We start from the raw sequence: 57671 nt of genomic DNA, 5'->3' as shown, positions 1-57671 counted from the left end.
GTAATACTCCGAGGAATCTGGCAATTTTTCCCAAGCACTACCACCAAACTTGGATTCCCAGTTCGTTGGGGGAGAACCATCTGCTTTTGCTTGGCGGAAATAGTAAAAGTCACGGTAAAATGGATCGCCGGCTAATGCCTTTTTAAACCAAGGATGTTCTGTAGAAGTATGATTTAATACTAAGTCAATCATAATGCCAATATTTCTTTTTTTTGCTTCATTGATAAGCGTAGTGACATCGTCCATCGTACCAAATAAAGGATCTACCGCTGTATAATCAGCGATATCATACCCATTATCATTTTGCGGAGAAGGATAAAATGGATTAAGCCAAATCATCTCAATTCCGAGTTTTTGTAAGTAATCAAGCTTAGCAGTGATACCAGGAATATCCCCAGTACCATTGCCAGTCGTATCGTAAAAGGATCTTGGATACACTTGATAAATTGTTTTTTGAGCAAACTTTGTCATAAGAGAAGCCTCACTTTTTAGTTGGTAGTTTTCGCAGATTCACGATATTCTTTTTTACCAAAAGTACGAATCGGTGCAGTATCTACTTTGTTTAAAATATTATATTTGCGGAATAATACAGTTAGAATGAACGGAACAACGATAGTAATTAGCATACATAAGGCAAAAACTGCATAGTATTTAGGGTTGATGGAGAGAATGCCCGGTAAACCACCGACTCCAATTGAGTTCGCCATAACGCCACTTGATACAGAAACAACGGCAGCAATCGCCGAACCAATCATGGCAGCCACGAAAGGATATAAGTATTTCAAATTAATACCAAACATCGCAGGTTCCGTTACACCTAAATAACAAGAAATAGTTGCAGGAATCGAAACTTGTTCTTCTTTTTCATTACCACGGTGTAAAAAGATAATTGCTAAAACAGCCGAACCTTGAGCAATGTTAGATAAAGCAATCATAGGCCAAAGGTTGGTTCCATCGAATTGACTCATTAACTGTAAATCGATGGCATTTGTCATATGATGCAGTCCCGTGACAACGAGCGGGGCATATAAGAAACCAAATAAAGCAGCGAATAACCAACTAAGTCCGCCAGTTAAACCAGCATAAACAACATTCGAAATCGCGTCGCCAATTTTCCAACCAATAGGTCCGAGGATAACGTGAGCCGCTAGAACGGTAGGAACGAGAGCAAAGAATGGAACAAAAATCATTGAAATTGCATTTGGAATAAATTTACGTAACCAGATTTCCAGATAGGCTAATAAGAAGCCGGCCATAATTGCTGGAATGACTTGTGCCTGATAACCAATCATTTGTACTTGAGCAAACCCAAAATCCCAAACTGGAATATCGCCAGCTTTTGTTTCCACCACACTATAAGCATTTAGCAGTTGCGGGGAAACTAGTGTTAAACCAAGGACAATCCCAAGAATTTGTGTGGTTCCCATTTTTTTCGCAATCGACCATGTAATCCCAACAGGTAGGAAGTGGAATACAGCCTCACCAATAAGCCACAAGAAACTATAAACACCCGCCCAAAATGGATAAACATCTACAATTGTTTTCGTACCATCTTCTAAAAACTTAATATCCCCAATAACGTTACGGAAACCAAGAATAAGACCACCAACAACAATTGCGGGAATTAACGGTGTAAAAATTTCAGCCAATCCAGCAAGCAAACGTTGCAATAAACTCATATTTTTCTTCGCATCTGCTTTGGCATCATCCTTATTTACGCCTTCCACACCGCTAATTTTGGAAAATTCATTATAAAAAATAGCTACATCATTACCTATAATTACTTGAAATTGTCCAGCTTGTGTAAATGTCCCTTTTACTGCTGGAATGTCTTCAATTGCCGGAATATCGGCATTGTCTGGATCTTGCAAAACAAAACGCATTCTTGTAGCACAGTGTGTGACAGATGAAATATTTTCCTTGCCACCAATTAATTCTAAAAGAGTGCTTGCATCCTTTTTATAGTCGACCATAAAACTTCCTCCTTTTAAACTTGTATATACAAGTTGTTCGCCATTACTATACTATAAATAACTTGAAAGCGCAACCACTTTATTTATGCTAAAATAAAAAAGAAGGAGGGATGGTAATGAAACATGTTAGAACAGCAGCAATTATCACGCACCAAAACAAAATTTTACTTCACTCCAACCAAGGTGGAAATTACTGGACGCTTCCAGGTGGCGCAGTAGAAAATGAATTGACGAAAGATGGCTTAAAGCGGGAAATGAAAGAAGAGCTTGGGGAAGAAGTAAGCATTGGTGATTTAAAAATAGTTGCTGAAAATCGCTTTTTGTATCGAGGAGAAGAAGTGGATAGTATTGAGTTTTATTATTGTGTGAATCTTTGGCCGGATAGTGAGCTGCCTGAATTAGCAACATTCACGAAAACAGAAGCATTTGGCCAAAACGAGGAGATGCCGTACGAGTTAAATTTTAAATGGATTGAATTAGATAAGTTGGATGAGATAACTATTTTGCCACCGTTTCTTGGAGTGGAATTAAAACAATTAGCCGGAAAAACAATTAAACATATCGAGCAAACTACATAAAAATCCCGCGAAACTGCCATTTCGCGGGTTTTCGTTTAATTAGTTAAAGATACTAACGTCATTTCTTTTTTGCTAATGTCTAAGAACGGTAATTTAACCCGTGTATCTAAACAGTAAGCGTTGTAAAGCAATGGTTTTAAAGTAGTTGTATTGCTTTCTACTTGGCGAACAAAATTACCAATTTCTTGATATAAAATTTCAATATTTTTTAGACTACCAATTTTTGAATCAATGCGATTTTCACTTACATTCACATTGGAGTTCGTTACTTTTTCATTAAATTCATCATTGATAGCGTCTTTTGTACGTTCAATTCTTGTAAAACGTGTATCTTCCCAATCAATCTCAATAATATGACAATCATCTAGTTGCAGGAAGTCACCAGTCCAAAGTTTTCCATCGATTTCAACAATCATTCTCGTCTCAGGAAAAACCTCTTTGTTACGATATTTTTTTAGTAAATAATCATACATTTGTAATTGCGCTAAACAGTTATCCATGTGTGTCATCTCCTTATGGGACTATTATAGCATATTGTGATTATGTGAACAATCTACTTGCGATAAATGAATAGTTGGAACTGTAACTTTTTAACTAGTTATACAAAAGTCCTAATTAAAGCTTAGTAAAGAGTGAAAATCAGGCTCTGGTGGTATACTAATAATAAGATGAAATGGGAGGGAGACACATGTACAAACAAATGAAATTAAAAGCTCTAGATGGGCTAGATTTACATTTACATATTTGGGATGAGGTGGAAAACCCAGTAGGTGTAGTTCAAATTGTTCATGGGATGGCAGAACACGGAGCTAGATATGATTTATTCGCAAAACGTTTGAACCAAGCGGGTTATATTGCCGTAGCCGATGATCATCGTGGCTTCGGAAAATCAGCTGTGGATGAAGCTACTTTAGGTCATTTAGACGGTGAAACTGGTTTTAAAAATATGATAGAAGATGAAGGCGTAGTTCGAACATATTTAAAAGAAAATTATCCAGATTTGCCATATTTTATTTTTGCGCACAGTATGGGAAGTTTTATCATTCGAACTTTTATGGCGAAACATCAAGTAGATGGCGTAATCCTCAGCGGCACTGGCTTACAACCAACCGCTTTACTAAAAATGGGACAAATTGTAACGAAACAACGCGTGAAAAAAGATGATAGGAAAAGAAGCGGCTTTCTAAATAAATTAGCTTTTTGGGGTTATAATCGTCCGTTTAATGAAAATCATAATTTCAGTTGGCTAACGCGCGATGTGGCTATTTATAAAGCGTATGAACAAGATCCGTTTTGTGGTCCCGTTGTTGGAACGAGCGGATTTTTCCACAATCTCTTTGAATCAATAAAAGTGAGTCAGCAGAAAGAAACCGTGGAAAGTGTTCCGAAAGACTTGCCAATATTGCTGCTCTCAGGAAGCGCTGATCCGGTTGGCCATTTCGGAAAAGATACGCCTAAAATCGCCTTAGCGCTAGAAAAAGCTGGGGTAGAGGATGTGACGTATAAAATTTATGAAAATGCGCGTCATGAACTTGTGAATGAATTATGTAAAGAAACAGTTTTTCAAGATGTGATTGATTGGTTGAATATAAAAAGAAGGTAGCCATAATTAGGCTACCTTCTTTTTAATTACGGATTTGACCGTCTCCGAAAATAATATATTTTGTTGATGTAAGTTCAGTTAAGCCCATTGGTCCGCGCGCATGAAGTTTTTGCGTACTAATACCAATTTCAGCGCCGAATCCCATTGCAAAGCCATCCGTGAAACGAGTAGAAGCATTGATATAAACTGCTGCAGCATCTACTTTTTGATGGAAAGCTTGGCCGGTTGCATAGTCATTAGAAATGATTGCCTCGGAATGCTTCGTGCCATATTTATTAATATGATTGATTGCTTCATCCACTGAATCGACCACTTTAACCGCCAAAATGAAATCTAAAAATTCATCTTCCCAATCGGATTCAGTTGCAGCTTTAGACTCTGTTAGAATATCACGTGCACGCTCGTCAGCACGAAGTTCCACATGATATTCTTTTAAAGCCGTTTCCATCGCTGGAAGAAATTCTTGTGCAACATCTTTATGAATAAGTAGCGTTTCTGCGGAATTACAAACAGAAGGGCGTGAGCATTTGGCATTGACTAAAATATCGATTGCCATTTGCTTTTCTGCTGCTTTATCCACGTAAATATGGCAATTACCAGTACCAGTTTCAATTACAGGAACAGTAGCATTTTCAAGTACGGTTTGAATTAATCTTGCGCCACCACGAGGGATAAGGACATCTAAAAAGCGATTCAAACGCATCATATCGCGCGCCGTTTCACGAGAAGTATCTTCAATTAGTTGTACGCTAGAACGAGGGAAACCAGATGCTTCAATCGAATATTGAATAACAGACATAAGCGCTTTATTAGAGTCTATCGCATCACTACCACCACGTAAAATCACCGCATTCCCCGTTTTAAAGCAAAGAACTGAAGCATCGACTGTAACATTTGGTCTGGATTCGTAGATAATCCCTATGACGCCAAGTGGAACTCTCGTTTTTCCGATAGTCAATTCCGCTTCATTTTTCCACATATTCGTTACTTCGCCAATCGGATCTTTCAACGCGACTACTTGTTTAACTGCATCTGAAATCTCTTTAATTCGCTCTTCTGTTAAACGAAGGCGATCAATCATCGTTTCCGGTGTGCCTTTTTCCCGGGCGCGAACGATATCTTTTTCATTTTCTTGTAAAAGTGTCGCAGTGTGTGCAAGTAAATCATTGCTTAGATTCAGTAAGGCTTCATTTTTTTGTTTCGTTGTTGCCTGTGCTAAAAATTGGGCGGCTTCTTTGGCGGCACTACCTTTTTTTATCAGTTCAGTCATGTGAAAATTCCTCCTCTTTACTAGCGAATAACGTTCCAACTTGTTCACCTTGCATAATATTGAAAATAACGGTTGGATTTTTGCCGTTTGTTAAAATCATTTTTTGGTTAGAAGCCATGCAATACGAGGCTGCAGAAAGCTTGGTTAACATTCCGCCAGTTCCAAATTCAGAACCTCGACCTCCAGCAAGTGCTTCGATTTCAGGCGTGATTTGATTGATTTCAGAGAACATAACTGCATTTGGATCGGTTGTCGGATTACTTTCGTAAAAGCCATCGATATCAGAAAGCATAATCAGCAAATCTGCTTGAACGAGTTTAGCTACAATTGCTGAAAGAAGGTCATTATCGCCGTATTTAGTTACATGCTCCAGTTCTTCAACAGCAACCGTATCATTTTCATTTACAATCGGAATAATACCACGACCAAGAAGGCTATCTAGAGTATTCATAACATTTTCGCGGCTAATAGGGAAGTCAGTCACATCACGAGTAAGCAGCACCTGTCCAACTATTTGCCCATATTCACCAAAAAATTTACTATAAATATGCATTAATTCACTTTGACCAACAGAAGCTACTGCTTGAAGGTCAGGAATACTTGTAGGACGTACTGGAAGTTGCAATTTATGACAGCCAACTCCAATCGCGCCAGAAGAAACAAGGATAACTTCTTTTCCTTCATTGCGTAAATCGGATAAAACCATCGCTAATTTTTCAATGGTACGTAAATTAATGTGGCCATTTCCATACATCAATGTACTTGTACCAACCTTAATAACTAATCTCTTGCTATTTTTCAAAGATTCGCGCATTTCTATGACCCCTCTGCTAATAAGATAATACTTCTATTTTACATGAAAATGCGGATATGTCCATATTAGAATCAAGTTTCCAAGCTTTATTTAGCTGGTTTTTGATAAAAAAATAAGCCCTAAGAAATTTTCTTAGGACTCTTTTAATTATTTAGCTGCTTTACTCGCGGCCGAAATGACGGAAACTTGTTTCAATCCTTTACTAATTAGACGCAAGATAACGAACCAAACAACAACGATTAAGACAATTTGTTTAAACGCGATTGCTGGAAGTGGATTGAACGGGCAATCCCAAGCGAAATGTAATGCGATTGGAATAATAAACCATTTCCAAAACGTACCTGTGAAAATGTGGTGCATTCCAAGCTTTTGATCTCCTTTAGCGATAACAAGAGCAGCACCAGTAATTGCGGCCCAGACAACATGGCCACCGATAGACTGCCAACCACGGCTAAAGATAACATTCATCATTGTTTCACCAGCAATATGAATATCTTTGAATAAGAATGCTGCATCGACACTATAGTTAAACGCATAACCAAGTGATTCAAAAGCAGCAAATCCAGCGCCAACAGCTGCACCGATAAGTAAACCGTTTAAAATATACTTCGAGTTTAACGAACGAATAAACAGAGCAACAATAATCATTTTCCCAGTTTCTTCAATAAAACCAACCAAAAGGGCATTAAAGTAATTTAATTTCCCAACTGGAATAATGGAGTAAATAACGAGTGTTGCAACAAGCGCCGCGACTCCACCGATGAAGAACATCTTCACAACATCGAAAACGCTGATGTTCCGAGGAGCATTCGTTTCGAAAAAGAATAATAAGACAGAAAACGGAACTGCGAAGGAACCAATAACCATAAGTCCAGGTATTGTATTACTATTTTCAAACAAATATGTACAAGCTAGAAGTAAAAAATACGTGACGATTAATACTAAGAAAACTCTGGAGAATACCCAAGGATGTGGCCAAGTGTGCGGAATATCGCTCGTTGCTGGCGTTGTATACTTGGTCCCAGCAATAAAGACTTTTTCGCCTTCTTCTTTGGAATGCTTTTTAAAAACAGCAGAGAAGAGGTTGCCAATCTTGAGGTCTGAGTTCCCGTGATTCCCAGTATGTTGATGCAATTCTGTTTGCTTAAATGCAACCCACTCTGGATGAGGGGATTTTTGAACCAATGTATGATCGTTAATTTCCTGCTTTCTATAAAAAGCAATCATCTCAACATTCGTAAAAGGCCCAACTTTTTGTTCGTTCTTTTTGAAGTACCATTCTGACAAATGAAACTCCCCCTTTAGCTTTTTAGTTTGACTCCATTAATTATTCCCAAAAATGCTAAAAGTTAAACGAGCGAGCTGGATTAATCATTTAATTTCTTGGCTTGTTCATAAAGAAAATCAATAGAATCTGCTAAGAAATTTGCCGCGGACTCATTTAGCGGCTGTCCATCTAAATTTAAATCATCTTCATATTTTAAATCTTCGCTAATTTTTGTCATTCTTTTCCCGATATCTTTTTCATTTTGGAGTTCACTAGGGACATACATCGGAACACTTTGTTGTCCAAGTAAATAATCAACACTAACATCGTAAAGAGTAGCTATTTGTGTCACCATTTCTAAATCTGGTTCACGAATACCATATTCCCAGTTGCCATATGTAGAAGGTGCAGCTAAACCGAGTCTTCTAGCAGTTTCAGCTTTTGACCATCCTTGTTTTTCTCGAAGTAGCGTGAGTCTATTACTTAATTTTGGCATGATTTCACTCCTTTTTGTTTGATTATACAACATCTTACTCAATTTAGCTATATTTTAACACAGAACGTATTATTTTACGATTGACATACTCTTTTTGAGTTGTTAATATTGTATTAACAACTCAAAATGTGTAGATAAGGAGAAGATGACATGAAAACAGTAGACAGCAGAAAAATCAATACGGCCAAAATTCGAGACTTACGATTGGAACGGGGAATTACCCAAGCCTTCATTGCGAGGCGGATGGGATATAAGTACACATCTGGCTACAGCAACATAGAAAAAGGTACTGTTAGGCTTTCTCACAAAAATGCAGTTATCTTGAGTGAGATTTTAATGTGCGAATTGAATTTCTTTTATGAATAAGTTGACACGGGATAAAGTTAGCTAGCTAAACAAAATTAATTTTAAGGGAAACATTTAGGGTTAATGCACACAAAACGTGTGAAAAATATAAAAAAGGAGAGAACAACATGAGGAAAAAAACGTTAGTAGGGTTTCTTATTTGTATGGTATTAGTTGCGTTATTCATACCAACTAATGCAAACGCATATACGAAGAAAGGCTATGTCATGACAAAAGCGAGCGCGAAAAACTTTAAGATTTATATTAATGGATCCGCGAAAGGTTTTAAGAGTGTTATTATTAATGGAGCAAAAGCGTGGAATCCTTCACCGTATTTAAACACAGTTAGTATGGGAAACGATGTGAAACCTAATTTTACCGTCAGTAGTTCAGCAACGAACAAAGGGGATGTGCTTGCTGTCTGCAATACAACCTACTATAAATCCAATAAATTAGTCGTAAAGAATGAAATTACTCTTTATAAAGGTTTTCGCTCACTATCGAACAATCAAAAAATTGAAACGGTTATCCATGAATTTGGCCACGGCTTTGGCTTAGGACATGTAAAAACTAGAAATGCGATTATGCTGGATAAAGGCTTTATCAATAAAACGAAGCCACAAACAGATGATTACAACGGGATTAAAGCAATGTATAAATAAAAAGGAGGATTAAAAAATGAAAACAAAACTTATCATTATTACCGGCTTAGTAAGTCTAAGTGTCTTAACTGCCTGTTCCAATAACGAAACTGTAAAAGAAGAACCAGCAACAGTACAAACGGAATCCGAACAAGTAAAACCAAATAACGGAGTCGTTTCCTATCATGGGAAGTATCTTGAACTTGCGGAAAACATCGATGATCTAGAAAAAGATGCACCAATTATCGTCAAGGTAACTAAAAAATCTGAAAAAGCTACGGTTACAAAAGAAACTAAAGAAAATATTTTTCCAACAGATTTTTACACAATGAGCGAAGTGCAAATCAAGAGTATCGAAAAAGACGAAACAGGCAAATTAAAAGAGAACATGGTAATTAAAGTAATGGAATATAGCGTAGAAAACGTTACTGTGGATGGCAAAGAATATGACTTAACAATCGACGGATATAAAAATATGGAAAAAGGCGGAGAATACACGTTATTTTTAGAAAAAAATCCAGATGGAGACAATTATATTCTATCAAATGCAGTTATAAGTAAATTCCCGGTGGAGGAATTAGCTGAAAATGAATTATTCTTAGATGACGGGACGAAAGCAGAAGAAGGCGGCGAAATCGAAGAAATATATCAAGATGTATACCAAGAAGTTTTAACAGAATACAGTGAATAACTAAAGCCACTCGAATAGTGAAAGACTTCGGTATAAAATCGAGGTCTTTCTTTTTGTCTTTAAATAAAAAAGTTGGAGCGAAACCAAGCTTATTCCAACCGATTTTTCGCAAAAAAGTACCATTATAGCCACTTGACAGAACTAGACGATAACAAGTAGAATGAACCAAATCATCATTTTCACACTGGAAATGGTTAGAATTTTAACAATATGGGTAAACCCAGTTAGTATAAATAAAGCTTTTTCAAATAAAAGGAGATAAAACGATGAGTGATAGTGGTGCTTTTTTTCCAATGAGCGTTAAAAAATTTCTGGAAAAAGGGATTACCTCGTTGTCTGAAGAAGAAAAAATGAGTACGCTACATTATTTGGAAAATGCGTATCATCAAGAACCTTGCAACGAGGAAATTGTACATAAGTTAATTCAATTTTATAATCAGACGGATAAGACGAAGAAAGCGCAAGAAATGGGTCAAAACTTTTTGACGATGAATGGCTACCATAAGGATATACTTGGCGAACTATCTGTAACTTTTATGAAAGAAGATAATATGGATACATACTTCACGTTAGTTCGGCATTATATGGAAGAAGAAAAAAAGGAAGCGACAGAAGAAGTTGCTGATAACGTTATTCCATTTCCGAAACAATTTATCCCGAGAAAAGATATTCGTGAATTTGCAACTTGGCAAACAGCGGAGCAATTGGAGTTTTTACAAGAAGCACGATTTTTAGAAATTGATGCTTTTTTGCCAGCGTTTAGAGATTTTCTAGCGGATGATAGTTTTTCGCCGTTTGTGCAGTCGATGATTTTTGAATTAATGCAGGAAAAAGAAATAAACGAAGAATTGAAAGTCCGAAAAGTAGATAAGGAAGGTACTTTTAATCCGAGCCTTGTGCCGATGCTCGCAGATAACAAGTTTGCGGAAGCGCTTTTTGCGGGACTTGCGGAATTGCTTGAACATAGCAATCCAAGCCTATTAGAGCAGGTACTGGGAATCATCCAACAACATTTATTTATGCTTTATCCTTTTGAATTAGAACCAAAAGAAGTGGATGTTTGGGTCAATGCTTATTACAAATGGGCGAATGCAATGTATGGTGATAATAGCGTTATTTCGGACGATGTGAACCACTTGGCAGTAGAAGAAGCTATTTCTATTATTGAAGAGTTAGAAATCAGGCAGCAAAATTATTTTATATAATGATATTTGTTGTTTTCAAGTCAGGGATATCTGTGTTATTATTAGTGAGTATGGCTGAAACTTGTCATGAGAGTAATTAAATTGAACTAAATAGATGATGGAGGGAATTATACCATGTCAGTAAAATGGGAAAAACAAGAAGGTAATGTTGGAAAACTTACTTTTGAAATTGAACAAGAAAAAGTAAAAGAAGGTCTAGATAGAGCTTTCGTAAAAGTACGTAAAACTCTTAACGTACCAGGCTTCCGTAAAGGGAAAGTTCCGCGTCAAATTTTCAACCAACGTTTTGGCGAAGAAGCTCTTTTCCAAGATGCACTTGATATCTTGCTTCCAGAAGTTTATTCTGCAGCAATTGACGAAGCTGGAATTGATCCAGTTGACACTCCTCAAGTAAACATCGAGTCTATGGAAAAAGGCGAAACTTGGGTTCTAACTGCAGAAGTTACTGTAAAACCTGAAGTAAAACTTGGAGACTACAAAGGTCTTGAAGTTGAAAAACGCGAAACAACACTTACAACAGAAGAATTAGAAGCTGAACTAAAACAATTACAAGAGCGTCAAGCTGAGTTAGTTGTTAAAGAAGATGCTCCAGCTGAAAACGGCGACACTGTAATCCTTGATTTTGAAGGATTCAAAGACGGCGTAGCTTTCGAAGGCGGACAAGCTGAAAATCATTCTCTAGAACTTGGAAGCGGACAATTCATTCCTGGTTTTGAAGAAAAATTAGTTGGCTTAAAAGCTGGCGACGAAGCGGATATCGAGTTAACTTTCCCAGAAGAATATCATGCGGAAGATTTAGCTGGACAAGCTGTAGTTTTCAAAGTGAAATTACACGAAATAAAAACAAAAGAAGTTCCTACGCTTGACGATGAACTTGCAAAAGACATCGACGAAGAAGTAGAAACTTTAGATGAATTAAAAGAAAAAATCTCTAAACGTTTACAAGAAGCAAAAGAAGAATCAGTTGCTCAAGCTAAACAAGAAGAAGTAATTGCGAAAGCTGTTGAAAATGCAGAAGTGGACATTCCACACGCAATGGTTCACCATGAAGCGGATCATTTAATGAACCACTTTGCACAAGATTTACAAGCACAAGGTCTAACTCCTGAATTATATTACCAATTCACTGGCCAAACAGAAGAAGCTATGCACGCACAAATGGAAAAAGACGCTGAAAAACGCGTGAAAATGAACCTAGTGCTTGAAGCAATTGCTGAAGCTGAAAACATTGAGCCAACTGAAGAAGCTATTGACGAAGAAATTTCCACACTAGCTGAAAAATATGGCATGGAAAAAGACGCTGTTCGTGCTGCACTTGGCGATATGAGCGAACTTAAATCTGACCTTAAAATCCGTAAAGCTATCGACGTGTTATTAGATAGCGCTGTGGAAAAATAAGCTTCGATTGATTTAATAATTTCATTAAAAAATGGGGGACATGAGTTATACTCGTGTCCTTCTGAATGTAGAAATATGAATACAGATGATTGGCATTTCTAATAAACAAATGATATTATTAACACACATAGGAGATGAAAAAGTCGCCTATATGCAACATACCTATGCGAAGGGGTGAAATATTGTGTTTAAATTTAACGACGAAAAAGGCCAACTTAAATGCTCCTTTTGCGGAAAGACTCAAGATCAAGTACGTAAATTAGTGGCCGGTCCAGGTGTTTATATTTGTGATGAATGTATCGAGCTTTGTAATGAAATTATTGAAGAAGAGCTAGGTATTTCTGAATTTGTTGATTTTGGTGAAGTACCAAAACCTCAAGAAATCCGTCATATATTAAGTGACTATGTCATTGGTCAAGAACGTGCCAAAAAAGCACTTGCTGTAGCTGTTTATAATCACTACAAACGCATTAATTCCAATGAAACTAAAGAAGATGAAGTAGAACTTTCAAAAAGTAATATTTGTTTAATTGGTCCTACTGGTAGTGGTAAAACACTTCTTGCTCAAACATTAGCGCGAATTCTTAATGTTCCATTTGCAATTGCAGATGCGACTTCACTTACAGAAGCTGGTTACGTTGGGGAAGATGTAGAAAATATTCTTCTTAAACTAATCCAATCAGCGGACTATGATGTAGAAAAAGCCGAAAAAGGTATTATCTACATTGATGAAATCGATAAAGTTGCGCGCAAATCCGAAAACCCATCTATTACAAGAGATGTTTCCGGGGAAGGCGTACAACAAGCATTACTGAAAATTTTGGAAGGTACTGTCGCAAGCGTTCCTCCTCAAGGTGGTAGAAAACATCCTCATCAAGAACTTATTCAAATTGATACAGGAAACATTCTATTTATCGTTGGTGGAGCATTTGACGGAATCGAACAAATCGTTAAAAATCGAATGGGCGAAAAAGTCATTGGATTTGGTACAGATAACGCGAAACTAAAAGAAGATGAAACGTATCTATCTCGTGTTGTTCCGGAAGATTTACTGAAATTCGGTTTAATTCCTGAATTTATCGGTCGTTTACCGGTTATCGCAACACTTGAACAATTAGATGAAGCAGCTCTTGTTTCGATTTTAACGGAACCTAAAAACGCTTTAGTAAAACAATACAAACGCATGTTGGAGCTTGATGACGTTGAACTTGAATTCGAGCCAACTGCTTTAATTGAAATTGCGAAAGAAGCGATTGAACGTAAAACTGGAGCACGTGGTCTTCGTTCGATTATCGAACAGATTATGTTAGAAGTTATGTTTGAAATCCCTTCCCGTGATGATATTACGAAATGTATTATTACTGAAAAAGCAGCTCGCGGAGAAGAAGAGCCGCAACTGCAACTAGAAGACGGTTCGATTATTCCAATTAAAACATCTGCATGATTAAAATGCGCGTCGTAATTGGCGCGCATTTTTTCTATCAACTCAGCTTGTTTTACTGTAATAACGCACTTGTTTCGTGCTATACTTTATTAATATTAATTGGAGAGGATAAAAAGACATGAAAAGTGAAAATAAATTTTTTTCTGGGGCATTTGGATGGATAAAAATAATTCTCATCGCGCTAATACTCGCTTTTGGTATTCGCTATTTTTTAATTTCTCCAGTTACTGTTAATGGGAAATCAATGGACCCGACCCTTCATGATGGGGAGCATTTATTTATTAACAAAGTATCCACTCCGAAACGCTTTGATATCATTGTATTTCCAGCGCCTGACGAGGAAAACGCAGAATATATTAAACGCGTCATTGGCCTTCCAGGAGATAAAGTGGAATATAAAGAAGATCAGCTTTATATTAATGACAAGAAATACGACGAACCATATTTAGACTCAGAGAAAGCTGCTTTGGGGAATGGCTATTTAACAACAGATGCAGAGGGTGATCCTAATTTCACGATGGCGGACGTCCCGTACTCTGATGGCTCTCTAACAGTCCCTAAAGGAAAACTTTTTGTATTAGGGGATAATCGTCAAGTTAGTAAAGATAGTCGCTACATTGGCTTTATATCGCAAAATAGTGTGCTTGGAAAAGTAATTTCATTTGGAAAATCCTTACAACGCTAGTGTGAACCTGCGGGGAGTCTAGGAGGAGACATAGATGACAGATCAGTATGAAAAAAGGCCCAAGAAAAAAAGCGGGGCTCACCAATTATTAAGCTGGGTATTAGTTATCGTTGCAGCACTTGCAATTGCACTTGTTGTTCGTAACTTTGTTATTGCACCAGTGAAGGTAGAAGGAACGTCTATGGTTCCAACATATCAAGATGGAGATCGGATTTTTATTGAAAAAATTACTAATCCAGATCGTTTTGATATAATCGTATTTGATGAACCACCTATGATTGGCTCAGGAGAACATTTTATTAAACGAGTAATCGGTATGCCAGGTGATCAAATCGCTTTTAAAAACGGCGAATTATATTTAAATGGAGAACGAAAAGTAGAAAGTTACTTACCAGAAGGAACTTTGACGCTTTGGAATCCGGATCCGACACAAAAACCATACATAGCAGATTATACATTAGAGGATATGACCGGGGAAAGTACGGTTCCAAAAGGAAAACTGTTTGTGCTTGGTGATAATCGTGGCGGTAGTTCAGATAGTCGCGTTTTTGGTTTTATTGATGATTCCATGGTAAATGGGACAGTAATACAATTTGGAAAATAATGAGAAGTCCGTGAAAGATACTTTTTCGCGGATTTCTCTATTAAATGAAAGTTTTTTCGTTTATAATAAGACTGTTAGTATAAAATAGGGCGGTGCAGTTTTTTGAAGGAGAAGAATTTAAAACGGTTATGGTCTTGGATTTGGGCGGCTGTTTTAGCGGTATTAATTGCTATAATAATCCGTTTTTATTTGTTTGTCCCTATTCTCGTAGACGGGATATCGATGATGCCAACACTTCACAATGATGACCGTGTCATTATAAATCGCTTTGGGAAGGTCGATCGTTTTGATGTGATTGTATTCCGAGAAGCAGACGGAAAAGAATATATTAAACGAGTGATTGGTTTACCTGGCGACACGGTGGAATATAAAGAAGACCAACTTTACATCAATGGGAAAAAATATGATGAACCGTATTTAGATACTTACAAACAAAAGCTGAAAGATGGCTATTTAACAGATGATTACAGTTCTAAAGATCAACTAGATGGTGGTACTATCCCAAAAGATACCTATTTTGTGTTAGGGGATAATCGTCGGGCAAGTAAAGATAGTCGCATAATCGGGCCGATTCCACTAAGTAAGGTGTTAGGAACAACACCAATTTGTTACTGGCCGATTGAAGACGCCAAACTTATAGATTAGGAGTATATGATGACAATTCAATGGTTTCCAGGTCATATGGCCAAAGCTCGCCGTGAGGTAACGGAGAAATTAAAATTAGTAGACGTGATTTTTGAATTAGTGGACGCACGTATCCCACTTTCTTCCTCCAATCCGATGCTAGAAGAAATTATCCACCAAAAGAGACGAGTAATTATTTTAAATAAAGCAGATACAGCAGATGAAAAAACGACCAAAGAATGGATTGACTATTTTGCTGAAAAAGGCTTGCCCGCAGTAGCGGTAAATGCCCAAGAAGGGAAAGGTCTATTCAAAATAGAACAAGCAGCTGAGAAATTAATGGCTGAAAAATTCGATCGTTTAAGAAGTAAAGGTATGAAACCAAGAGCGATTCGCGCAATGATTTTAGGTATCCCGAATGTTGGGAAATCAACATTAATCAACCGTTTAGCGAAAAAAAATATTGCGCGCACAGGTAACAAACCAGGCGTAACGAAAGCACAACAATGGATAAAAGTTGGGAAAACGTTAGAACTTCTAGACACACCAGGGATTCTTTGGCCTAAATTTGAGGATCAAGAAATTGGTTACAAATTAGCACTGACAGGCGCAATTAAAGATGATATTTTACAAATGGAAGAGATTGCTGGCTATGGTTTGCGTTTCTTAGAAAATCATTACCCAGATCGTCTTCAAAATTGGTTAAAAGTAGAAACTGTTTCCGAAGATCCGATTGAAACACTAGCTTTCATTGCCGAAAAAAGAGGCCTTTTAGATCGATATAATGATCCTGATTATTCCCGCGCCGCAGAAACGGTTGTCCGAGAAATTCGTCAACAAAAACTAGGTAGAATGTCGTTTGATTTCCCAAACTGGGAAGATGATAGCGATGAGTAATTCCATTGCAACGATTCGGGAGCGACTGAATGAAATCACATCAGAAAATGATCCCTTTTTTCAATTATGCCTTCAAGATGAACGGAAAGGTGTAGAAAAACTACTACAATCAACAAGAAGAAAATGGGAAAAAGAAGCAAAACTAATTGCCAAACTAGAAGAAATGAAACAATATGAAGCAGACTTATTCCAACAAGGCTACCAATATATCGCTGGAGTGGATGAGGTTGGTCGTGGCCCGCTCGCTGGTCCCGTTGTTGCAGCTGCAGTTATTTTACCAGCTGATTTTTCTATTGTGGGCATTAATGATTCGAAACAATTAAGTGAAGCAAAACGCGACGCTTTATTCGAAACGATCAAAGCAGAAGCAATAGCGATCGGTGTAGGAATTATTGAACACGATGTAATTGATCAAGTAAATATCTATGAAGCGACAAAATTAGCGATGCGTGAATCTTTAGACCAACTAGTACCGAAGCCAGATTTTGTTTTAATCGATGCGATGCCGCTCAAATACATGGAAGCCGAATTATCACTCATAAAAGGGGATACTAAAAGCATTTCCATCGCCGCTGCGTCTATCATTGCGAAAGTTACAAGAGACAGATTAATGCAGATGTACGATGAGAAGTATCCTGGTTACGATTTTGCAAACAATATGGGCTACGGAACAAAGAACCATTTGACTGGATTAGATTCAATTGGTATTTGTCCGATTCATCGCCTGAGTTTTTCACCAGTAAAAGAAGCAAAGTTGAATTTTGATAGTTTAAAACAGTAAAATCCTATAGTCAAAAACGTATTTTCACTTGCGAAAATACGTTTTTTTGTGCTGCTTTTTAGATTTTAGTCATTTTACAAAAAAGCGTAATGTTTGTACACTAGCATTAACTACTACGGGAGGGACAACATATGGATTTAAAACAACGAAATACATGGCTGAAAATCGCTTCCTGTAAGTCTATCTCTGCCAAAAAAAGAGCAGTCATTTGGCAAAAATTAACAGAATTAGAGCAGTGGGAGATGCCAAGCGAAACTTTTGCTGATGCTTTCTTTAAGGCGGATAAGAAAGCACAAGTTTTAACTGAAATTGAGACTGCGGAAATGTTTTTTTATGAAGATATTACACCAGTTTGGATTTTAGACGATCACTACCCTGCACTCCTTAGAGAGATTTATGAAGCACCGCCAATTTTATTTTGTAAAGGGAACATAGACTTACTACAGAAACAAGCAATTGCTATTGTTGGGACTAGACAGATGAGTGAATACGGGAGGAAAGCATGCAGGAAAATTGCTAGCGAACTTTCAGAGCACCAGCTAACAATTGTTAGCGGAATGGCCATAGGAATTGATACTACCGCACATAAAGCCGCTTTACAAAAAGACGGCGCAACAATCGCCGTGCTTGGTTCAGGAGTCAATAATATTTATCCACTAAAAAATCAATTACTTGCCAATGATATTGCGCGAGATGGTTTGCTTTTAAGTGAATATTTGCCAGATGAAGAAGCAAGAAGATGGAAATTCCCAGAAAGAAATCGCATCATTAGCGGATTGTCGATCGGGACGGTAATAATAGAAGCCGCAGAACGAAGTGGTTCCTTGATTACAGCTGACATGGCGCTAGAACAAAATAGGCAAGTATTCGCAGTTCCAGGAAACATTTTTATCGACACATGGAAAGGGACGAACTATTTAATTCAAGAAGGTGCCAAGTTAGTTATGAATGCAAACAATATAATAGAAGAATTTTTTCAAATTAAGCCATAATTATACTGAAATTATCATTTTTAAGTGATTTGACTTGCAATTCCTGATTTTTTGAGATAAGTTTGCTAAAGAAAGCTGTTATAAAACATCAAAAAATGGACTTTTTCATAAAAGCCATTGACAAACCCAGTAGGAAGGGCTAATATTTACTACTGAATTATGTGAAAAATCAGCATTGAAAACTTATTGAACGCGAGGCTAAGACTGTAATAGGATTAGGACAACGAGTAAAGCCCGTGTATTGACCCAAATCAGGGAGGAATATATAGATATGGCAGATTATTTAGTGATTGTAGAGTCACCTGCAAAAGCAAAAACAATTGAAAAGTATTTAGGAAAGAAATTTAAAGTTAAAGCTTCCATGGGACATGTGCGTGATTTACCTAAAAGTCAAATGGGCGTAGACACAGAACATGACTATGAACCTCGTTACATTACGATTCGCGGAAAAGGTCCTGTTTTAAAAGAATTAAAACAAGCGGCTAAAAAAGCGAAAAAAGTTTATCTCGCAGCCGATCCCGATCGCGAAGGGGAAGCTATTGCATGGCATCTTGCCAACAGTTTAGAATTAGACCAATCAGATAAATTACGGGTAGTGTTTAATGAAATAACAAAAGAAGCAGTAAAAGAATCTTTTAAAACACCACGCAAAATTGACATGGATTTAGTTAATGCACAACAAGCACGTAGAATTTTGGACCGTTTAGTTGGTTATAACATCAGCCCAATTTTATGGAAAAAAGTTAAAAAAGGCTTGAGTGCTGGGCGTGTTCAATCCATTGCGCTACGAATCATTATTGATAGAGAAAAAGAAATCAATAATTTCAAACCAGAAGAATATTGGACGATTGATGGTAACTTCCTTAAAGGTAAGAAAAAATTCCAAGCCAATTTTTATGGTGTAAATGGCAAGAAGAAAAAACTTTCCACAGCAGATGATGTCAAGGAAGTTATGTCTGCAATTAAAGGAAAATCATTTGATGTAACGGATGTAACGAAGAAAGAACGACTTAGAAACCCAGCTGCACCATTCACTACTTCCAGTTTACAACAAGAAGCAGCTCGTAAATTAAATTATCGTACAAGAAAAACAATGATGCTCGCACAACAATTATATGAAGGAATCACGCTTGGTAAACAAGGAACAGTCGGTTTAATTACGTATATGCGTACTGACTCCACTCGTATTGCCGATTCTGCTATTTTGGAAGCTGGCAATTATATTAAAGCAACTTATGGATCTGAATTTTCTCGTAATCATAAACGTTCAGATAAAAATGCAAAAGGCGCTCAAGATGCCCATGAAGCAATTAGACCGACAAGTGCGATGAGAAGTCCGCAAGAAGTAAAAGAATATTTAACGCGGGACCAACTTCGGCTATACCGTTTGATTTGGGAACGATTTATCGCGAGTCAGATGACACCAGCAGTGCTTGATACAATGCGTGTTGACTTAGATAATAATGGCGTTAACTTTAGAGCAAATGGTTCCAAAATTAAATTCCATGGTTTCATGAAAGTATACGTAGAAAGTAACGATGATAATACGGAAGAAAAAGAAAATATTCTGCCAGATTTGAAAAAAGGAGATAAGGTACAGTCCGAATCACTCGAACAGCGTCAACACTTCACGCAGCCACCTCCACGTTACACGGAAGCTAGATTAGTAAAAACATTAGAAGAAATCGGTATCGGTCGTCCATCGACTTATTCACCAACGCTTGATACAATTCAGCGCAGAAATTATGTTTCTTTAACGAATAAACGATTTATCCCAACGGAGCTAGGCGAAATTGTAAATGAAATGATTGAAGATTATTTCCCAGAGATTTTAGATGTGAAGTTCACTGCCAACATGGAAAGTGAGCTAGATGAAGTAGAGCATGGTGAAGTCGAATGGGTAAAAGTAATCGATGAATTTTATAAACGTTTTGAGCCGAATGTTATTAAAGCAGACGCGGAAATGGAAAAAATCGAGATTAAAGACGAACCTGCCGGCATTGATTGCGATCTTTGTGGCGCGCCGATGGTATATAAAATGGGTAAATACGGTAAGTTCCTTGCTTGCAGTAGATTCCCAGATTGCCGTAATACAAAAGCAATCGTCAAAGAAATCGGTGTTACTTGTCCGAAATGTGAGAAAGGGCATGTAATAGAAAGAAAGAGCAAGAAAAAACGAATTTTCTATGGCTGTGATCGTTATCCGGATTGTGATTACGTTTCATGGGATAAACCAGTAGAGCGACCTTGTCCGAAATGTAGTAAACGAGCATTGGTCGAGAAGAAATTGAAAAAAGGCGTACAAGTACAATGTACAAATTGTGATTACAAAGAATCAACCCAACAATAATTGGAAAATGGCAACACTTGGAAAGTTCCTGTGTTGCCATTATTGCGCGAGGAGGCGGACAAATGGAAAAGAGTGTTAATGTAATTGGAGCAGGTTTAGCTGGAAGTGAAGCAACATGGCAATTGGTAAAACGTGGAGTAAAAGTTGATTTATATGAAATGAGACCGGTCAAACAAACCCCAGCACATCATACAGACAAATTTGCAGAACTAGTATGTACGAATTCCTTACGTGCTAACGGCTTAACGAATGCTGTAGGAGTTATTAAAGAAGAAATGCGGATACTTGAATCTATTATTATTGAAGCAGCTGATAAAGCATCTGTACCAGCTGGAGGCGCACTTGCTGTTGACCGCCATGAATTTTCTGGCTACATAACAGACAAAGTGAAAAACCATCCACTTGTTACCGTGCATACAGAGGAAGTTACGACTATTCCTGAAGGCCCAACAGTTATTGCTACAGGTCCTCTTACAAGTCCTGCGCTTGCAGAAGAAATCAAACAATTGACTGGCGAAGAGTATCTTTACTTTTATGATGCAGCGGCACCAATCATTGAAAAAGATAGCATTGATATGGATAAGGTATATTTGAAATCTCGTTATGATAAAGGGGAAGCTGCATACTTAAATTGCCCGATGTCAGAAGAAGAATTCAACGCATTCTATGAAGCTTTGGTTACAGCTGAAACGGCTGCTTTAAAAGAATTTGAAAAAGAAGTATTTTTCGAAGGTTGTATGCCGATTGAAGTAATGGCGAAACGCGGAATTAAAACGATGTTGTTTGGACCGTTGAAGCCAGTTGGATTAGAAGATCCGAAAACAGGAAAAAGACCATATGCAGTCTTGCAACTTCGCCAAGACGATGCTGCTGGAACGCTTTATAATATGGTAGGATTCCAAACACATCTTAAATGGGGCGAGCAAAAACGCGTTTTCGGTATGATTCCAGGTTTAGAAAATGCAGAAATCGTTCGTTATGGCGTGATGCACCGTAATACATTTATCAACTCACCAACTGTACTTGAGCCAACATACCAATTAAAAACACGTAATGATCTGTTTTTCGCTGGTCAAATGACAGGCGTAGAAGGATATGTTGAGTCAGCTGCTAGTGGTCTGGCTGCGGGAATTAATGCGGCTAACTTTGTGGAAGAGAAGGAATTAGTGGTTTTCCCAGCAGAAACAGCTATTGGTAGTTTAGCGCATTACATTACAAGCGCGAGTAAAAAATCGTTCCAACCAATGAATGTTAACTTTGGTCTTTTCCCCGAACTAGAAACTAAAATTCGTGCAAAACAAGAACGTAACGAAAAATTAGCGGAAAGAGCACTAGATGCAATAAAAAAGGTTGCAGAACAACTGTAAAAACACTATAATAATTGAGGACTAATCTTTGCTGTTCTTTTCATCACGATCGCTGCTTTTAGTATTTTTTAGGGGAGTTGAAAGTGATGGAAAGGCAGTTTTTCTTTCAGAGGAATGGTCTAGACAACTCATGACGATAAATGTGGCTTTTTTCACAAAAACAACCAAATTCATGCAAATTGATTGTAAATCCAGATTAATTCAAAAAGTTGCGAAAAATGGATAAAATCATTGCAACGTGGATATTGTTATGTTAACATGATAGTGTTTGAGAGGTGTATACGCATGACACAAGAGGGAAAGTTAGAGCAACAATTTCTTGACTATCTTCACTCAGAACGAAATTATTCAGTAAATACAAGTACAGCTTATGAAAATGATTTACTTGATTTTCGCCGCTTCTTAAATGAGCAAGCTATTACGGCCTATCAGCAAGTTACTTTTCTAGATGTTCGGATTTATTTGACAGAATTAAAGCAAAAGTCTTTTTCACGAACAACTGTAGCTAGGAAAATTTCAAGTTTACGGAGTTTTTACACTTTTCTTTTAAGAGAGAATGTTATTACTGAAAATCCGTTTACTTATGTCTCACATGCAAAAAATCAGTTAAGGCTTCCCAAATTTTTCTATTCAGAAGAAATGGAAGCTTTGTTTCAAGTGGTTTATGAAGATAATGAAACGCTTACACTGCGGGATCGGGTGCTGTTAGAAGTGTTGTACGGGACTGGAATCCGGGTGAGTGAGTGTGCCGGGATACTTATGCCTGACTTAGATACATCTTATCAAGCAATTTTGATTCGCGGAAAAGGGAATAAAGAACGCTATGTGCCGTTTGGTGTGTATGCGGAAGATGCGATAACGGATTATTTACCGAGTCGCACCGAGCTAATGACTCGCTACAAAAAGTCGCACGATGCATTACTTGTAAACCATTACGGTGACCCGCTGACGACTAGAGGCATTAGATATTGTTTAACGAAAATAATTAGCAAAGCTTCATTAACTCGAAAAATCCATCCCCATATGTTACGCCACACGTTTGCAACGGATTTGCTTAATAATGGGGCGGATATGCGGACGGTACAGGAGTTACTTGGACACGCTAGCTTATCATCCACTCAGATATATACGCACGTGACAAAAGAGCATTTAAAGTCTACTTATATGAAACATCATCCGAGGGCTTAAATTTGGAGGAGGTTAAGGAAATGGAATTACATGCTACAACGATATTTGCAGTTCAACATGACGGAAAAGCGGCCATGGCTGGTGACGGTCAGGTGACGCTTGGGGAATCGGTTGTAATGAAACACACTGCCAAAAAGGTTCGTCGTCTTTTTCACGATAAAGTAATTGCCGGATTTGCAGGTTCTGTTGCAGACGCATTTACATTATTTGAAAAATTTGAAGCAAAATTGAATGAATATAATGGTAACTTAGAACGAGCATCTGTGGAACTCGCACAACAATGGCGTAGTGACAGTGTTTTACGCAAGTTAGAAGCTATGTTAATCGTAATGGATAAAGACACACTGCTTTTAGTTTCGGGAACAGGCGAAGTAATTGAGCCAGATGATGGCATTTTAGCAATCGGGTCTGGTGGGAATTATGCGCTGGCAGCCGGACGAGCACTTAAAAGACACAACGGTGGCCAAATGGAAGCAAAAGATATTGCTCGCCATGCACTAGAAATCGCTTCTGAAATTTGTGTATTCACGAATGATCATATTACAGTAGAAGAGCTTTGAAGGAGTGGTTAATTTGACAAATTTAACGTTAATGAACCAGTTGACACCAAAGCAAATTGTCGAAAAACTGGATCAATATATTATTGGACAAACCGGAGCGAAAAAATCCGTTGCAGTAGCACTAAGAAATCGCTATCGCAGACAACTGATGGATGAATCGATTCGGGATGAAATTATTCCGAAAAATATCCTGATGATTGGCCCAACTGGTGTCGGTAAAACAGAAATAGCACGCCGAATTGCAAAAATAGTTCGTGCTCCGTTTTCTAAAGTAGAGGCTACTAAATTTACAGAAGTTGGTTACGTAGGTCGCGACGTGGAATCTATGGTTCGCGATTTAGTAGAAGTATCCGTCCGCTTAGTTAAAGAAGAAAAAATGCAATTAGTTCGCGTGAAAGCAGAAAAAAATGCCGAAAAACGCCTAATTAAACTTCTAGCACCAAGCCAAAAGAAAAAGCAAACAACATCGCAAAATCCATTAGAAGCCCTTTTTGGCGGTATGAATCAACCGGATGAACCTGCTGAGGAAGAAGTAGATCAAGAATTAAAAAATAAACGAAGCCAAATCGAATGGCGACTTCAAAACGGTGAGCTTGATGATGAAATAGTAACAGTTGAAGTGAAAGAACAGCAAAATCCAATGTTCGATATGATGCGTGGCACTGGGATGGACCAAATGAATGGCATGCAAGATGCGCTTTCTGGCATGTTCCCAGCGAAAAAGAAAAAACGCAAAGTAACCGTTCGTGAAGCGAAGAAAATTCTCTTTGAAGATGAAGCATCTAAATTGATTGATGCCGATGAACTTGCCGCTGAAGGTATTCACCGTGCGGAACAAATGGGTATAATTTTCATTGACGAAATTGACAAAATCGCTAGCAAAGAAGGCGGCGGAAATGCGCAAGTTTCGCGTGAAGGTGTCCAAAGAGATATTCTTCCAATCGTGGAGGGGTCGCAAATTTCCACTAAATATGGTACAGTCAACACGGAGTACATTTTATTCATCGCGGCTGGAGCATTTCATATGTCTAAACCAAGTGACTTGATTCCAGAACTTCAAGGTCGTTTTCCAATTAGAATTGAGCTGGACAAATTAACACAAGAAGATTTCTACAAAATCTTAACAGAACCAGACAATGCCCTAATTAAACAATACAAAGCTTTACTGAAAACAGAAGGAATTGACTTGATTTTCACCAAAGAAGCTGTAGAAAGAATTGCTGAGATTGCATTCCAAGTTAATCAAGATTCAGATAATATCGGAGCAAGAAGACTTCATACCATTTTAGAAAAATTACTAGAAGATTTACTATTCGAGGCACCAGAAATCAATATGGAATCTATAAAAGTAACTGAAAACTATGTTAATGAAAAACTTGCACCAATTATGCAGAATAAAGATTTAACACAATTTATTTTATAAAATACTAGGAGGATCTAATAATGACTTTATTAGAAAAAACAAGAAAAATTAATGCTATGTTACAAAACGCTGCAGGAAAAACGGTAAACTTCAAAGAAATGGCAGATACACTTACTGATGTAATTGAAGCAAATACGTATATTGTAAGCCGTAAAGGTAAATTACTTGGTTATTCTGAAGCATTACCAATCGAAAACGATCGTATGAAACAAATGCTAACAGAACGCCAATTTCCAGAAGAATATACACAAAGCCTTTTCAATGTAGGCGAAACTTCTTCTAACTTAGAAGTATCAAGCCAATACACTGCTTTCCCAATCGAAAACAGCGAATTATTCACTAAAGGTTTAACAACTATCGTACCAATCGTTGGTGGCGGTGAGCGTCTTGGAACTCTTATCCTATCTCGTTTAGAAAGCAATTTCACTGATGATGATTTACTTTTAGCTGAATACGGTGGAACAGTTGTTGGAATGGAAATCTTGCATGAAAAAGCAGAAGAAATTGAAGAAGAAGCTCGTAGCCGTGCGGTAGTACAAATGGCAATTAGTTCGCTTTCTTACAGTGAATTAGAAGCAATTGAGCATATTTTTGACGAATTAAATGGTAAAGAAGGCCTTCTTGTTGCCTCTAAAATCGCGGACCGTGTCGGCATTACACGTTCTGTCATCGTTAATGCGCTTCGTAAATTAGAAAGTGCTGGCGTTATTGATTCTCGCTCATTAGGAATGAAAGGTACGTTTATCCGCGTATTGAATGATAAATTCCTTGTAGAACTAGAAAAATTGAAAAATAACTAAAAAAAATCAAAAAGCTCTCTCTGAAAATATTCGGGGAGAGCTTTTTTTGGCTTGCTTTGGTAAAATAAAAAAGAAGGACTAGTTGTGACTGGAGGAATTTGGAATGGAAATTGCTGAAACAACCATTGAAGTACGCTATGCAGAAACGGACCAAATGGGCGTTGTTTATCATAACAATTACCTTGTATGGATGGAAATTGGCCGAACAAGATTAATTGAAAAATTAGGTTTTCGCTATTTTGATATGGAAGAAGCAGGTTATCTTTCTCCGGTATTAGATGTGCACATTCATTATGGAAAACCGCTGCGCTACGGACAAAAGGCAGTTGTAAAAACATGGATAAAAGGGTATGATGGACTTCGTGTTACTTATGGTTATGAAATTTGCTATGAAGATACGAATGAAGTTGCAATTACAGGTGAAACGGAGCACGTATGTGTGACGAAAGAAGATTTTCGCCCTGTATCGTTAAGAAGAACATTTCCGAATTGGCATGAAGCCTATCTAAAAGCTTTAGAATAAAAAAGACTGGTAGTGATAAAAAATGGCTTTTGGTGTAAAACGCGATGAAATGGAATTATGGAAAGAAAAAGCAGCTCGTGGGGAAATTGCAATTATCACGCATTATTGGCTAGATGATCGTTTCCCAGATTCAAAAACTGTAACCAAAGTTGCTTGTGTAGATTTGAAAAAACTGCAACAATGGGGAAAACAATATGGTTTAGCGCCAGATTGGATTGATAACCGTCGAAAAAACTTTCCGCATTATGATTTGTTTGGCGAGATGCAATTAGTCGTACTAAAAAAAGAAAAAGCCTTTGAACAAATCGAGCGGTTTCATTTGGAGGAGAAATAACGATGATTAAACTAGAAAATGAATTATTGCTTGTAGAAATGAAAACAGCAGGCGCTGAATTAACACGTATTTTCCGTAAAGATACTGGACTTGAATATTTATGGAATGCGGATAGTAAATTTTGGGGACGTCATTCGCCGGTGTTATTTCCAACGGTTGGAAGACTAGTTGAGGATACTTACTTAGTAGATGGCAAGCCTTATCACTTAGGACAACACGGTTTTGCTCGTGACCGTGATTTTAAAGTAATGGAGCAAACGGAAAATTCGGTACGATTTGAACTGGATTCTGACGAAGATTCATTAGCCATTTATCCTTACAAATTCAAATTATCAATTATTTATACAATCGAGAAAGATTCTGTCGCTGTTTCTTATGAAGTGGAAAACAGAGATGATAAACGCATTTACTTCTCTATCGGTGCGCACCCGGCGTTTAATTTGCCACTAACTGAAGGTACTGCGTTTGAAGACTATTATTTGGACTTTGGAACAGAAGAGAACTTGGAAACACTTTGTTTAGAAGGGCCTTATCGTAGTGGAGTAATTGAAAAAGTGACGAGTGAGCCAGCAAGATATTTACCGCTAAGCTATGACTTATTTAAAAATGATGCGCTTATTTTTGAAGCGTTGAAACAAAAAGAAGTGACGATTAAGTCAGATAAAACGCCGTATTTTGTAAAAGTAAGCTTCCCGGAGTTTCCATTTGTAGGGATTTGGACGGCAAAAGCTGGAACACCTTTCTTATGTATTGAACCGTGGTATGGTATTGCGGACGGTGCTGGAAAATCAGTTGAACTGCGAGATAAAGCGGGGATAGAGCATCTAGAACCAGAAGCCGTTTTCGCATCAGAATATACGATTACAGTAGGATAAAGTAAAAACCCAGAAGAGCGAAAAGCATCTTCTGGGTTTTCTTACATCCATTTTATTTTTGGTTCTTCGCCGTTACGAATACGAGTAATATTTGCTCGGTGGCGCCAAATAACAAATGTCGCGATACAAGCAACAAGAATAATTAAAATCCAATCTCCCATGAAAAAAGAAATAATTAAGGCTGCAAGTGCTCCAATCATTGAGCTAAGCGATACATATTTGCTAAGTTTTAGGGTAACTAAGAAGACTACAAGTGCAGCTACAAATAGTAATGGCGCGTACGCAAGGATAACACCCGCCGAAGTAGCAACTGCTTTCCCGCCACGGAACCCGGCAAAAAGCGGGAAACTATGGCCGATAATCGCAAATGCTCCAGTAAGTAGCCAGAAATGATGGTCTACGTTTAATTGGAAGAAATATGGAAGTAATGTTGCGACTGTCCCTTTTAAAATGTCCATCACTGTAACGATACTACCAGCTTTGATCCCAAGCACTCGGAATGAATTCGTCGCGCCTAAGTTACCGCTACCGAACTCGCGAATATCTTTTTTGTAGAAAATTTTGCCAATCCATAAACCAGATGGTATAGAACCAATCACATAGGCTAATAAAGAAAGCAGAATTAAGTTAATTGTCATTTTTAAACCCCTCAAGAAGAAATGTTGTTTTCCATAAAGAATTATAGCACAAAATGAAGCAAATTGGCTAAATAGTTAGGACAAATCACGATGAAAAGTTGAAAAAACCGCAAAAATAGCTTATGATTAGAAAGTATAGTAGGGGGCGATTAGACGAATGCAAAATCCAACAAAAGAAGAAATCCGACATATTTTAAAGCAGGCAAAAGTAATCGCAGTCGTTGGTTTGAGTGATAAGCCAGACCGCACAAGCTACCGAGTGAGTCAGATAATGCAACAAGCTGGATACAAAATTATTCCAGTGAACCCTAATGCAGACGAAATTCTTGGCGAAAAAGCTGTTAAGAGCTTAACGGATATCGAGGAACATGTCGATATTGTTAATGTCTTTCGTCGCTCAGAGTTTTTACCTGATATAGCTAAGGCGTTTGACCAAATTGATGCAGATGTATTTTGGGCACAACTTGGCATTGTTAATCAGGAAGCATTTGATTTTTTGACAGAAAAAGGATATCCTACTGTCATGGATTATTGCATTAAGGTTGCTTATCAAGAAATGGATTAAATAATGACCATTTTTGACCGAAGCAGGTTCTTATAGCAGAGCCTGTTTTTTTATGAAAACGAATTTGTCACCAAACTATCACTTTATTAATTAGCTAGTTAATGCTATTCTGATAAGGTGGTTTTTAAGCGAATAGCAACGTAATAGTTGTAGATTGACGGAATGAAGGGAGTTTTGAAATATGAATCGGAATGATTATAATGATGATTCTATTCAGGTGCTTGAAGGACTGGAAGCGGTCCGGAAACGTCCAGCGATGTATATTGGTTCAACCGATGTCCGCGGGCTGCACCATTTAGTATATGAAATAGTGGACAACTCGGTCGATGAGACCCTTGCAGGTTTTGGTAAGAAAATTGTTGTGACACTTCATGAAGACAACAGTGTTAGTGTTAGTGATGAAGGTCGTGGGATGCCTGTTGGGATGCACAAAACTGGCAAACCCACAGTAGAAGTTATTTTAACCGTACTTCATGCTGGTGGTAAATTCGGCCAAGAAGGCGGATATAAAACAAGTGGTGGACTCCACGGTGTTGGTTCATCCGTTGTAAATGCACTTTCAGAATGGTTAATTGTAACAATTAATCGTGACGGTGCAACCTACCAACAAAAATTTAAAGACGGCGGAAAGCCTGATGGAACACTGAAAAAAATCGGAAAATCAAAAGCCACTGGGACAACAATTCGCTTTAAACCAGATCCAGCGATTTTTCCAACCACTTCATTTAACTATGAAACATTATCGGAACGTCTAAGAGAATCAGCGTTCCTTTTAAAAGGGATGTTAATCGAATTAATTGATGAACGTGTAGGTATGGCAGAGGCTTTCCACTTTGAAGAAGGTGTGAAAAACTTTGTTGAATATATTAATGAAGGCAAAGATGTACTTCATCCAGTAGCCAGTTTTGAAGGAGAAAATGCGACCATTGAAGTAGAAATGGCGTTCCAATTCAATGATGGTTACTCTGAAAATATCTTGAGTTTCGTTAATAACGTTCGAACTCGCGGAGCAGGTTCCCATGAATCAGGTATGAAAGCTGCGATGACACGGATTTTCAATGATTATGCTCGTCGGGTGAATCTTTTAAAAGAAAAAGATAAAAACCTCGAAGGTAGCGATATTCGTGAAGGGCTATCCGCGGTGCTTTCTATCCGTGTTCCAGAAAAAATCCTCCAATTCGAAGGTCAAACGAAAGAGAAACTAGGGACGCAGGAAGCTCGCCAGGCGGTCGATGCTGTAGTGGCGGAACATTTAGCTTACTTCCTTGCTGAAAACCCAGAAACAAGCTCACTTCTCGTTAAAAAGGCTGTTAAAGCCCGCGAAGCAAGAGAAGCAGCCAGAAAAGCTCGTGAAGAAACGCGTAATGGTAAGAAAAAGAAACGTTCCGAAACACTGCTTTCTGGAAAGTTAACGCCAGCGCAATCACGAAACCCTAACAAAAATGAACTTTACCTAGTCGAAGGAGACTCGGCGGGAGGGTCAGCCAAACAAGGCCGTGACCGTCGTTTCCAAGCTATTTTGCCACTTCGAGGAAAAGTAATTAATACCGAAAAAGCAAAACTACAAGATATCTTAAAAAATGAAGAAATTAGTACGATTATCCATACAGTTGGTGCGGGTGTTGGTACCGAGTTTGATGTCGAGGATTGTAACTATGACAAAGTAGTTATCATGACCGATGCTGATACCGATGGCGCTCACATTCAAGTATTGCTGCTAACATTCTTCTATCGTTATATGCGTCCACTTGTTGAAGCTGGTAAAGTATTCATTGCCTTGCCACCACTTTACAAAGTCAGCCGCGGTTCCGGTAAAAAAGAAGTAATCGAATATGCCTGGACAGATGAAGAATTAGATTCTGCCATCCAAAAAATCGGTAAAGGCTACATGATCCAACGTTACAAAGGTCTTGGTGAGATGAATGCCGACCAACTTTGGGAAACAACGATGAATCCGGACACACGTACGTTAATTCGTGTGCGAGTGGACGATTCTGCGCGTGCTGAACGCCGTGTGGCAACACTGATGGGTGATAAAGTAGAACCAAGACGTCAGTGGATTGAAAAGCATGTTGAGTTTTCTATGGAAGATAGCCAAAACATTTTAGAAAATGAAAACATGATGGTTGAGGAGGCGAAAGACATTTGACTAATCCAGAACAACATATCCAAGACTTAGCGCTAGAAGAAGTTATGGGCGACCGTTTTGGTAGATATAGTAAATATATTATTCAAGAACGTGCGCTTCCAGATGTTCGTGACGGACTGAAACCAGTACAACGTCGGATTTTATTCGCAATGAATGTCGAAGGAAATACATCTGAGAAAGGTTTCCGTAAATCTGCCAAAACAGTCGGAAATGTTATCGGTAATTACCATCCACATGGTGACTCTTCCGTTTATGAAGCAATGGTGCGGATGAGTCAAGACTGGAAAGTACGTAATATGCTGATTGAAATGCACGGGAATAATGGTAGTGTAGACGGGGATCCACCCGCTGCGATGCGTTATACCGAAGCTCGTCTTTCACCAATTTCAGCTGAATTACTTCGCGATATCGAAAAAGAAACAGTCGATTTCATTCCTAACTTTGATGATACTTCTAGTGAGCCAACTGTTTTACCAGCGCGTTTCCCGAACCTTTTAGTCAATGGTTCTACTGGGATTTCCGCGGGTTATGCGACAGATATTCCGCCGCATAATTTAACCGAAATCATTGAAGCTGTCATCAAACGATTAGATAACCCGCTTTGCACAACCGATGATATTATGAAAATTGTCAAAGGCCCAGATTTCCCAACAGGTGGGATTATTCAAGGGATTGACGGTATTCGTAAAGCGTATCAAACCGGAAAAGGCCGCGTTGTCGTTCGTTCCAAAACAGAAATTGAAGATATCCGTGGCGGCAGAAAACAAATTACGATTCATGAAATTCCTTATGAAGTGAATAAAGCTAATTTAGTTAAACGCATGGACGAACTTCGTATTGAGAAAAAAATTGAAGGTATTTCAGAAGTACGCGATGAAACTGACCGTACTGGACTTCGTATCGCAGTGGAACTAAAAAAAGATGCCAATGCAGAAGGCGTACTGAATTACTTATTTAAAAATACAGATTTACAAGTGAGCTATAATTTCAATATGGTCGCTATCAATAGAAAACGTCCTGAGCTAATGGGAATTATCCCGATGCTTGACGCGTATATTGATCACCAAAAAGAAATCATTACTAAGCGCTCCGAGTATGACATTCGCAAAGCACGCGCGCGCCAACATATTTTAGAAGGATTAATTAAAGCACTTTCTATTTTAGATGAAGTCATTAAATTAATCCGTGGCTCGAAAGATAAACGTGATGCGAAATTAAACTTACAAACAAACTATGATTTCAGCGAAAAACAAGCAGAAGCGATTGTATCTTTACAACTGTATCGTTTAACAAATACAGATATTCATGAACTTCAAAGTGAAGCCGCATCTCTAGCAGAGCAAATTAGTGTTCTGGAAAAAATCCTTGGCGATGAAGCAGAACTTATTGCTGTGCTAAAAGAAGAACTAGCTGAAATTAAGAAAAAATACAAAACTGCCCGCCGTACAGAAGTGCAAGCGGAAATCACCGAAATCAAAATCGATACGGAAGTACTTGTTGCTAACGAAGACGTGATTGTTTCTGTAACGAAGGAAGGCTATGTGAAACGGACAAGCCAACGTTCTTACGCCGCTTCAAATGGTGCAGAACTAGCGATGAAAGAAGCCGACCATGCCATCTTTATCCAAAAAATGAATTCACTCGATTCGCTCTTGTTATTCACGAGCAAAGGGAATTTCATTTATCGACCAGTGCATGAGTTACCAGATATTCGTTGGAAAAATCTCGGGGATCACGTTAGTCACTTGGCCAGCGATTTATCAGCCGGCGAAGAAATTCGTTCTGCGATTGCAATTCAAGCCTTTACGGAAGAAAAACGATTTTTATTCGTTACCAAAAACGGCATGACCAAGCAATCGGCAATCACGAATTACAAACCACAGCGCTATTCTAAATCAATGATGGCAATTAAGCTAAAAGATGATGATGAGCTGTTAAGTGTTCATTTGATTGATGGTACAGAAGATATTTTCCTAGCCACTAAAAATGGTTATGGTCTTCGTTATTCCACTACGGAAATTCCAGAGTCCGGCGCAAGAACAGCCGGCGTGAAAGCTATTAATTTAAAACAAGATGATATCGTTGTTGGCGGTGTAGTAATTACGCCAAACGAACAAAAGCATATCCTTCTCGCAACACAGCGCGGTTCACTTAAACAAATGAAAGCAAGTGAATTCGAACCAATTTCTAGAGCAAAACGTGGCTTACTGATGCTACGCGAACTGAAAAGTAACCCGCATCGCTTCATAGGATTAACACTCGCTGATAATAACGACCATTTATTTATCGAAACAAATACAGATCAAGTAGTCGAAATAGACGTCAATAATCTACGGATAACAGATCGCTATTCTAACGGCTCGTTTGTATTAGATGAAACAATGGAAGGGGAGCCAACATCTATTTGGTTGGCGATTCCTGAAATCAAAGATACAACAGATGCAAAAGACGAATAATCATAAAAGAGTTCTTGTATAGAAATATGCAAGGATTCTTTTTTTTGATATAATGACAAAGAATAAGAGGAGGGAAACGCATGGCAGAAAAAATGAATGTAGAAAGTTTTAATTTAGACCATACGAAAGTAAAAGCACCTTTTGTGAGACTAGCGGGAACGAAAGTTGGCATACACGGAGATGAAATTTACAAATATGATGTTCGCTTTAAACAACCTAATAAAGAACATATGGAAATGCCGGCGCTACACTCTTTAGAACATTTGATGGCAGAACTTGCAAGAAATCATACCGATAAATTAGTAGACATTAGTCCAATGGGATGCCAAACAGGGTTCTACGTATCATTGATAAATCATAGTGACTACGATGATGTGCTAGAAATCATTGCGACAACATTAAACGATGTTATCCAGGCAACTGAAGTTCCAGCGTGCAATGAAGTTCAATGCGGCTGGGCAGCGAGCCATAATTTAGAAGGGGCCCAAGCTTTGGCGGCGGAATTTCTAGCTAAAAGAAGCGAATGGAAAAATGTATTTGGCGTATAAAAGTAAAGTATCTAGTCTTTAAATAGGCTAGATGCTTTTTTGTATAGTCAATAATGAAAGCGCATTCTCAATAAATGACACATTTTCGACATATTTATTGATTTTTTAGTAGTGTATGAAATACTGGGGAAACAGCACTTCTACAGCGGTTTGTCTTATTTATAATCATTATTAATTGAGTGTGCGAGTAATTTGCCTTAAAATGTTCACAATTTGTCCATTGGTATATACCGAAATCGGGTATATAATTTAAATCATTAAGGCAAGCGATTAGCTGTCTTAAAGGTTTTCAATGACAAGCATTCTAATTAAGAGAGGAACAACACAAGATGTCAATCAAATCCAAAATTATGAAAATCGGAGTTTGTAGTGTAATGGTACTTGTACCTCTATCCCAAACTTCTTTTCCAGGTTTTGCTGCTGAGGAAATAGGAACAGACACAGGTCAGGGAGCTATTAATATTCCTGATTCAGTATTAAAAGCTACTTTGAATAGTAACTTAGGTCAAGCAAGCACGGCAGATATTACAGAAGCTCAGATGTCGAGTCTTAATGGTCTTAATCTAAGCGGTAATATTACTGACTTAACAGGACTTGAATATGCGAAAAACCTTAACATGTTAACTATCTCGGATATAAGTGCAGGTAGTTATGCACCGATAGCGCAATTAACTAATTTAGAACACTTAACTATTACAGGTTCTAATGTAACTTCAAATGCGATACCAGATTTAACGAGTTTAACAGCTTTAAAAAGTTTGAGCATAACTAATGCTAGCATAGATAATTCCGTATACTCTAAAATTAATAATATTTCGAGTTTAGCTAGCCTTAATTTGAAGGGTAATAAAAATATCACTAATGTGACAAATCTTAAAAGTTTGCCTAATCTATCGACTTTAGTAGTAGAAGATTGTCAGATTGCTGATTATAAAGGTGTAGAAGATTTCCCGCGCCTAACAAACTTTCAAGGTGGAAAACAAGCATTTGAATCGCAAGCAGTGACAGAAATTAAGAGCAATACCCTTAATTATGATGCGAAAGCGCAAACCATGTTTATTCCTTATAGCTTATTGACACCAAGTTCTTTAACCAATTTTGATGGTTCTAAAATCAATCCTTCCTTTAAACTCTATGAATATGAAGTGGAGTTGAGCACTGGAGCTGTTGCTGATAGTAAAATGACTGCTACAGCTGAGGGGATAACTATTAACGGCGTGACTCCGGCTGACTTTGATCAAATTGAAGATTTTTCTGTCTATACATTATTTGATGTTAGAAAAGCAACAAAACCTGCTAATTTAGCAACTGGCTATGGTATCAGTAACTCTTCTGTTAAAGGGAAATTCACAGTTGACCACTCTGTAAGTATTACAGCCGAAGATAACATCTCTTATATAGCTGGCGAAACAGTCACACCAGAAAAATTCTTAACAGATATTAACGCAAATGCTAATGGTCCGACAGTAACAAGTGATGTTGCAGAAAAAGTCGATTTTACAAAAGCTGGAACGTACACTGTTACACTTAACGCAGAAAATTCAACAGGCGTTAAAAGTGAACCAATGCAAGTAACAGTTACAATCATTGAAAAAACAGCCATTACAGCTGATCCAGAAGTAACATATGAGCTTGATGAAGCAAAAACAGAAGCTGAATTTTTGGCTGACATCAAAGCTGCAACAAATGATGAAACACCAATTACAAGTGATTTCGCCACTGTAGTAGACTTTACTAAAGCCGGCGAATACACAGTAACATTAAATGCAGAATCAGATGTTCAAAAAGCAAATCCACTTACTGTAAAAGTAAAAATCAATGAAAAAGCTGTCGATCCAGTGAAACCAACACCAGATCCAACACCAGATCCAGACGATCCAACGACGGACCCGGATAACCCAGAACCAACACCAACAAAAGGTAAAGCTAGTCAATCTGGTAGTTTAACAAGAAAATCTACAAAGTCTGGAGCATCTTATTCTGCTCAATCAACAATCAAAACAGTAAAATTACCAAAAACAGGGGATTCATTACCAGCAACAGGCGTAGTCGTGGGATTCTTAGTCTTAGGATTAGGCGTTATGATTGCTCGTAAAAAATAAATAAACAATATAAAGAGATAAAGATTTCATATTCAAAATTTGTTTTAGCGAAGAATTTTGTACTTTTAGGGAAAAAGGGGAGCTAGTAATCCAAGTATTTTTTCCTGTAGTGCAAAGTTCTTCGTATTTTTAAACAGTTTTTTCAGATTTATAAGGCTTTATTGATTCGGGAAATCCATTAAATTGACACAATATAGTTGTTGTATTTAAGGCTTCCGACGATATAATCTGCTTATTTGATTGGGACTAGCCATTCCAAAGACTTTCAATAATAAGTAACTTGAAAATAGAAAGGAACAACCAAGATGTCAATCAAATCTAAAATTATAAAAATCGGTGTTTGTAGTGTGATGGTACTCGTACCACTTTCTCAAACTTCCTTACCAAGTTTTGCCGCAGAAGAAGTAGCCGTAGAAGATCAACAAGATATCGTGAATATTCCTGACGCCGAATTAAAAGCACAAATTAATCAATACATCGGCCAGCCAGCCACAACGGATATTACCAAAACGCAACTAGCAGGTTTTAGAACACTAAGCTTAAGCGCTGGTATTACAGACTTCACAGGACTTGAATATGCAACTAATCTGGAAACCTTAACATTGAACAGCGTTAACGCAACTAACTATACAGCTATAGGGCAGTTAAAAGCATTAAAAACTTTATGGATTCAAAATTCTAATGTAACTTCTAGTTTAATACCGGATTTAAATGGTTTAACTAAATTAGAAAGCTTAAACCTAAGCAATACCAAGATAGATAATTCAGTTTATGTTAAATTTAATCAACTATCCAGCTTAACGGACCTTAATTTATCCGATAATAAAGGACTTACCAGTGTAAGTGAGCTTCAAAGTTTGTCTAATCTAGCAAGGTTAAATCTAAATAATTGTCAAGTGTCTGATTTTAGAGGTATAGAAAATCTCCCGCATCTTACGAGTTTAACCTCAACAGGGGCACAGTTTATACCATCGGAAGTGCTGCAAATTAAGAGTAGCACGCTTAAGTATGACGCAAAACAACAAACCATGTTTGTTCCATTTAATATCATGACACCGAGCCATATAACCAATTATGACGGTTCGGCAGTTAATCCTGCATACAAAAATATGGCCTATAGACTTATTTTAAATGATGAGGACGTTGATTACGATAGAATAACAGGTATGCCGGATGGTTTATCAATCACAGGTGTTAATCCAGCAGAGTTTGACCAAATTGAAACATTAACTTTATGGACTATATTCGATTCGAAAGACGTGAAAACACCACCTAATTTAGCTGGAGGAACATTTAATGTTAGCGGAGCAGGTATGCAAGACTTTACTGTCGACCATTCAGCCACTATTACAGCAGAAGAGAATATCTCCTACGTAGCGGGTGAAACAGTCGCACCAGAAAAATTCTTAGCAGATATTAAAGCCGATGCGAACGGCGCTACAATTACAAGTGACGTGGCGGACAAAGTCGACTTTACAAAAGCTGGTACCTATACAGTAACGTTAAATGCAGCCAATTCATTAGGCGTGCAAGCTGATCCAGTTCAAGTGACAGTGACAATTATCGAAAAAACAGTTATCACAGCTGACCCAGAAATCACTTACAATCTAAATGAAGCAAAAACAGAAGAAGAATTCTTAGACGAAATCAAAGCCGCGACAAATGATGAAACACCGATCACAAGTGATTTCGCGACTGCAGTAGATTTCACCAAAGCAGGCGAATACACAGTAACACTTCATGCAGAATCAGATGTACAAAAAGCAGATCCGCTTACAGTGAAAATAAAAGTAAGCGAAAAAGCACCAGATCCAGAACCAACGCCAGACCCAGAAACACCATCTGATGAACCGGTTCAGTCTTCTGATTCAGTAGATGACCCAAGCAATAATGAAGCAGAACAAGCAGCGGACTCAGTGAACCCAGCAGACCCTGTAGTATCTATTTCCGCTCAAGCAACTACAAACACAGTGAGTTTACCAAAAACAGGTGATTCGCTACCAGCGACAGGCGTAGTCGTAGGATTCTTAGTCTTAGGATTAGGTGTTATGATTGCACGTAAAAAATAAGTAAATAAAAAACTATTCGCTCTACATGGAGCGAATAGTTTTTCTTTGAATCTAGATATGGTTTTAGACGGATAATGAGTATCTATGTATACCTTGAAGAAGGAAAAACAAAAGCACCTTACTTGGAAAAGTCACAATTTAGTCACAGTTTATGAATCCTTTAGTAGTGCGTGAAATACTAGATAAATAGCTGGTTTCTCATGATATATGATTCTTTAAACCGGTTTTGTGATTTGATTATGGATGAAATTATCAATAATTGTTCACAAAATGGCTATTGGTATTTATAATCAATGGGTATATAATTTACTAGGTTAGACTAGTATTTAGCTGTTTTAAGACAATTAATTTGATAAGAGAGAGGAACAACAAAGATGTCAATAAAATCTAAAATTATGAAAATCGGAATTTGTAGTGTTATGGTATTAATGCCACTATCACAAATTTCTTTACCAAGTTTTGCCGCAGAAGAAGTAGCGGATGATGCAAGTCAGGATATAGTGAATGTACCAGATGCTGAATTAAAAGCACAACTAAACCAAGCGATGGGTAATGCTGCCACAGCAGATTTTACAAAAGCTCAAATATTAGGTTTGGAGAGTATCAGTTTGTCTGGTTCTATTACAGACTTAACAGGTCTTGAAGCTGCAACTAACCTAAAGACGTTAACGATAAATACTAAAACTATAACTAATTATGAAGCGATAGCGAAACTACCTAATTTGGATAGTCTATGGATTCAAAATAGTGATCTGACTTCAAGTTTGCTACCTGATTTAAATGGTTTAACCAATTTGACTACTATGTCATTATCTAATAATAAGCTAGATAATTCGGTTTATCCTAAGATTAAAAATCTACCCAACTTAGCTAGTCTTGATTTGTCTGGAAATAAAGCAATCACCAATTTTAGTGAGTTACAAAGTTTGGTCAACCTTACTAGCTTAAATGTTACCAACTGTCAGATAGATGATTTAAGCGGATTGGATGCTTTTCCAAAATTAACTAATTACAATGGAGGGGGCCAACAGTTCGCTCCTATGGAAGCGACAGCAATTAAAAGTAAGTCGCTTAATTACAACGTGACAGCACAAACCATGTTTGTCCCATTTGACATAATGACACCAGCTTCTATCACCAACTTTAATGGAGCAAAAATTACACCGTCATACAAACCTGACATGTATATGATAGCAACGAACGACGGAGTTATTGATGGTAGTAGAATGACTGGATCAGTTGAGGGGATTACCATAAGTGATGTGACGCCAACTGAGTTTGATCAGATTGCAAATCTCACTTTTTATACCATGTTTGATTTTTCGAAAGCAGGCACACCAGCCAATTTAGTAGGAAAAACATATACTATAGGTGCTGCGGGTATGCAAGAATTCACGGTTGATCACTCTGTAGATATTACTGCTGAAGAGAACATAACTTATGTTGCTGGCGGAACAGTGACACCAGCGAAATTCTTAACTGATATTAAAGCAGATGCTAATGGTTCAACAATTACTAGTGATGTGGCAGAAAAAGTAGATTTTGCAACTCCAGGTGTCTATACTGTTACACTAAATGCCCAAAATACTCTTGGCGTGAAAAGTGAACCATTCCAAGTGACGGTAACAGTTGAAGCGAAAACAGTTATCACAGCTGATCCAGAAATCACTTATAGTCTAAACGAAGCAAAAACAGAAGAAGAATTTTTAACAGAAATTAAAGCTATCACAAATAACGAAACACCAATTACCAGTGATTTTGCAACGGTTGTAGACTTTACAAAACCAGGTAAATACAAAGTAACACTTAGTGCGGAATCAGCGCTCCAAAAAGCTGCGCCGCTTACTGTAACGGTAACAATAAGTGAAACAATACCGGATCCAGACCCAACACCAGACCCGGATCCAACACCTGATCCAGACCCAGTTGATCCAGAAGATCCAGCTGAACCGGCTAATTCGGTCGATCCTGTAGTTGAAATTTCAGCTAACACACCTGTAACCACAGTGAAATTATTGCCAAAAACAGGTGATTCACTACCAGTAACAGGCGTTGTCGTAGGATTCTTAGTCTTAGGATTAGGCGTTATGATTTCCCGTAAAAAATAAGTGAACAAAAACTATCCGATCCCATAAGGGGCGGGTAGTTTTTTTATTTGCGTTCTTTTCGATAGCAATACTAAATGCAAAGAAACTATCCGCTTGATGAATAGGCGGATAGTTTCTTTGCATTTATCTCTATTTGATTCTGTTTCGACAAATTTCCGACAAATTATCCAAGCTTTTTTCTTATGTAAACTACTAGTAAAATCCTGCGCAGAAACTAGGCTCACGAAATTAAAAGTCCTAGCTAGGTACTAAAATTCATATTTTCAGCTGTTTTTGTACACAATTTATCTATTGGTATTAGACGGGAAGGGAACTATAATTACATCCATAAAGTTCCTTTTGAAAGCTTAGTAATCTTATCTAATCTAAATTAATAGAGTGGAGAGGGTAATGACTTATGTCAATGAAAACAAAACTAGTAAAAATTGGAGTATGTTGTGCAATAGTGATCGTCCCAGTTTCGCAAACTACTTTGCCGGTTTTTGCAGCAGAACAGACAGGTTTAAAAGCAAGTCAAGATAATGTGAATATTCCAGATGCTGTCTTTAAACAGTATTTAAATAGTCTTCTTGGACAAGCAAGTACAGCGAACATTACAGAAGCGCAGATGGATTCGTTAACAACTATTTCATTAAGTAAATTAAATATTACCGACTTAACAGGCCTTGAATATGCTCATAACGTAAAAGATTTAAGAATAGACTCAATTCATGCAGCGAATTACAATCAAATAGCTGGATTAAATAAACTAGAGAAATTAACCATAATGGGAACAGACGTCACTTCAGATAAAATTCCAGATTTAAGTCAACTCACTAATTTAACAAATGTTGATTTCTCACATAGTGCACATGACGACTCGATTTTAACTAAATTAAATGTATTGCCTAAAGTTTCATATATTAATCTAGATAGTAATGGGGCAATAACTGATATTATGCCACTAAAAAGTATGCCCGAGCTTAAAACATTATACGTTCAATTTTGTGGTATACATGATTATCATGGTATAGAAAATTTTCCGAAATTAACTCAATTATACGCATATGGACAAAATATTGGCGGGAAAAAATTAATTAACTCCGAAATCAAAAGTAGTGCTTTAACGTATAATGCTGATAATCAAACAATGTACGTTCCATTTACAATCATGACAGAACGAACTGTTAACTATGATGGTTACACGCCAGATTTTCTGAAGTCTACCTCTAGCAGCAATACCTTCTTTTCGATGAATGAACAAGAAATTAATGGTAGCCGACTAACGATTACTAGCGACGGCTTAACAGTAAGTAATGTTAGCAAAACAGATTTCGATAATCTTGAAAAAATGGAATTTAACGCGCGAATTGATTTACCATACGACACATATAATTCACCAGACCAATTTAAAAATGGCGGGAGTTACACTATTTCAGGTCCAGTCTATGATCATTATTTTACTGTAGATCATTCTTTGACTATTACAGCTGACAGCGAAAAAACTTATGTAGAAAATAAAGCAGTTACAGAAGCAGCGTTTTTAGCAGACATTCATGCGCAATCAGATGATGGTTCGGCAGTTACAAGTGATTTTGCTGATAAAGTAGATTTCACAACACCTGGGACATACACAGTTACTTTACAATCAGAAAATAATGCCGGATTAAAAGCGGATCCAGTACAAGTAAATGTAACAATTAAAGCAACAACAACTATTACGGCAGATAATAGCATTACTTATAAAACCAATACATCGAAAACAGAAGCCGAATTTTTAAAAGATATTCAAGCGAAAACGAATGATGGTACAGTGGTTACAAGCGATTTTGCAACGGTGGTAGATTTTTCTAAACCAGGAAAATACATCGTTACGCTAAACGCTGAAAATGATTTGCAAAAAGGAGCGCCCGTACAAGTGACGGTTATTGTGGAAGACGACACACCGGTGCCGGATCCAACGCCTACACCTGATCCAACACCAGACCCAACACCAAGCCCAACACCAAGCCCAACACCAAATCCTACACCAAATCCAGTGGATGTTACACCAAGCGTCGATAAACCAGTGACGCCAATTCCAAGCATCCCGTCGCTAACAGTAGATGAGAAGAAAGAGACAACAACAAGCGTAAAAACGGCAGCAAGTACAAATGCATTACCAAAAACAGGTGATTCCTTACCTGTAGCAGGAGTGACTGTTGGAGCATTATTGATTGGATTAAGCTGGATAGTTTCGAGAAGAAAATAAAAAAAGCTATCCGCCCCTATAAAGGGCGGATAGTTATTTGTTCATTACACTTGTTAACATAGCGACATATGCTTGAGCACCCGTTTTAGTTAAATGGACGCCATCAGGAGCGAAGTATTGTGTTTGGCCACTTGATCGTGAGTACCAATCAACAACGGTTACATTCGGTCTAGAGGCGGCGTTGGCGATGCTCTTGTTAACATCGGATTGCCAACCACGAGGAACGCGCGTATTCACTAAATAAATGGTTGCTTTATCAAATTGCTCTAATAAGCTATCTAATTGATCTGCTGTGAAAGGACCATTTGTACCGAGTTCGAGAATAACCGAGCTGCTTTCGGTATTAAATTTCTTATAGCCAGTAGCGGTTGTAATGGCATCTCGTAATTGTCGGCCAACAAGTCCATCAATTGTTACGTTTGGAACAGCTTCTTTTAAGTATGGTTCAATATCAAGCATTACCGAATCGCCAATTGCCACTGTTTGGGTAATTGTTGGTGTCGGAGCGACGGACTTATCTTTATTATCCGGTTCCTGCGCTTCGTCTTGTCCACTTGCTTTTTCTGTACTTGTTTCTGTATCTTTGGATGCTTCTTTTTCTTTTGCTGCTTTATCTTCTGTCTCTTTTTCTGTGTCTTTCTTCGTATCTGTAGTAGAAGTAGTTGTTTTAACGGAAGTCTGTTGTTTTTCAGCGTTTGTATTCACAGAAACGACATTGCTCATGCCAAGCGCGAATACGGCTAAAACAGCAACGAGACCAGCAAGGCTTAACCATTTACCAACAGGTTTACTTTTCCAGACGAAGTAGTTTTTGTCTTTGAATCCTTTGAAATAGCTGATGAAACCATTTTTTCGGATTGGTGTTTCGATAAAACGAAATGATAATTCAGCAATAATAAATGTGGCAGCAACTTGTAGGATAGCTCGCCAAATATTAGGTTGTGTAAGTTCGACAACAGGTGTCGTTAATGTGATGATTGGATAGTGCCATAAGTAAATACCGTAAGAACGCGTCCCAATCCATCGAAGCGGTTTGAAACTGAAAATTTTGCTTAGATAGGAAGCGGGGTGAGAAATGGTCGCAATCATGATAACACCTAGAATTGCAACTAATAACAAGCCACCGCGATATAAGAACGTTTGATATTCACTGACAAATGCTGTAAATAATATGAAACCGAGGACACTGATTGTTCCAGCGATATTTAAGACAGCTTTACTTTTCTTTGGAACGACAGGGCTAAGACGAGTGAAAGGCCAAACAAATGCAAGTGCGCAACCCGCAAGCAAATCAAACGCTCGAGTGTCAGTACCATAATAGACGCGGCTTGGATCCGTTCCTGGAACATACAAAATGGTCATCCAGATTGCAGAAAGTAGACCAAGACCAATAACGATTTTTAAAAGTAATTTTGGATTTTTCACCCATTTTAGAAAAACGAGTAAAAAAGCGGGCCAAATCATGTAAAATTGTTCTTCAATGGCAAGTGACCATAAGTTTTTAAGTGGTGATGGAAGTCCAAATGAATCAAAGTAAGATACATCGTGGAAAATAAACCACCAGTTACTAACATAAAAGAAAGAAGCAATTGCATCGCCGCGCAAGTTTTTTAAGATTTCCGGATGGAAGAAGACTGCGTAGATGACAACAACGACAATCATTACATAGACAGCAGGAATGAGTCGCCGGAAACGTCTAATCCAAAATTGTTTTAATTGAAGTGATTGTGTTTTTTCCCATTGTGTTAATAAAATGTTCGTAATTAAATAACCAGATAAGACGAAAAATATGTCTACGCCGATGAATCCACCTTTTGCCCAGCTGAAATTCAAATGGTAGGCGATTACAGCAATAACTGCGAGTGCTCGAAGTCCATCAATACTCGGAACATATTTTCTACTGTAGCGAGTAGTCCTTTTCAAAATAACATCTCCTATTTGTGATAAATAAATATGTGTGTAAACCTAGACAGAGATAGTAAAGAGATCTGTTTTTAGCTACATACTATAATACCATACATAAATCAAGAAGTAATTTAAAATGCTGAATTAATTGATAGTTTTTTTAAATTTGAGTATATTTACTTATTTTTGTTATAGTTAACATAAGTAAATAGTTTGGGGGGAAGCATTTTGACTGAAATATTTGCCCATCGAGGCAGTAGTGGAACGCATCCAGAAAATACGTTGCCAGCTATGAAAGCTGCCATTTTATCGGGTGCAGACGGGATTGAACTAGACGTCCATGTACTAAAAAGTGGAGAATTAATCGTGATGCACGACGAACGTGTTGACAGAACGACAAATGGGACAGGTTTACTAAAAGATTATACACATTATGAAGTGAAAAAATTAGTCATTGGTAAACGATTTTTCCGGAAGATTCGCGTGCCTATATTGGAAGAAGTGTTTAAGTTGGTCAATGGTTCTGGAGTCACGCTTAATATTGAACTGAAAACAGATGTCTTTGAATATGAAGGAATTGAACAAAAGGTATTGAAGCTAGCTAGTCGATTTCCCGCGGTTAAATGTATGTATTCTTCTTTTAATCCGGATACGCTCATTCGTTTAAGAGAATTATCAAGCACGGTTAAATTAGCGCTAATAACACATGAGAATTTGGATCAGGTATTATCATTACACGAAAAAATTCAACTAGATGCGGTACATCCACCACTCAAGGCAGCGAACAATCCAGTTCTTGGAGAAATCGCTGCACGTTATTGGACAGTTAACAAAGAAGAGGATATAACTCACTTTTTAGAGCTAGGTGCTAAAGGTATGATGACAGATTTCCCTGAAAAAGCAGTAGCGCTAAGAAATAAGAAACAATTCTCGTGAGCAAAACGCTTTCATTATAAAACGTTAAAAGCTATAATCATAGTAAGTTAATAAATATTATTGTCTGAGATTCGGAGAGACTGCAAAAGGCGAGCGCAATCGTCTTGCTTTGCAGTCTCTTTTTTTGTTTTTAGAACTTAAAGCGTTTCAGTTAGATTGAAAAGTGGAAAAGTAATCAAGAAGGCATAATTCAGATGGTAAACAATTTGAAGGGGGCAAACAAAATGGTACAATTATTTTCAGCATTTGACAGAGAAACAATCGAGAGAAATCTACAAGAAGAAAAATTTGATTTAGTTATCGTCGGTGGCGGGATTACAGGAGCAGGAATCGCTTTAGATGCAACTTCCAGAGGTATGAGCGTTGCACTTGTTGAAATGGGTGACTTTGCTAGCGGGACATCAAGTCGTTCTACAAAACTAGTCCACGGTGGTTTGAGATACTTGCAACAATTTGAAATTAAAGAAGTGGCAGATTTAGGAAAAGAACGTGCCATCGTCTATGAAAATGGACCGCACGTGACGACTCCTGAATGGATGATGCTCCCGTTTCACAAAGGTGGAAATATGGGTAAAACGACCGCTTCATTTGGTATTCGTTTATATGATTACTTAGCTGGTGTGAAGAAAAATGAACGCCGCAAAATTTTAAGTGCTAAAGAAACGTTAGCGAAAAATCCTTTCGTCAAAAAAGATGGCTTAAAAGGTTCAGGTTACTATGTTGAGTACCGGACGGATGATGCGCGCCTAACAATCGAAGTAATGAAAAAAGCCGTAGAGCTTGGCGCAAATGCGATTAACTATACGAAAGCAGAACACTTTTTATATGACGATAACAAACAAGTAGTTGGTGTAACTGTAACTGACCGTCTATCTGGCAAAGCATATGATATCAAAGGTCATCGTGTTATCAATGCTGCTGGCCCATGGGTAGATAAAGTGAGAAAATTAGATTATGCCACAAATAATAAACATTTACGCTTAACAAAAGGAATCCATTTAGTTATTGATAAACAAAAATTCCCGATGGAGCAAGCTGTATACTTTGATACACCTGATGGCCGCATGGTCTTTGCAATTCCACGCGATAAAAAAGTCTATGTTGGTACAACGGATACCGTATATGATGAAGCGGTAATCAATCCAAAAGCGCTAGAATCAGATCATAATTACGTCATCAAAGCGATCAATTATATGTTCCCAGACGTGCATATCACTGAAAAAGATATTGAATCAAGCTGGGCTGGAGTTCGTCCACTTATCTATGAAGAAGGAAAAGACCCTTCCGAGATTTCTCGTAAAGATGAAGTATGGTTTTCCGAAAGTGGCTTAATTACAATGGCTGGCGGTAAACTAACTGGTTACAGAAAAATGGCAGAGAAATTATTAGACGATGTTTCCAAATCGCTTGCTAAAGAAACTGGCAAAAAATACAAACCAGTCCAAACCAAACATTTACCAATTTCTGGTGGGGATATCGGCGGCTCGGAACATTTAGAAGCTTTCCTTTCCAAAAAAGCAAAAGAAGGAAACAATCGCTTTGGTTGGACACTAGAAGAAGGTCGCGAAATGGCGAAACGTTTCGGTAGCAATATCGATCAATTATTTACTTACGCGCAAGAACATAAAGACCAAAACGAAACCACTTTACCAAACAGTTTGTATGCAGAACTACGCTACTCCATCCAACACGAAGCAGTGACAACACCAATCGATTTCTTGTTGCGCCGCACCGGATATCTGCTGTTCGACATGCCGTACTTGCTTGAATGGAAAGATGCGGTGGTCGACGAAATGGCGAAACAATTCCACTGGAGCGACGACGTAAAACAAACTTATATAGAAGAATTAAATATCCAAATTAACGATGCTAGAAAACCGGCTGATTGGCACGATAGATAACAGTAATCGAAAAAGAGCGCACATCTTCCAAGGATTTGCGCTTTTTTATGAAAAAAGTCATTTTCGCTATTTTCAAGAAACCTTTTTCATGGTACATTGATTACAGGCGAAAAGGAGGTTTTTTTTTGAGCAAGATTCCTGTCATCGTCATCGTTGGCCCAACAGCTGTCGGCAAGACAAGTTTAAGTATTGAACTAGCGAAAAAATTGAATGGAGAAATCATTAGTGGTGACTCTATGCAAGTTTACCAGGGCTTAGATATCGGTACGGCGAAAATCACACCAGAAGAGATGGATGGTATCAAACATTATCTTATTGATGTGACGAATCCCTCTGTGCCTTTCACCGCAGCAAAATTCCAATCAGAAACGAGAAAGTGGATAGAAGAAATACACCGTGCTGGCAAAATGCCAATTATTGTTGGTGGAACCGGCCTTTATATTCAATCTGTTTTTTATGATTATGGTTTTGGGAACTCAAGCGAAGATAAGACTTACAGAGCAGAATTAGAACGATTAGACAAAACAGTTTTATGGCAAATGCTCGAACAACAAGATCCAGAAAGTGCGGCGCAGATTCATGAAAATAATAAGCGTCGAGTGATTAGAGCATTAGAAGTAATGCATCTAACAGGAAAACCTTTCTCGGAATATCAAGTTCATAACGAACTAAATGCTACCTATAAACCACTTTTCCTAGGACTCGATTTAGATAGAGAACTACTCTATGAGCGCATTAATCAACGTGTGGAGCTTATGTTTGAACAAGGATTAGTAACAGAAGCAAAAAAACTTTTTGATCAAAATTTAGTTGATGTTCCAGCAGTTCGCGGCATCGGCTACAAAGAGTTATTTCCCTATTTTGAAGGAAATAGTACACTAGAAGAAGCGAAAGAATTGATTCAAAAAAACTCGCGGCATTTCGCGAAAAGGCAGTTAACGTGGTTTAGAAATAGAATGGACATTGACTGGATTCAAGCAGGTACTAGCACCACTGAAGCCGAAGCGATGAACAAAGTCACGACCTTTTTATCAGCTAAATAGCGCTTTTCTGTTTGGTAGTAAGAAATAAAGGGTATTTGAAATTAGCCAACCAATTGCACAATGGAACTTCATTGGGGTTTGGGAAATTTTTTAGTATAAGATAGAGATTGGAGAGGGAAATTATGAAACAAGGTGGACAAGGATTACAGGACTATTACTTAAATCAATTGCGTAAGGAGAAAATTCTTGCAACTGTATTTTTAACAAACGGTTTTCAGTTAAGAGGACGTGTTGTAAGTTTTGACAATTTTACCGTACTACTAGATGTCGAAGGAAAACAACAACTTGTATTTAAACACGCAATTTCAACTTTCTCCCCGCAAAAGAATGTCGCTTTAAATCCTGATGCGGAATAAGTAACTTACTTAAAAGACAAGGAACTCGCTTTTTTGCGATGTTTCATGTCTTTTTTTTATGCGTAAAATATGCTACGATTAGTCTTGTCTGAAAAAGGGAGAAATGCTTGTGGAACGTGAAAAAATAATACTTGTAGGTGTCATTTTACCAAATAAAACAGAAGAAGCGTTTTGGAATTCAATGAATGAATTGCATAGCTTAGCGAAAACTGCAAACGGCGAAGTGGCCGATGAATTAATTCAAAAGTTAGAACGCGTAAACCAAGCGTCGTTCATTGGCTCTGGGAAACTGGAAGAACTTGCTGCACTAGTAGAAATGCATGAGGCGGATGTCGTTATTTTCAACAGCGAGCTCAGCGCCACACAAGTGCGTAATATTTCAGCGGCAGTCGAAGCGCGAATTATTGACCGAACACAATTAATTTTGGATATATTTGCGATGCGAGCAAAATCCAAAGAAGGAAAATTACAAGTCGCATACGCGCAGTATAAATATCTTTTACCACGGCTTAGCGGGCAAGGCGCTTCACTCTCAAAACTTGGTGGAGGTATCGGGTCAAGAGGTCCTGGTGAATCAAAATTAGAAATGGACAAACGGCATATCCGTGAAAAAATGCATGATATTAAAGCACAATTAACGCATGTGGAACAGCATCGTAAACGAATCATTGAACGCAGAAACACGCAATCGGTCTTTCGTTTTGGGTTAATTGGTTATACGAATGCGGGAAAATCAACTATTTTCAACTGCCTAACTAACGAAACAACGTTACAAGAAGATAAGCTATTTGCCACCCTAGATCCAACAACGCGAAAAATCCGATTTTCTGGCGGATTCCAAGCACTTTTAACCGATACAGTAGGTTTTATCCAAGATTTACCAACAACGCTCATTGCTGCATTTCGTTCTACACTAGAAGAAACCGCGAATGTCGATGTATTGATTCACGTTGTTGATGCCTCGAATCCTGACTACTTGCAGCACGAAACAACCGTCGTTTCTTTACTGGAAGAGCTGGAAATGAATCATCTGCCAACCTTGGTGATATACAATAAAATGGATCAGGCGCCAGCTTCTTTTGTGCCAGATCAACCAGAACATTTACTCATTACGGCCTTAGATTCAGTGGCTCCAGAAATAATCAAACAGCGAATGATAGAATTAATCGAAAAAAATTGGATGTTCTTTACGATGGAACTTTCAGAAGAAAAAGGAAAAGAGTTAGCGCAAATCAAACAACAGGCTTGGGTAACGAAATTAGAATACATCGAGAGTAAGCAAAGTTACTATATTGAAGGATATAAGCCGAGGAAGGAGTCCAGCAATGACTGATATTCAAGCATTAAGAAAAAAAGTAGAAGCACAAATTGCCGACTTGCAAAAGGAAACAGACGAAATTGCGGAATTTAATCAAGCGAAAGTATTAGACGCTTTTCAAGAAAACAAAGTAAGTGATTTTCATTTTCACCCGTCGACAGGATACGGTTATGATGATGAAGGAAGAGATACATTAGAGCGTGTTTATGCGAGTGTGTTTAAAACAGAAGCAGCTCTTGTACGTCCGCAAATCATTTCGGGAACGCATGCTATTTCTACGGTGTTATTTGGGATTCTGCGCCCTGAAGATGAATTACTTTATATTACAGGGCAACCTTACGATACATTAGAAGAAATTGTTGGAATGCGGAGCCAAGGCCAAGGTTCTTTGAAAGATTTTCATATTGGCTATAATTCTGTGCCTTTACAAGTAAATGGAGACGTGGATTTTCCGGCTGTTGCTGAAAAAATGACACCGAAGACAAAAATGATCGGCATTCAGCGTTCGCGTGGTTATGCCGACAGACCTTCCTTCACAATCGAAAAAATAAAAGAAATGATTGCTTTTGTAAAAAATATCAATCCAAAAGTAATCGTTTTTGTCGACAATTGTTACGGAGAATTCGCGGAATATTTGGAGCCTACAGAATTTGGGGCTGATATCATCGCGGGCTCTTTGATCAAAAATCCTGGTGGCGGTTTAGCGAAAACAGGTGGCTACATTGCAGGGACAGAAGCGCTAGTTGATTTATGCGGTTACCGCCTGACTACTCCTGGAATAGGCAGGGAAGCAGGCGCATCGCTCTACAGTTTATTAGAAATGTACCAAGGTTTCTTTTTGGCGCCGCATGTAACTGCTCAAGCAATCAAGGGGGCACGTTTCACGGCTGCGATGTTAGCTGAATTTGGTGTAGAAGCTGATCCAGTTTGGGACGCACCACGGACAGATTTAATCCAAAGCGTTTCCTTCCATGATAAAGAGAAAATGGTCGCTTTTGCTCAAGCTATCCAAGCAGCTTCCCCGGTAAATGCCCACGTTTTACCAATTGGGGCTTATATGCCAGGCTACGAAGATGACGTGATAATGGCAGCTGGGACATTTATTCAAGGTGCAAGCTTAGAACTAACAGCAGATGGTCCGATTAGAGAGCCTTATCAACTCTATGTACAAGGTGGTTTGACGTACGAACATATCAAAATCGCAGTCACTCGGGCAATCGAAAAAACATTATAAACAAGTAACATTAATATTCAAAAAATAATTTTAAATTTTTTACCGTGCTTTCATTAGTCACGGTTTTTTTATGTCGAAAAGCCTGGTATAGAAGGGATTGTTATTGATGTTAGATTATCTTACATAAATTTGACAAAACATCTGACGTACATTATAATGCTACTATCATCAAAAAAATAATTATGTTTTGAGGAGGAGTTGTCGTGAGTGAAAAGGAAATCCGGAGATCAATGCCGCTGTTTCCAATTGGGCCTGTAATGAAGCTAACTGATCTCACCGCTAGACAAATTCGCTACTATGAAGACCAAGGATTAATCCATCCAGCACGTAATCAAGGAAATCACCGTTTGTACTCACTTCAAGACATTGATGTTCTGCTAGAGATAAAAGATTATTTGAATGATGGTCTGAATATTGCGGGAATTAAGAAAATGTACCAAATGCAACAAAAAGAATCAAAAGAACCTTTAACAGATGATGATGTACGCAAAATACTTAGAAAAGAAATGCAGCAAGCAGGTCGCTTTGTGAAGCAAGATGCGACAGGGAAACAACAATTACCAAGGTTTTAAAAAGACAAGAAGAGGTATTTACTTTATTTAGAAGTTAATATAATTAGATTATTTAGGAGGAATTTAGATTATGGCAAAATATACAAAAGAAGACATTTTCCGCTTTGCAGATGAACAAAATGTAAAATTTATTCGTTTACAGTTCACGGATATTTTAGGAATAATTAAGAATGTGGAAATTCCTGTTAGCCAACTAAAGAAAGCACTAGATAACAAAATCATGTTTGATGGTTCCTCCATTGAAGGCTTTGTACGTATTGAAGAGTCGGATATGTATTTATTCCCAGACTTAGACACTTGGGTGGTATTCCCTTGGACAGCTGAAAAAGGAAAAGTTGCAAGAATGATTTGTGACATTTTTAATCCTGATATGACACCATTTGCAGGTGACCCACGCGCTAATTTAAAACGTGTACTTAAAGAAATGGAAGAGCTAGGATTTACAGAGTTCAACTTAGGACCTGAACCAGAATTCTTCCTATTCAAATTAGATGAAAATCGTCGTCCGACATTAGAATTAAATGATAGTGGTGGTTACTTCGATTTAGCACCAACTGACTTAGGCGAAAACTGTCGCCGTGATATCGTGCTTGAACTAGAAGAAATGGGCTTTGAAATTGAAGCATCTCACCATGAAGTAGCACCAGGTCAACACGAAATTGACTTTAAATACGAAGATGCCGTTACAGCGTGTGATAGCATTCAAACATTTAAGTTAGTTGTTAAAACAATCGCTCGTAAACATGGTCTGCATGCGACATTTATGCCAAAACCACTATTTGGTGTTAATGGTTCTGGAATGCATTTCAATATGTCTCTATTTAATGAAGAAGGCAATGCTTTCTACGATGAAAATGGTGAACTTGAATTAAGTCAAACAGCATACCATTTCTTAGCGGGAATGTTAAAACATGCTCGTGGATATACAGCTGTTACAAACCCAACAATCAATTCGTTCAAACGTTTAGTTCCTGGATATGAAGCACCATGTTACATCGCGTGGTCAGGTAAAAACCGTAGCCCGCTTGTACGTGTTCCAAGCTCCCGCGGACTAAGCACTCGTCTGGAATTACGTAGTGTGGATCCATCCGCTAATCCATATTTAGCAATGGCTGTACTACTAAAAGCTGGTTTATCTGGAATTAAAGATGAATTAACTCCTCCAGCACCAGTTGACCGTAACATTTACGGCATGAACGAAGAAGAACGTGAAGCAACTGGCATTTATGATCTTCCAGAAAGCTTAGGCCATGCTTTAATCGAACTTGAAAAAGACGATATTATTAAAGAAGGTTTAGGTGAACACATTTTCGAACACTTTATTGAAGCAAAAACAATCGAGTGCGATATGTTCCGTACGGCGGTTCATCCATGGGAACGCGAACAATATCTTGAAATCTATTAATAGTCAAAAGCTCGTTTCCTCATCGGGGGAAACGAGTTTTTTTGTGCGGAATCGGAAATCAAATAGTTGATGTTTAGTTGATAGAGGCATATATTTAAAAATGTCTAAGTAAAAGAAGGGAAAGAGGAAGAAATGCAAATTACTTTAGCTATTTTAGTTTTTGCAGTAACACTTTTATTTGTTATTTGGCAGCCGAAAAACTTGTCAATTGGCTGGTCAGCTTGTGGTGGGGCGTTACTTGCTTTGTTATTTGGCGTGGTTACTTTGTCAGATGTAGCAACGGTCACAGGGATAGTTTGGAATGCCACACTCGCGTTTATTGCCATTATTATTATTTCGCTTATTTTAGATGAAATTGGATTTTTCGAGTGGGCGGCCCTGCACATGGCAAGATTGGCAAAAGGAAACGGTTTGTTGATGTTTGTGCTGATTTCGATTTTGGGTGCTTTGGTTGCGGCGCTTTTTGCTAATGACGGGGCGGCATTGATTTTGACGCCGATTGTTTTAGCGATGGTACGGGCGCTAAACTTTGATGAGAGAAAGGTGTTTCCGTTTATTATTGCTGGTGGATTTATTGCGGATACCACGTCATTGCCACTTGTAGTCAGTAATTTAGTTAACATTGTTTCGGCTGATTTCTTTGGAATTAGTTTTTCGCAGTATGCGCTCATTATGTGGATTCCAACAGTGTTTTCCTTGGTGGCGAGCATTGGTGTTTTATACCTATATTTTCGCAAAGCATTGCCTAGAAAATATGATGCAAGCGAGATTCGAGAGCCAGCCTCTGCGCTTAAAGATAAGAAAATGTTCCGTATTTCGTGGGGGATACTTGTTATCCTCGTAGCCGGCTATTTTTTGAGCAGTTTTTTAGCTATTCCTGTATCGTTTATTGCTTTATTAGTCGCTTTAATCTTTTTGTTAGTTGGAGCTAAGAGTCATTCAGTATCAACTCGTTCTATTATAAAAGGGGCGCCTTGGAATATTGTATTTTTCTCCGTGGGGATGTATGTGGTGGTGTATGGTCTGCAAAATGCAGGAATCACCAAATTATTAGCAGAAGTTATTTCTTATGTCGCTAATTTCGGCCTATTTGCTGGTACGATTGGAATGGGCTTTATTGCTGCGATACTATCTTCTGTCATGAATAACTTGCCTACTGTGATGATAAATGCGCTAGCGATTGATCATACTTCGTTTACTGGAGTGATGAAAGAAGCATTGGTATACGCCAATGTTATCGGATCTGACTTGGGGCCGAAAATAACACCAATTGGGTCACTTGCAACTTTACTTTGGTTACATGTGTTGGCTCAGAAAGGTATAAAGATAAGCTGGGGTTCCTACTTTAAAATTGGCATTGTAATAACGATACCAGTATTATTTATTACGCTTGTGGGTCTCTATATTTCCTTGTTAATTTGGAACTAAAAAATCCCTGTACACCAATTGTACAGGGATTTTTTATGCCTTATAAAGAACATGTGGTCAAAGTGGATCTCCATTTACTAAGGCTGGATGATTGAAAGTAGCTATTTTAGTTAAGGCGATTTTTTTCATTACTTGTTCTGAAGGCTTATTTAATGTTGCTGTGAAACTATATATTTCCTCAATCGAGGTGTGCTCGTTAGCATATGCAATTGCGCCTAGTGCAGCTTCTGTAGCATAGCCTTGATTCCACACTGTCTTTTTTAAACGCCAACCAATTTCGATACAAGGTGTAAAATCTGCTTCGAAAGTAGCCTCATGAAATCCAGTAAATCCAATGAATTCTCCAGTAGATTTTTCTTCGATTGCAAAAAGGCCGTATCCGAGTGAAGTTAGTTCTTTTTGATTTCTATCTAGCAGTGCGTCGCTTTCTTTTGTAGTTAATAGAGCTGGGAAGTATTTCATCACTTCTTTATCTGCGTTCAGTTGACTAAAAGGAAGGTAATCACTTGCGATATAATCTCTTGCAATAAGTCGTTCGGTTTCAAAATAAATCAAGCTAACACCCACCTGTTCTAATCAATGAAATTAGCGAATATCTCTATAAAGCCCGATTACTTTACCAAGAATAGTTACGTTATTTAAAAGGATAGGTTCTAGCGCATCATTCTCAGGTTGTAATCTAAAATGATTCGCTTCTTTATAGAAACGTTTACAGGTTGCTTCGTTTTCGTCGGTCATTGCAACCACGATTTCGCCGTTTATTGCAGAACTTTGTTGTCTAACGATTACTTTGTCGCCATCGAGAATTCCGGCGTTAATCATACTTTCACCGTCGATTTCTAACATAAAGACATTGGTTTCACCAGCTGCCATGTATTCTGGTAGTGGGAAGTATTCGTCAATGTTTTCAACCGCGGTAATAGGCATTCCGGCTGTAACCTTACCGATAATAGGAATATTTACTACATTAGGCGTTTCCGCTTCATCTTCTAAAGATAATATTTCAATCGCACGAGGCTTTGTTGGGTCACGTCTAATTAGGCCTTTACCTTCAAGGCGAGCTAAATGTCCATGAACAGTTGAGCTGGAAGCGAGACCAACAGCTTCACCAATTTCCCGTACGGAAGGTGGATAACCTTTTTCTTTTACTTCTGATTTAATAAATTCATATATATCTTGTTGGCGTTTAGATATTTTCATGGTTTCACCTCATTGAATTAATGGTTATTTTATAATTCAAGTATAGCAAAAGAAAACCCAATATGCAAACAAAGGTTCGTTTTTTTATTGACAAGTGCGAACAGTTGTTCTATAATATAGAAAAGCGAACATACATTCTTTTTGGAGGGATTATTAATGACTTTGAAATTAATTTGGGATAAATTTTATGTTTCTATTATATTTGTACTTACTTGCATCGTTCTGGGGATTATTTTAATGTGTACAGTAGTTGGCGGGGGAAAAGACTATTCAGAAGTAAATGTAAATGAAGGTGACTCATTATGGGCGATAGCAGACAAATACGCAGGTAAGAGTGATATGGCTAAAGCGGACTTCGTTTCCTGGGTAGAAAAAGAAAATAATCTTTCGGATGGTCATGTAGAAGCTGGGGATTCTGTTGTAATTCCAGTCCACAAAACAAAGTTGTTAAAGAGTGACAGCACGATTCAATTAGCAAACCAGTAAGGTCGATTTAGTGGCCATTTATGATATAATAGTAGAAAGTAGCGTTTTTTGCTGCTTTCTTATTTTTTATAATTTTGAAGAAAAGGATGAAGTATTATGCTAGAAAAAGCTAAAATAGATCGTATCAATGAACTTTCTAAAAAGAAAAAAGCGGGAACTTTAACTGCCGCAGAAAAAGTAGAGCAAGATAAATTACGCAAAGAGTATATAAAATCATTTCGTACCCATATGAAAGGTACGATTGAGAATACGACAATTATTGACCCGAATGGAAAAGATGTAACACCGCACAAAGTAAAACAACTCAGAAAAAATAAGAACCAATAATTAATACCAAATAAACATTTTCGAGCAAATGAACAAAAATACCAATCAATTAAGCAATTTAAAGCAATTATTAGTTGTGTAAATTGTTTTTTAGGCTTATTATTAAAAGTAGTTAAAATTATATTGAAGAGAGGATGTTTCATTTGTTCGATAACACAGATAGTTTAGCAGTCAATACAATTCGTACTTTATCAATGGACGCAATTCAAAAAGCAAATTCTGGTCATCCAGGATTACCAATGGGAGCCGCACCAATGGCTTATGCGCTCTGGTCGCGTGTTTTAAAAACAAATCCTAAGAATTCACATTGGTTCAATCGAGACCGTTTTGTACTTTCTGCAGGACATGGTTCGATGCTTTTATATAGTTTATTACATTTAAGTGGATTTAAATTAGAATTAGAAGATCTTAAAAACTTCCGTCAATGGGAAAGTAAAACTCCAGGTCACCCGGAATATCGTTATACTGATGGCGTAGATGCAACTACTGGCCCGCTTGGTCAAGGTATCGCGATGGCAGTTGGTATGGCTATGGCAGAAAGACATTTGGAAGCAAAATATAATAAAGATGGTTTCCCTGTGGTAGACCATTATACTTATGCATTATGTGGAGATGGCGACTTAATGGAAGGTGTTGCTTCAGAAGCGGCTTCTTACGCAGGTCACCAACAATTAGGAAGATTAGTCGTTTTATATGATTCCAATGATATTTCTCTAGATGGTGATTTAGACAAATCTTTCTCTGAAAATGTAAAACAACGCTTTGAAGCTTATGGTTGGGAACATTTATTAGTAAAAGATGGTAACGATACAACTGAAATTTTAGCTGCAATTGAAAAAGCGAAACAAAATACTTCACAACCAACTATGATTGAAGTGAAAACTGTCATTGGTTTTGGTGCTCCTAATGAAGGTACTAGCAAAGTGCACGGTGCTCCTCTTGGTGATGAAGGCATTTTAGCTGCGAA

54 protein-coding genes (2 of these 54 only partly in view) are annotated in these 57671 nt (G+C 37.8%); 43 read left to right on the top strand and 11 right to left on the bottom strand.

The window, feature by feature from the left end; translation table 11 throughout:
• On the bottom strand, positions 1-471 hold the start of the coding sequence (gene treC / locus HCJ55_RS07620) for an alpha,alpha-phosphotrehalase (RefSeq protein ID WP_185517644.1). Its footprint begins 1176 nt before the window's first position; 471 of the gene's 1647 nt are visible here — the first part of the coding sequence; the start codon lies at positions 469-471; the stop codon falls past the left edge of the window.
• Positions 472-488: 17 nt separating this feature from the next.
• Positions 489-1973, bottom strand: a complete 1485-nt coding sequence (treP, locus tag HCJ55_RS07615; RefSeq protein WP_008947628.1) for a PTS system trehalose-specific EIIBC component — start codon at positions 1971-1973, stop codon at positions 489-491.
• A gap of 116 nt (positions 1974-2089) precedes the next feature.
• On the opposite strand from treP, the gene HCJ55_RS07610 reads away from it, so the two are divergent.
• Positions 2090-2551 (top strand): NUDIX hydrolase, encoded by a 462-nt coding sequence (locus tag HCJ55_RS07610; protein WP_185517642.1) that lies wholly within the window; start codon positions 2090-2092, stop codon positions 2549-2551.
• A gap of 35 nt (positions 2552-2586) precedes the next feature.
• On the opposite strand, the gene HCJ55_RS07605 is transcribed toward HCJ55_RS07610, so the two are convergent.
• Positions 2587-3051, bottom strand: a complete 465-nt coding sequence (locus tag HCJ55_RS07605; RefSeq protein WP_185517640.1) for a hypothetical protein — start codon at positions 3049-3051, stop codon at positions 2587-2589.
• A gap of 188 nt (positions 3052-3239) precedes the next feature.
• On the opposite strand from HCJ55_RS07605, the gene HCJ55_RS07600 reads away from it, so the two are divergent.
• A complete protein-coding gene (locus HCJ55_RS07600; RefSeq protein ID WP_185517638.1) occupies positions 3240-4154 on the top strand; it encodes an alpha/beta fold hydrolase in 915 nt (304 codons plus the stop codon).
• 22 nt (positions 4155-4176) lie between these two features.
• On the opposite strand, the gene HCJ55_RS07595 is transcribed toward HCJ55_RS07600, so the two are convergent.
• The 4 genes from HCJ55_RS07595 to HCJ55_RS07580 all read right to left on the bottom strand — a co-directional run bounded on the left by HCJ55_RS07595 (position 4177) and on the right by HCJ55_RS07580 (position 8001).
• Complete coding sequence (locus HCJ55_RS07595) at positions 4177-5424, bottom strand: glutamate-5-semialdehyde dehydrogenase (RefSeq protein WP_185517636.1); 1248 nt, start codon at positions 5422-5424, stop codon at positions 4177-4179.
• Positions 5417-6238, bottom strand: a complete 822-nt coding sequence (gene proB, locus HCJ55_RS07590) for a glutamate 5-kinase (RefSeq protein WP_185517634.1) — start codon at positions 6236-6238, stop codon at positions 5417-5419. The genes HCJ55_RS07595 and proB overlap by 8 nt, the downstream gene beginning before the upstream one ends.
• Before the next feature lie 147 nt (positions 6239-6385).
• Positions 6386-7525, bottom strand: a complete 1140-nt coding sequence (locus tag HCJ55_RS07585) for a PrsW family glutamic-type intramembrane protease (protein WP_185502123.1) — start codon at positions 7523-7525, stop codon at positions 6386-6388.
• 80 nt (positions 7526-7605) lie between these two features.
• Positions 7606-8001: a helix-turn-helix domain-containing protein gene (locus HCJ55_RS07580; RefSeq protein WP_185502124.1), complete on the bottom strand. Its 396-nt coding sequence runs from the start codon at positions 7999-8001 to the stop codon at positions 7606-7608.
• A 150-nt stretch (positions 8002-8151) separates the two neighbouring features.
• On the opposite strand from HCJ55_RS07580, the gene HCJ55_RS07575 reads away from it, so the two are divergent.
• From HCJ55_RS07575 to HCJ55_RS07475, 21 genes are all read left to right on the top strand, one after another.
• Positions 8152-8367 (top strand): helix-turn-helix domain-containing protein, encoded by a 216-nt coding sequence (locus HCJ55_RS07575; RefSeq protein ID WP_003736439.1) that lies wholly within the window; start codon positions 8152-8154, stop codon positions 8365-8367.
• A 107-nt stretch (positions 8368-8474) separates the two neighbouring features.
• Entirely contained in the window at positions 8475-9008 is a 534-nt protein-coding gene (locus HCJ55_RS07570) for a matrixin family metalloprotease (protein ID WP_185517632.1), read from the top strand.
• A 16-nt stretch (positions 9009-9024) separates the two neighbouring features.
• On the top strand, positions 9025-9678 hold the full coding sequence (locus tag HCJ55_RS07565) for a hypothetical protein (protein ID WP_185506781.1): 654 nt from the start codon (positions 9025-9027) through the stop codon (positions 9676-9678).
• Positions 9679-9944: 266 nt separating this feature from the next.
• On the top strand, positions 9945-10883 hold the full coding sequence (locus HCJ55_RS07560; protein WP_185502127.1) for a hypothetical protein: 939 nt from the start codon (positions 9945-9947) through the stop codon (positions 10881-10883).
• Positions 10884-10997: 114 nt separating this feature from the next.
• On the top strand, positions 10998-12281 hold the full coding sequence (gene tig / locus HCJ55_RS07555) for a trigger factor (RefSeq protein ID WP_008947639.1): 1284 nt from the start codon (positions 10998-11000) through the stop codon (positions 12279-12281).
• 184 nt (positions 12282-12465) lie between these two features.
• Positions 12466-13725, top strand: a complete 1260-nt coding sequence (clpX, locus tag HCJ55_RS07550; protein ID WP_003766662.1) for an ATP-dependent protease ATP-binding subunit ClpX — start codon at positions 12466-12468, stop codon at positions 13723-13725.
• Between the two features lie 118 nt (positions 13726-13843).
• Positions 13844-14410 carry a type I signal peptidase SipX gene (gene sipX / locus HCJ55_RS07545; protein WP_185506782.1) on the top strand — a complete coding sequence of 189 codons (567 nt, stop codon included), beginning with the start codon at positions 13844-13846 and terminating at the stop codon, positions 14408-14410.
• A 34-nt stretch (positions 14411-14444) separates the two neighbouring features.
• Entirely contained in the window at positions 14445-15014 is a 570-nt protein-coding gene (gene sipY, locus HCJ55_RS07540) for a type I signal peptidase SipY (RefSeq protein ID WP_008947648.1), read from the top strand.
• A gap of 102 nt (positions 15015-15116) precedes the next feature.
• Positions 15117-15659: a type I signal peptidase SipZ gene (sipZ, locus tag HCJ55_RS07535; RefSeq protein ID WP_185502130.1), complete on the top strand. Its 543-nt coding sequence runs from the start codon at positions 15117-15119 to the stop codon at positions 15657-15659.
• Between the two features lie 9 nt (positions 15660-15668).
• On the top strand, positions 15669-16535 hold the full coding sequence (gene ylqF, locus HCJ55_RS07530; protein WP_008947650.1) for a ribosome biogenesis GTPase YlqF: 867 nt from the start codon (positions 15669-15671) through the stop codon (positions 16533-16535).
• Positions 16528-17316, top strand: coding sequence for a ribonuclease HII (gene rnhB / locus HCJ55_RS07525; protein WP_008947651.1), 789 nt, complete (start codon positions 16528-16530; stop codon positions 17314-17316). Before ylqF ends, rnhB begins: the two co-directional genes overlap by 8 nt.
• A gap of 131 nt (positions 17317-17447) precedes the next feature.
• Positions 17448-18308 carry a DNA-processing protein DprA gene (dprA, locus tag HCJ55_RS07520; protein WP_185517630.1) on the top strand — a complete coding sequence of 287 codons (861 nt, stop codon included), beginning with the start codon at positions 17448-17450 and terminating at the stop codon, positions 18306-18308.
• Positions 18309-18579: 271 nt separating this feature from the next.
• Positions 18580-20658, top strand: coding sequence for a type I DNA topoisomerase (gene topA, locus HCJ55_RS07515; protein ID WP_185503622.1), 2079 nt, complete (start codon positions 18580-18582; stop codon positions 20656-20658).
• 62 nt (positions 20659-20720) lie between these two features.
• Complete coding sequence (gene trmFO / locus HCJ55_RS07510; RefSeq protein ID WP_185503621.1) at positions 20721-22025, top strand: FADH(2)-oxidizing methylenetetrahydrofolate--tRNA-(uracil(54)-C(5))-methyltransferase TrmFO; 1305 nt, start codon at positions 20721-20723, stop codon at positions 22023-22025.
• Positions 22026-22310: 285 nt separating this feature from the next.
• A complete protein-coding gene (gene xerC / locus HCJ55_RS07505) occupies positions 22311-23213 on the top strand; it encodes a tyrosine recombinase XerC (RefSeq protein WP_185502135.1) in 903 nt (300 codons plus the stop codon).
• Between the two features lie 20 nt (positions 23214-23233).
• Complete coding sequence (gene hslV, locus HCJ55_RS07500) at positions 23234-23773, top strand: ATP-dependent protease subunit HslV (protein ID WP_003724001.1); 540 nt, start codon at positions 23234-23236, stop codon at positions 23771-23773.
• A gap of 13 nt (positions 23774-23786) precedes the next feature.
• Positions 23787-25196: an ATP-dependent protease ATPase subunit HslU gene (gene hslU, locus HCJ55_RS07495; protein WP_185502136.1), complete on the top strand. Its 1410-nt coding sequence runs from the start codon at positions 23787-23789 to the stop codon at positions 25194-25196.
• Positions 25197-25216: 20 nt separating this feature from the next.
• Positions 25217-25996, top strand: coding sequence for a GTP-sensing pleiotropic transcriptional regulator CodY (gene codY, locus HCJ55_RS07490; RefSeq protein ID WP_003726695.1), 780 nt, complete (start codon positions 25217-25219; stop codon positions 25994-25996).
• Positions 25997-26099: 103 nt separating this feature from the next.
• The gene (locus HCJ55_RS07485) at positions 26100-26519 is read left to right on the top strand and encodes an acyl-CoA thioesterase (protein WP_070294121.1); all 420 of its coding nucleotides are present in this window, start codon (positions 26100-26102) and stop codon (positions 26517-26519) included.
• 22 nt (positions 26520-26541) lie between these two features.
• The gene (locus HCJ55_RS07480; RefSeq protein ID WP_008947661.1) at positions 26542-26853 is read left to right on the top strand and encodes a hypothetical protein; all 312 of its coding nucleotides are present in this window, start codon (positions 26542-26544) and stop codon (positions 26851-26853) included.
• Between the two features lie 2 nt (positions 26854-26855).
• The gene (locus HCJ55_RS07475) at positions 26856-27728 is read left to right on the top strand and encodes an aldose 1-epimerase family protein (protein ID WP_185517628.1); all 873 of its coding nucleotides are present in this window, start codon (positions 26856-26858) and stop codon (positions 27726-27728) included.
• Between the two features lie 41 nt (positions 27729-27769).
• Here the strand turns inward: HCJ55_RS07475 and plsY are convergent, their stop codons facing one another.
• A complete protein-coding gene (gene plsY, locus HCJ55_RS07470) occupies positions 27770-28366 on the bottom strand; it encodes a glycerol-3-phosphate 1-O-acyltransferase PlsY (RefSeq protein ID WP_008947663.1) in 597 nt (198 codons plus the stop codon).
• A 157-nt stretch (positions 28367-28523) separates the two neighbouring features.
• Between plsY and HCJ55_RS07465 the strand changes: the two genes are divergently transcribed.
• From HCJ55_RS07465 to inlK, 8 genes are all read left to right on the top strand, one after another.
• Complete coding sequence (locus HCJ55_RS07465; RefSeq protein WP_008947664.1) at positions 28524-28931, top strand: CoA-binding protein; 408 nt, start codon at positions 28524-28526, stop codon at positions 28929-28931.
• 181 nt (positions 28932-29112) lie between these two features.
• Positions 29113-31080: a DNA topoisomerase IV subunit B gene (parE, locus tag HCJ55_RS07460; protein ID WP_185502138.1), complete on the top strand. Its 1968-nt coding sequence runs from the start codon at positions 29113-29115 to the stop codon at positions 31078-31080.
• Positions 31077-33536, top strand: coding sequence for a DNA topoisomerase IV subunit A (gene parC / locus HCJ55_RS07455; RefSeq protein WP_185517626.1), 2460 nt, complete (start codon positions 31077-31079; stop codon positions 33534-33536). Before parE ends, parC begins: the two co-directional genes overlap by 4 nt.
• Positions 33537-33616: 80 nt before the next feature.
• On the top strand, positions 33617-34084 hold the full coding sequence (locus HCJ55_RS07450; protein ID WP_185502139.1) for an S-ribosylhomocysteine lyase: 468 nt from the start codon (positions 33617-33619) through the stop codon (positions 34082-34084).
• Between the two features lie 329 nt (positions 34085-34413).
• Positions 34414-36186: a LapB repeat-containing protein gene (locus HCJ55_RS07445; RefSeq protein WP_185503616.1), complete on the top strand. Its 1773-nt coding sequence runs from the start codon at positions 34414-34416 to the stop codon at positions 36184-36186.
• A gap of 305 nt (positions 36187-36491) precedes the next feature.
• Complete coding sequence (locus tag HCJ55_RS07440; RefSeq protein ID WP_185517624.1) at positions 36492-38255, top strand: LapB repeat-containing protein; 1764 nt, start codon at positions 36492-36494, stop codon at positions 38253-38255.
• A gap of 374 nt (positions 38256-38629) precedes the next feature.
• Positions 38630-40363 (top strand): LapB repeat-containing protein, encoded by a 1734-nt coding sequence (locus tag HCJ55_RS07435; protein ID WP_185517622.1) that lies wholly within the window; start codon positions 38630-38632, stop codon positions 40361-40363.
• Positions 40364-40760: 397 nt separating this feature from the next.
• Positions 40761-42593: a class 1 internalin InlK gene (inlK, locus tag HCJ55_RS07430; RefSeq protein WP_185517620.1), complete on the top strand. Its 1833-nt coding sequence runs from the start codon at positions 40761-40763 to the stop codon at positions 42591-42593.
• A gap of 33 nt (positions 42594-42626) precedes the next feature.
• Here inlK and HCJ55_RS07425 read toward each other — a convergent pair whose 3' ends face one another.
• Positions 42627-44516, bottom strand: coding sequence for an acyltransferase family protein (locus HCJ55_RS07425; RefSeq protein WP_185503612.1), 1890 nt, complete (start codon positions 44514-44516; stop codon positions 42627-42629).
• Positions 44517-44726: 210 nt separating this feature from the next.
• Between HCJ55_RS07425 and HCJ55_RS07420 the strand changes: the two genes are divergently transcribed.
• The 9 genes from HCJ55_RS07420 to HCJ55_RS07380 all read left to right on the top strand — a co-directional run bounded on the left by HCJ55_RS07420 (position 44727) and on the right by HCJ55_RS07380 (position 54691).
• A complete protein-coding gene (locus tag HCJ55_RS07420) occupies positions 44727-45434 on the top strand; it encodes a glycerophosphodiester phosphodiesterase (RefSeq protein ID WP_185517618.1) in 708 nt (235 codons plus the stop codon).
• Positions 45435-45658: 224 nt separating this feature from the next.
• Positions 45659-47335 (top strand): glycerol-3-phosphate dehydrogenase/oxidase, encoded by a 1677-nt coding sequence (locus HCJ55_RS07415; protein ID WP_185517616.1) that lies wholly within the window; start codon positions 45659-45661, stop codon positions 47333-47335.
• A 125-nt stretch (positions 47336-47460) separates the two neighbouring features.
• Entirely contained in the window at positions 47461-48378 is a 918-nt protein-coding gene (gene miaA / locus HCJ55_RS07410; RefSeq protein WP_185517614.1) for a tRNA (adenosine(37)-N6)-dimethylallyltransferase MiaA, read from the top strand.
• 122 nt (positions 48379-48500) lie between these two features.
• Positions 48501-48734 carry an RNA chaperone Hfq gene (hfq, locus tag HCJ55_RS07405; protein WP_003719566.1) on the top strand — a complete coding sequence of 78 codons (234 nt, stop codon included), beginning with the start codon at positions 48501-48503 and terminating at the stop codon, positions 48732-48734.
• 109 nt (positions 48735-48843) lie between these two features.
• Positions 48844-50067 carry a GTPase HflX gene (gene hflX / locus HCJ55_RS07400; RefSeq protein ID WP_185517612.1) on the top strand — a complete coding sequence of 408 codons (1224 nt, stop codon included), beginning with the start codon at positions 48844-48846 and terminating at the stop codon, positions 50065-50067.
• Positions 50060-51286 (top strand): methionine gamma-lyase family protein, encoded by a 1227-nt coding sequence (locus HCJ55_RS07395; RefSeq protein WP_185517610.1) that lies wholly within the window; start codon positions 50060-50062, stop codon positions 51284-51286. Before hflX ends, HCJ55_RS07395 begins: the two co-directional genes overlap by 8 nt.
• A 203-nt stretch (positions 51287-51489) precedes the next feature.
• Positions 51490-51858 (top strand): MerR family transcriptional regulator, encoded by a 369-nt coding sequence (locus HCJ55_RS07390; RefSeq protein ID WP_003719570.1) that lies wholly within the window; start codon positions 51490-51492, stop codon positions 51856-51858.
• Positions 51859-51928: 70 nt separating this feature from the next.
• Complete coding sequence (gene glnA, locus HCJ55_RS07385) at positions 51929-53263, top strand: type I glutamate--ammonia ligase (protein ID WP_008947682.1); 1335 nt, start codon at positions 51929-51931, stop codon at positions 53261-53263.
• Between the two features lie 132 nt (positions 53264-53395).
• Complete coding sequence (locus HCJ55_RS07380) at positions 53396-54691, top strand: arsenic transporter (RefSeq protein ID WP_008947683.1); 1296 nt, start codon at positions 53396-53398, stop codon at positions 54689-54691.
• A gap of 57 nt (positions 54692-54748) precedes the next feature.
• Here HCJ55_RS07380 and HCJ55_RS07375 read toward each other — a convergent pair whose 3' ends face one another.
• Positions 54749-55246, bottom strand: coding sequence for a GNAT family N-acetyltransferase (locus HCJ55_RS07375; RefSeq protein WP_185517608.1), 498 nt, complete (start codon positions 55244-55246; stop codon positions 54749-54751).
• 30 nt (positions 55247-55276) lie between these two features.
• Positions 55277-55891 (bottom strand): transcriptional repressor LexA, encoded by a 615-nt coding sequence (gene lexA / locus HCJ55_RS07370; protein ID WP_008947685.1) that lies wholly within the window; start codon positions 55889-55891, stop codon positions 55277-55279.
• Positions 55892-56047: 156 nt separating this feature from the next.
• On the opposite strand from lexA, the gene yneA reads away from it, so the two are divergent.
• From yneA to tkt, 3 genes are all read left to right on the top strand, one after another.
• The gene (gene yneA, locus HCJ55_RS07365) at positions 56048-56377 is read left to right on the top strand and encodes a cell division suppressor protein YneA (RefSeq protein WP_008947686.1); all 330 of its coding nucleotides are present in this window, start codon (positions 56048-56050) and stop codon (positions 56375-56377) included.
• 96 nt (positions 56378-56473) lie between these two features.
• Positions 56474-56704, top strand: coding sequence for a DUF896 domain-containing protein (locus HCJ55_RS07360; RefSeq protein WP_185391263.1), 231 nt, complete (start codon positions 56474-56476; stop codon positions 56702-56704).
• 143 nt (positions 56705-56847) lie between these two features.
• Positions 56848-57671: the start of a transketolase gene (gene tkt / locus HCJ55_RS07355; RefSeq protein ID WP_185517606.1), read on the top strand. 1171 nt of this gene lie beyond the right edge of the window; the window shows 824 of its 1995 coding nt (coding positions 1-824); its start codon is at positions 56848-56850; its stop codon lies beyond the right edge, outside the window.

The sequence above is a fragment of the Listeria marthii genome (genome assembly GCF_014227425.1).
Classification (GTDB): domain Bacteria; phylum Bacillota; class Bacilli; order Lactobacillales; family Listeriaceae; genus Listeria; species Listeria marthii.
This window is presented reverse-complemented; position numbering and strand designations above follow the sequence as displayed.

What these genes read in the sequence shown, in the direction of transcription:
- HCJ55_RS07575 (WP_003736439.1), top strand. Translation starts at nt 8,152, where the DNA reads ATGAAAACAGTAGACAGCAGAAAAATCAATACGGCCAAAATTCGAGAC.
- hfq (WP_003719566.1), top strand. Translation starts at nt 48,501, where the DNA reads ATGAAACAAGGTGGACAAGGATTACAGGACTATTACTTAAATCAATTG.
- glnA (WP_008947682.1), top strand. Translation starts at nt 51,929, where the DNA reads ATGGCAAAATATACAAAAGAAGACATTTTCCGCTTTGCAGATGAACAA.
- HCJ55_RS07360 (WP_185391263.1), top strand. Translation starts at nt 56,474, where the DNA reads ATGCTAGAAAAAGCTAAAATAGATCGTATCAATGAACTTTCTAAAAAG.
- sipX (WP_185506782.1), top strand. Translation starts at nt 13,844, where the DNA reads ATGAAAAGTGAAAATAAATTTTTTTCTGGGGCATTTGGATGGATAAAA.
- HCJ55_RS07600 (WP_185517638.1), top strand. Translation starts at nt 3,240, where the DNA reads ATGTACAAACAAATGAAATTAAAAGCTCTAGATGGGCTAGATTTACAT.
- HCJ55_RS07610 (WP_185517642.1), top strand. Translation starts at nt 2,090, where the DNA reads ATGAAACATGTTAGAACAGCAGCAATTATCACGCACCAAAACAAAATT.
- HCJ55_RS07445 (WP_185503616.1), top strand. Translation starts at nt 34,414, where the DNA reads ATGTCAATCAAATCCAAAATTATGAAAATCGGAGTTTGTAGTGTAATG.
- HCJ55_RS07570 (WP_185517632.1), top strand. Translation starts at nt 8,475, where the DNA reads ATGAGGAAAAAAACGTTAGTAGGGTTTCTTATTTGTATGGTATTAGTT.
- sipY (WP_008947648.1), top strand. Translation starts at nt 14,445, where the DNA reads ATGACAGATCAGTATGAAAAAAGGCCCAAGAAAAAAAGCGGGGCTCAC.
- trmFO (WP_185503621.1), top strand. Translation starts at nt 20,721, where the DNA reads ATGGAAAAGAGTGTTAATGTAATTGGAGCAGGTTTAGCTGGAAGTGAA.
- HCJ55_RS07580 (WP_185502124.1), bottom strand. Translation starts at nt 8,001, where the DNA reads ATGCCAAAATTAAGTAATAGACTCACGCTACTTCGAGAAAAACAAGGA.
- rnhB (WP_008947651.1), top strand. Translation starts at nt 16,528, where the DNA reads ATGAGTAATTCCATTGCAACGATTCGGGAGCGACTGAATGAAATCACA.
- HCJ55_RS07435 (WP_185517622.1), top strand. Translation starts at nt 38,630, where the DNA reads ATGTCAATAAAATCTAAAATTATGAAAATCGGAATTTGTAGTGTTATG.
- treP (WP_008947628.1), bottom strand. Translation starts at nt 1,973, where the DNA reads ATGGTCGACTATAAAAAGGATGCAAGCACTCTTTTAGAATTAATTGGT.
- HCJ55_RS07440 (WP_185517624.1), top strand. Translation starts at nt 36,492, where the DNA reads ATGTCAATCAAATCTAAAATTATAAAAATCGGTGTTTGTAGTGTGATG.
- HCJ55_RS07560 (WP_185502127.1), top strand. Translation starts at nt 9,945, where the DNA reads ATGAGTGATAGTGGTGCTTTTTTTCCAATGAGCGTTAAAAAATTTCTG.
- inlK (WP_185517620.1), top strand. Translation starts at nt 40,761, where the DNA reads ATGTCAATGAAAACAAAACTAGTAAAAATTGGAGTATGTTGTGCAATA.
- topA (WP_185503622.1), top strand. Translation starts at nt 18,580, where the DNA reads ATGGCAGATTATTTAGTGATTGTAGAGTCACCTGCAAAAGCAAAAACA.
- proB (WP_185517634.1), bottom strand. Translation starts at nt 6,238, where the DNA reads ATGCGCGAATCTTTGAAAAATAGCAAGAGATTAGTTATTAAGGTTGGT.
- tig (WP_008947639.1), top strand. Translation starts at nt 10,998, where the DNA reads ATGTCAGTAAAATGGGAAAAACAAGAAGGTAATGTTGGAAAACTTACT.
- HCJ55_RS07450 (WP_185502139.1), top strand. Translation starts at nt 33,617, where the DNA reads ATGGCAGAAAAAATGAATGTAGAAAGTTTTAATTTAGACCATACGAAA.
- HCJ55_RS07480 (WP_008947661.1), top strand. Translation starts at nt 26,542, where the DNA reads ATGGCTTTTGGTGTAAAACGCGATGAAATGGAATTATGGAAAGAAAAA.
- HCJ55_RS07465 (WP_008947664.1), top strand. Translation starts at nt 28,524, where the DNA reads ATGCAAAATCCAACAAAAGAAGAAATCCGACATATTTTAAAGCAGGCA.
- HCJ55_RS07485 (WP_070294121.1), top strand. Translation starts at nt 26,100, where the DNA reads ATGGAAATTGCTGAAACAACCATTGAAGTACGCTATGCAGAAACGGAC.
- yneA (WP_008947686.1), top strand. Translation starts at nt 56,048, where the DNA reads ATGACTTTGAAATTAATTTGGGATAAATTTTATGTTTCTATTATATTT.
- HCJ55_RS07595 (WP_185517636.1), bottom strand. Translation starts at nt 5,424, where the DNA reads ATGACTGAACTGATAAAAAAAGGTAGTGCCGCCAAAGAAGCCGCCCAA.
- lexA (WP_008947685.1), bottom strand. Translation starts at nt 55,891, where the DNA reads ATGAAAATATCTAAACGCCAACAAGATATATATGAATTTATTAAATCA.
- HCJ55_RS07475 (WP_185517628.1), top strand. Translation starts at nt 26,856, where the DNA reads ATGATTAAACTAGAAAATGAATTATTGCTTGTAGAAATGAAAACAGCA.
- HCJ55_RS07380 (WP_008947683.1), top strand. Translation starts at nt 53,396, where the DNA reads ATGCAAATTACTTTAGCTATTTTAGTTTTTGCAGTAACACTTTTATTT.
- xerC (WP_185502135.1), top strand. Translation starts at nt 22,311, where the DNA reads ATGACACAAGAGGGAAAGTTAGAGCAACAATTTCTTGACTATCTTCAC.
- codY (WP_003726695.1), top strand. Translation starts at nt 25,217, where the DNA reads ATGACTTTATTAGAAAAAACAAGAAAAATTAATGCTATGTTACAAAAC.
- hslV (WP_003724001.1), top strand. Translation starts at nt 23,234, where the DNA reads ATGGAATTACATGCTACAACGATATTTGCAGTTCAACATGACGGAAAA.
- HCJ55_RS07605 (WP_185517640.1), bottom strand. Translation starts at nt 3,051, where the DNA reads ATGGATAACTGTTTAGCGCAATTACAAATGTATGATTATTTACTAAAA.
- dprA (WP_185517630.1), top strand. Translation starts at nt 17,448, where the DNA reads ATGGATTTAAAACAACGAAATACATGGCTGAAAATCGCTTCCTGTAAG.
- HCJ55_RS07565 (WP_185506781.1), top strand. Translation starts at nt 9,025, where the DNA reads ATGAAAACAAAACTTATCATTATTACCGGCTTAGTAAGTCTAAGTGTC.
- plsY (WP_008947663.1), bottom strand. Translation starts at nt 28,366, where the DNA reads ATGACAATTAACTTAATTCTGCTTTCTTTATTAGCCTATGTGATTGGT.
- HCJ55_RS07415 (WP_185517616.1), top strand. Translation starts at nt 45,659, where the DNA reads ATGGTACAATTATTTTCAGCATTTGACAGAGAAACAATCGAGAGAAAT.
- parE (WP_185502138.1), top strand. Translation starts at nt 29,113, where the DNA reads ATGAATCGGAATGATTATAATGATGATTCTATTCAGGTGCTTGAAGGA.
- HCJ55_RS07395 (WP_185517610.1), top strand. Translation starts at nt 50,060, where the DNA reads ATGACTGATATTCAAGCATTAAGAAAAAAAGTAGAAGCACAAATTGCC.
- ylqF (WP_008947650.1), top strand. Translation starts at nt 15,669, where the DNA reads ATGACAATTCAATGGTTTCCAGGTCATATGGCCAAAGCTCGCCGTGAG.